Genomic DNA, 57671 nt, shown 5'->3' with positions numbered 1-57671 from the left:
TCCTGCCTTCGCGGCTGCGGGCTCGTCGCCGGCGTCCCGGAAGGCCGGCGCGTCCGCTACGAACTGGCCGATCCCAAACTGGCCGAAGCGCTCACGGCACTGCTCGACGTCGTCCCTGCCGGCCAGCCAGAATGCTGCTGCGCCAGCTCCGAACGCCATGCTGACGGGTTAGGGTGCTGCCGATGAGCGCTCCAGCCTCGGCGCGCGAGTCGACGTCGTTCCCCACATCTGAGCGGCAGGCGGTCCTGTCCCGGCGGATCCGCATCTTCGTCGCCATAACGATCACCTATAACCTCATCGAAGCGGTCGTCGCGATCAGCGCCGGAACGGTCGCCTCCTCGAGCGCCCTCATCGGCTTCGGCCTGGACTCCATCGTTGAAGTCCTTTCCGCCGCCGCCGTGGCGTGGCAGTTCTCCGGCCGTGACCCCGAAACCCGGGAGAAGACCGCCCTGCGGCTCATCGCGTTCTCCTTCTTCGGCCTCGCCGCCTTCGTCAGCTTCGACGCCGTCCGCAGCCTCGCCGGCGCAGCAGAGCCCCAGCACTCCCCGGTGGGCATCATCCTGGCGGCACTCAGTCTCGCGGTGATGCCGTTCCTGTCCTGGGCACAACGCCGGGCAGGCCGCGAACTTGGCTCCCGTTCCGCCGTCGCGGACTCCAAGCAGACCCTGCTCTGCACATACCTATCCGGTGTCCTGCTTTTGGGGCTCCTTCTCAATTCCACCCTGGGATGGTCCTGGGCGGACCCCATCGCCGCTCTCGTCATCGCCGCGGTCGCGGTGAAGGAAGGCCGCGAGGCCTGGAAAGGCGACGTCTGCTGCGCGCCGCCGCCCGGTTCCGAAAGTCTCAGCCAGAATACTGAAGCGACCAGCTCCGACGAGCCTGCTGTGGACAAACCGCCAGCCGGCACGTCCTGCACCTGCTGTTCCCACACCTGACCCGCGCCGTTAGCCCAGCGCACCCCCGCGCCAACCTAAGGAGACACCTCTGTGCCTGCCCCTGTTCCCAACCGACGCCTAAGCCTGCCAAACCGGATCGCGGTGGGCCTGGTGCTCCTAGCTGCCCTGATCACTGTCCTGATCATCGTCGTCGCTAACCTCCGGGCAGGCGGCGCCGAAACAGCAGGCGCGGACGGCGGGCAGGTCCAGGTGGTGAGGGATGACAGTCACCTCCTGCACCAGGCGCCGGAGGAGAAAGCTGTCCTGGTCGAGTTCCTCGATTTCGAGTGCGAGGCCTGCCGCGCCGCGTATCCGCTGGTGGAGGAGGTCATCGCCGAGTACGGGGAGAACCTGACCGTTGTGTCCCGGTACTTCCCCCTGCCGGGCCACCCGAATTCAGAGACCTCGGCGGCATCCGTCGAAGCTGCAGCACAGCAGGGCAAGTTCCACGAGATGCACGCCCTGATGTTTGAGAAGCAGACCGAGTGGTCACACTCCGCCGAGTCCCAGGCCGCGACCTTCCGCGGCTACGCTTCCACTCTGGGACTGGACCTCGCAGCCTACGATGCCGCGATCGCCAGCCCAGCCACGATGGAACGGGTCAACAGCGACAAGAAAGACGGCGTGGCCCTGGACGTGAAGGGAACGCCCACCTTCTTCCTCGAAGGCCGGCTGATCCAGCCCGCCAGTACCGAAGAGTTCCGCAGCCTCATCGAAACCGCCATCGCTGACTAACGACGGCGGGCCAGGACCGCAGTGTGCGGCCGGTAGCCCGGAGCGGTCCCGGCTGGGACTCCTCCTCAGGCTTCCTGCTGCCGGCGAACTATCTCGGTGATCCAGATGGGGGCGAACGGCGAAGTGCAGTTCGGGGGCGTCGGGTAATCCTTGAGGACTTCCAGCCGTTCACCGATGCCGATGGCACGGGCGCGAAGTTCGTGATGCGTAATACCGATCTGGGCCAGGCAGTTATTCATGGCCCATTGCAGGCGGTCGGGAGCATCCTTCATTTCCGCCTCAATGGTGTCGAGCAATCCCGGCAGATCCAGGCCCTCAGGATTCTTCGTGACACGCTCGCTGGTCAGTGCCCACCCGGCGCTGGCGACGACCGGGTCCGGGTCCGCGAACCAACCTCGGCGCAGCTCCTCCGCGTGCGGACTCTTCCGCACCACGTAGTTCACGAACCAGTCGTGGACTTTGGGGACGCGGGCCTCCCGCAGCATGGCGTCCAGTTCGGCACTTTCAAATGCCTTCGGACGGCAGATCAGCAGCGCCACCAGCCGTGCCGCGGTGTCACCCGTCTTCCAAAGCTCACGGGAGAGTTCCTGTTGCGTCTTCAGCTGCTTTGCGACGGCGCGCAGCTTGCCCAGGTTCACGCCGTGGTCGTCGCCGTGCGACTCGTTAATGGCACGGGCCTTCGGATCCTCCAGCGCGGCCAGCGCGGCCATCACCTCATCCACGGTGGCACTGCCGGTTAGCGTCTGCGTCATCTCAGATTTCCCCTCGAATCGGTAAATTCCAGCCTAGCGAGCAGAGAACTAGAAGAGTGCCACCTTCGGAGCCTGCGGGAAGATCCGGTCCAGCTCTTCCAAATCCTTCTCCCCCGGCACCCAGGACGCAGCTTCGGCGTTCTGCCGCACCTGCTCCGGTTTGGTGGCTCCGGCAATCACGGACGAGACCGACGGGCGGGAGGCGAGCCAGGAGAAGGCCACCTGCACCTCCGTCAGGCCGCGGTCCTTGGCGAATTCGCCGAACTCGCGCAGCTGGTCAAAGTCCGCATCATGCAGCATGTTCTTGCGTGAGTGCGTCAGGCGGCTGCCCTCGGGCGCCTGGCCGGAGCTGTACTTGCCGGTAAGCAGGCCGTTGGCCAGCGGGAAGTACGGCAACAGCCCCAGTCCGTAGGCCTCCGCCGCGGGTGTGACCTCGAGCTCGGCGCGGCGGTCCAGCAGGTTGTAGTGGTTCTGCGTGGAGATAAAGCGGGTGCTGCCGCTCATCCGGGCAGTGAACTCGGCTTCGGCTATCTGCCAGCCGGCACGGTTCGAGTGGCCGATGTAGCGGACCTTTCCGCTCGAGACCAGGTCATCCAGGGCCGCAAGGGTTTCCTCGATCGGCGTCAGCGGGTCCGGAGTGTGGAACTGGTACAGGTCGATCCAGTCCGTGCCCAGCCGGCGCAGGGAAGCCTCAACAGCGGTGACAATGTAGCGCCGGGAACCGCGGGCACCGAAGTCCGGCCCATTGACGCCCTGCATGTCCATGCCGAATTTCGTGGCCAGCACAACGTCACCCCGGCGGGAGCCGAGCGCCTCCCCCAGCCGAATCTCGCTGAGACCGGGCTCGGCACCGTAAATGTCCGCAGTGTCGAAGAGGGTGATTCCGGCGTCGATTGCCGCATGCACGACGGCGTTGGTCCCCTCCTGGGATTCGGTTGCGGTCCCGGGGCGGCCGAGGTTATTGCAGCCGAGGCCCACGGTGGAAACAGTGAGGCCGGAATTGCCAAGTCTGGAGTAAGTCGTCATCCTGCCACGCTACCAACCACGCAGGCCACCGTGCTTATCGGCTACCTGGCGGGAAGCTAGAACCCGTACGTGTTGAGCGGCCCGTTCGGACTTGGAGGCTTGTCCGTCTCCAGGATGTACTGGATCGAAATCGGTCCGGTGGCCAGCATCCCGGGATAGACGTTCTCATGGTGTTGGCGCCGCGGGTAGTTGCCAGTCTCTTTCAGCAGCCGCGAGAACACCGTGACGGACACCGGGTCCAGCTCCGCCTGCTCGCTCCAGATGATGTACATCCCGTATAGGTCGGCCGCGGGGGTCGCCTCGGTCTCGTCCAGACCGCTGATGGTGCATTCACGCAGGAAGTCTGCGACGGGGGCAGCAAGTACCTGATTCATACTTTCGACCTAACCACGGTGGCCTGCCGGTTGGGAAGGGTCCTGAAGGTGAACACTAGCCAACGCTCCGCAGGTGGTCTTCAAAGCTCAATGGGGCCGTGCCCGTGAGCCGGGCTATGTCGTCGCTGACCTGGGCGAGTTCGCCGGTGGCTATGGCAGCGTAGCTGGTTGACCAGGCTACTGCCTGCCATTCGGAGGCCCCGGCGGCTCGGCGGGATTCAACTGCTTCATCCAGCGTTTCGGCGTGGTAGGTGATCTGCTGGCCGGTGACCCGGGAGAGGACATCGGCAACCTCCGCCATGGTGAGCGACTGCGGTCCAGTCAGCGTGTAGGTGGCCCCGGCGTGGGCCTGCGGATCCCTGAGGATCTGCACTGCCGTCCTTGCCACGTCGCTTCGGGCGACCGGAGCGAACCTGCCGTCGGCTGCGGGGCCCCGAATCACGCCGTCGCGCCCCACAAATGAGGGCAGGATGTCCTGGTAGAAACAGTCCCGCAGGAAGGTGTATTGCAGGCCGCGGGCCTTGATGTGCTCTTCGGTGTCCCAGTGGTCCCGCCCCAGCGTAAAGACGTCATCGGGGCCGGCTCCCATAAAGGATGTGTAGACGATGTGCTGCACGCCTGCCTCGGCTGCCGCGTCCACGAAGGTGCGCTGGTCCTCGGCCCGGTGCGGGTTCTCGGCGGCAGAAACCATAAACAGGGTCTGGACGCCCCGCAGGGCACGGGCCGCGTGCTCCTTGTCCGCATAGGATGTCGCGAAGACCGGCGTATCCGGCAGCGGCGGCATCTTCGCGGTGTGGCGGACCAGCAGGCGCTGGGGAACACCCGCGTCGGCGAGCTGGCGGGCCACCATTCCCCCGAGTGCTCCGGTGGCTCCCGTGACGGCAAGGGTGGGAAGGTCATTTGCCATAGCGGCCACTTCTTTCCTGCCCCGCCGGGACGCGGAGCCTACTTGATCTTCGGAATCTGCCCCGTGGGCATCTGCTGGCCCGGCAGTGGACGGGCAAACGGGACCTTGGTGCCCAGAACCTGGGCGACGACGTCGTTGGCCACCTGGCGGGCGGTCAGGCCCACCCGTTCAAGGACCTCGGCACGCGTGCCGTGATCCAGGAACTCAACCGGCAGTCCCACCTCGTTCAGGGCAGTGTCGACGCCGGCAGCGCGCATTTCCTGCCGGATCCTGGATCCGACTCCTCCGGCACGAACCCCGTCCTCGATCACGACGACGATGCGGTGGCTGGCGGCCATGGTGATGATGGACTTCGGCACAGGCAGCACCCACCGCGGGTCGACCACCGTGGAGCTGATGCCCTGGGCGCCGAGCCGGTCGGCAACATCCAGCGCCATTTCGGCCATCGCACCCACACTGACAATCAGCACATCGTTACGGCTGTCGCCGGAGGGCCGGCGGGCCAGGACGTCCACGCCGTCGTCGGTGCGTTCCTCGGCGTTGATATCCGCACCCACGGTGCCCTTGGAGAAGCGCACCACGCTGGGCGCGTCGGAAATTGCCACGGCTTCGCGCAGCTCTTCCCGCAGCCGGGTAGCATCCCGGGGCGCAGCGAGGTGCAGGCCCGGAACGATCTGCAGCATGGACATGTCCCACATACCGTGGTGGCTGGCACCGTCCGGTCCGGTCACGCCAGCACGGTCCAGGACGATGGTGACGCCGGCCTTGTGCAGGGCGATATCCATCAGCAGCTGGTCGAAGGCACGGTTCAGGAAGGTCGCGTACAGGGCCACCACGGGGTGCAGACCGCCGTAGGCCATGCCTGCCGCGGAGGTCAGCGCATGCTGCTCGGCGATGCCGACGTCGATCACCCGGTCCGGGTGCTTCGCAGCGAAGCGGTGCAGCCCTACCGGGATCAGCATGGCACCGGTGATACCGACGATGTCCTTGCGTTCGTCGGCGATCTCTGCGATCTCCGTGGCGAACACCGATGTCCAGGACTGCTTTCCGCCCGGCGCCACGGGCGCACCGGTTTCGGGGTCGATCACGCCAACGGCGTGGAACTGGTCCTCATCGTTGGCCCGGGCCGGAGCGTAGCCGTGCCCCTTTTCGGTGATCGCGTGCACGATCACCGGACCGCCATAGTTCTTGGCGGTGAGGAGCGCCTGCTCAACGGCCCCGAGGTCGTGTCCGTCAACCGGGCCGACGTACTTCATGCCCAGGTCCTCGAACAGTCCCTGGGGTGCCCACCAGTCCTTGATGCCCTTCTTGGCCGCGTGCAGGCAGTGGTACGCGAACCGGCCGACGGGTCCGCCGTTCTGCAGCCGGCCCTTCCACCAGTCCATCGAGTTTTCATACATGTGGTGGGTCCGGACGCTGTCCAGCGTTGGGCGGAGTGACGCCAAGTAGTCGGCAACGCCGCCGATCGTCGGAGCGTAGGAGCGGCCGTTGTCGTTGACCACGATCACCACGCGGCGGCGCTGGTCCGCTGCGATGTTGTTCAGGGCTTCCCAGGCCATGCCGCCGGTCAGGGCGCCGTCGCCGACCATCACCACGGTGTAACGGTCACCTTCGCCCGTCAGCTGGCGGGCCCGGGAGATGCCGTCCGCCCAGGACAGGGAGGAGGAAGCGTGCGAGCTCTCGACGATGTCGTGCTCGGATTCGGCCCGGGCCGGATAGCCCGAGAGGCCGCCCTGCTGCCGCAGGCTTTCAAAGTTCCGCCGGCCCGTGAGCATCTTGTGCACGTAGGACTGGTGCCCGGTGTCGAACACAATGCTGTCTCGCGGGGAGTCGAAGACCCGGTGGATACCCATGGTCAGTTCGACGACGCCGAGGTTGGGACCGAGGTGGCCGCCGGTCTGGGCCACGTTCGTGATGAGGAAGGACCGTATCTCCCCGGCCAGCTCCGAAAGCTGGGAGGAGCTCAGCTTGCTGAGGTCCCGCGGATCACGGATGGTTTCCAGAAGTCCCAAAAGGGCGCCTCCCTTGCGTCTTAGGCGACGGGCAAATGCACCGTCACAACGACTAATTCTAACGCCTGTGCCTGCCCCGGCATTTCCTCCCACACGCAAAACGCCCCGCTTCGCGGCATCGATTACTCGACAGCCTAGCGAAACGGGGCGTAGTGCCGGAACTACTTCAGCTACTTCGCCGAAATCTGGCGCAGGACGTACTGCAGGATTCCGCCGTTGCGGTAGTAGTCAGCCTCACCCGGGGTGTCGATGCGCAGGACGGCATCGAACGTGATCGCTTCGCCGTTTTCCGGCACCGCGGTGACCTTGACGGTCTTCGGGGTGGTGCCGTTGTTCAGTTCGGTCACGCCCTCTACCGAGAAGGTCTCCGTGCCGGTCAGGCCCAGCGATTCGGCGTTGACGCCGGCCGGGTACTGCAGCGGCAGGACGCCCATGCCGATGAGGTTGGAGCGGTGGATCCGCTCGTAGCTCTCGGCGATGACGGCCTTGACACCCAGCAGCGCGGTGCCCTTGGCGGCCCAGTCACGCGAGGAGCCGGAACCGTATTCCTTACCGGCCAGGACCACCAGCGGGGTGCCGGCAGCCTGGTAGTTCACCGAGGCGTCGTAAACGGCGGCCTGCGGAGCGTCCGGCTGGCTGAAGTCACGGGTGAAACCGCCTTCGACGCCGTCGAGGAGCTGGTTCTTGATCCGGATGTTGGCGAACGTGCCGCGGATCATGACTTCGTGGTTGCCACGGCGGGAGCCGTAGGAGTTGAAGTCCTTGCGGGCCACACCGTGATCCAGCAGGTAGCGGCCTGCCGGGGTGTCGGACTTGAAGGAACCGGCCGGGGAGATGTGGTCGGTCGTGACCGAATCGCCCAGCTTCAGGAGCACGCGGGCGCCCTCGATATTCTGGACGGGCTCCGGCTGTGCCTTCATGCCCTCGAAGTACGGGGGCTTCCGGACGTACGTGGACTCCGAATCCCATTCGAAGGTTGCACCCTCGGGGGTGGGCAGGGACTTCCAGCGGTCGTCACCTTCGAAGATGGTCGCGTAGCTGTCCGTGAACATCTCCTTATCGATCGAGCGGTCGATGATCTGCTGGACCTCGATCGGGTTCGGCCAGATGTCCTTCAGGAAGATGTCGTTGCCGGCCTCGTCCTGGCCCAGGGCATCGTTCTCGAAGTCGAAGTCCATGCTGCCGGCCAGGGCGTACGCGACTACCAGCGGCGGGGAGGCCAGGTAGTTCATCTTCACGTCCGGGTTAATGCGGCCTTCGAAGTTGCGGTTACCGGAAAGCACAGCGGTGACAGCGAGATCGGCTTCGTTGATCGCGGTGGAGATTTCATCTTCCAGCGGTCCGGAGTTGCCGATGCAGGTGGCGCAGCCGTAGCCGACCACAAAGAAGCCGAGCTTTTCCAGGTACGGAATCAGGCCGGACTTTTCGTAGTAGTCAGTGACGACCTTGGAACCCGGAGCGATCGAGGTCTTGACCCACGGCTGGGCAACCAGGCCCTTTTCCACGGCGTTCCGGGCCAGGACGGCAGCAGCCATCATGACGGACGGGTTGGACGTGTTGGTGCAGGAGGTGATCGAAGCGATCGTCACCGCGCCGTGGTCCAGCTCGAAGCTGCGGCCGTCGGGCATCGTGACGGGAACGGCGTCGGAGGCGCGTCCCTGGCTGCGGTCCCCTACAGACACCAGATCGTGCGGGGAATCCGCAACGTGGGTTCCGGCGTCCGTGTAAGTGGGGGAATCCGAGGCGGGGAAGGACTCCTCCAGTGCCTCGTCCACCGTTGCGCCTACGGCCTCGACCTCGTGGTCGACGTAGTTGTGCAGGTCCTTGCGGAACTGGGCCTTGGCGTTGGTCAGTTCGACGCGGTCCTGGGGACGCTTCGGACCGGCGATGGAGGGAACCACGGTGGAGAGATCCAGTTCCAGGTACTCGGAGTACTTGATCTCGGTGGAGGGATCGTGCCAGAGGCCCTGTTCCTTGGCGTAGGACTCGACCAGGGCGACACTTTCATCCGAACGGCCGGTGAGGCGCAGGTAGTCCAGGGTCACGTCGTCGATCGGGAAGATCGCAGCGGTGGAACCGAATTCCGGGCTCATGTTGCCGATGGTGGCGCGGTTAGCCAGCGGCACGGAGGCAACGCCTTCGCCGTAGAACTCCACGAACTTGCCGACGACGCCGTGCTTGCGCAGCATCTCGGTGATCGTCAGGACGACGTCGGTCGCGGTGGCGCCGGCCGGGATTTCACCGGTCAGCTTGAAGCCGACGACGCGCGGGATCAGCATGGAGACGGGCTGGCCGAGCATGGCAGCCTCGGCTTCGATGCCGCCAACGCCCCAGCCGAGCACGCCCAGGCCGTTGACCATGGTGGTGTGGGAGTCGGTGCCGACGCAGGTGTCGGGGTAGGCGCGGAGCACGCCGTCAACTTCGCGGGTCATGACCGTGCGCGCCAGGTACTCAATGTTGACCTGGTGGACGATGCCCATTCCCGGGGGAACAACCTTGAAGTCGTCGAACGCGGTCTGGCCCCAGCGCAGGAACTGGTAACGCTCGCCGTTGCGCTGGTATTCGATTTCCATGTTGCGCTCGAGGGCGCCGGCGTTGCCGAACGCGTCGATCTGCACGGAGTGGTCGATGACCATTTCGGCCGGTGCCAGCGGGTTAACGCGCTTGGGGTCGCCGCCGAGGTCGGCAACGGCTTCACGCATGGTCGCCAGGTCCACGATGCAGGGAACACCGGTGAAGTCCTGCATGATCACCCGGGCGGGGGTGAACTGGATTTCGGTGCTGGGTTCCGCATCGGCATCCCAGCTGGCCAGGGCCCGCACGTGGTCGGCGGTAATGTTGGCACCGTCTTCGGTGCGCAGCAGGTTCTCCAGCAGGACCTTGAGGCTGAACGGAAGGCTCTGGGCGCCTTCGACAGAATTCAGCCGGAAAATTTCATACTCGTTCCCGCCGACGTTCAAGACGCCTTTGGAACCGAAGCTGTCCACATTACTCATAACAGGACTCCTCTCGCCACCGCTTTATCTTTGTCCAGTGATCCGCCGCACGCCAGTTAGGTTTTCCTAACCGGCATAGCTGAAGGGGCCGGCCGGGGAATGGTGGGTGATTCCCCGGGTGGGTCGGTTCCCCTGCCGCGCAAAGCGCCCCAGCGGAGTCCCTACGGCACGGAGCCGGACAACTACTCCCCATCCTAGCCGGATGCACCTTACGCGGCCGGGCCCACCGCGCCGGAGGGAAGCATTACGCCCGCCACATCCGGAGGCTATGTCCGGAGGTGGCGGGCCATATAAGCGGTCGACGCCGGGTGCTACGGGCGGCGCAGGACGGCGAAGGACTCCATGTGATGGGTGTGAGGGTACAGGTCGAAGACCCGGAGGGAATCCAGTTCCCAGCCGGCGGCCCGGAACCAGCCCAGGTCACGCGCAAAGGACGCCGGGTCGCAGGAGACGTAGCCGAGGACCCTCGGTGCGGCCGAGTTGATCTGGTCGACCACGGTGCGGCCTGCGCCGGTGCGCGGCGGGTCCAGCAGTACGACGTCGAGGGCTCCGGTATGTGCGCGCAGCACACGGTCCACCCGTCCCTGGACGACCTCGACCTGCGGTGCAGCGAAGAGGTTTTTCCGTGCATCCCTGCTGGTCCCCGGCGAACCCTCGACCGAGAGCACGTGCCCGGTTTCACCGGTCGCGTCAGCCAGCGGGGCCGTGAACAGGCCGGCTCCGGCGAAGAGGTCTGCGACCCGCTCCCCCGGCTGAACCTGCAGGCCGTCCCGGACCGCACCGGCAAGCACCGCCGGTGCGCTGCGGTGGATCTGCCAGAAACCGGCTCCGGTGACACGGAAATCGTGCCCCATGGCGCTTTCCCGAACCCAGGTACGGCCGCGCAGCCGGGTCAGCACATGCTCCTCGGGGTCCCAGGCCACTACCGAGACGGTTTCCCCGGCGCCTGGGTCCGCTGCCGTGCCGACCTCGCCGGCGATCCGGGACAGGGTCCGCGGATGGGTGCCGGCCGAGGGGATTACCAGGACCAGCGGGGCGCCGCCGGCGGCGGGCGCGGCAACCTCGACGCGATCGGCGCCGGTGAAGTCCACCTCCCACAGGTTCAAGGCGTTCACGGCCTCGGAGGCCAGCGGCATCCCGGTGACCGGGATGAGTTCATCGGAGCGGTGCGGGTGCATGGCCAGCCGTCCGCCGGGTGCCACGGAGAAGCTGGCGCGGGTACGCCAGCCCAAACCGTCCGGGGACTCGTCCGGGGCCGCCTCGACGGTGATTTCCCGTTCCAGACCGGCGAGCCGCTGCAGCTGTTCGGCAAAAACGGTGGCCTTGATCGAGCGCTGCGCTTCAAGCCGGATGTGCCCGAACTCGGCTCCGCCGACGGGCAGCCGGCCGCGCGCGGCCGCACGGATCGAATCGGCGGCAGGCCAGAAGTGCGGCACCCGGTCCGGCGAGGCTTCAAGGATTTCGACGGCGTCGGCGCGCCAGAACTTGGCATCGGGGCCGGACTCAGTCAGGCGTGCCCGCACGCGTTCGCCGGGGAGGGCGTGCCGGACGAAGACCACGCGCCCCTCATGCCGGGCCACAAAGTGGCCGCCGTGGGCTGGTGCGCCAATGGTCAGTTCAATATCGCTGGGCATTGTTTCCTGGGGCATGGTGCTGTGGGACTTCCGTGTTGGAGCTAAAACACCATCACACCACGATTTCCGCCCGCTGCCGGACTAAGCTGTCCCTTGGCCCAAAACGGGCGGCAGCTGCAGGCGGTGGATCCGCCAGGAACCGAGGTATAGCAAGGTGGCGCATTACGTGATCATGGGGTGCGGCAGGGTCGGCGCCATGCTGGCGCATACCCTCGACAACGCAGGCCACTCCGTGGCGGTCATCGACCAGGAGCCGCGGGCCTTCCGTCGGCTGCGTCCGACCTTCTCCGGGCAGCAGGTTACCGGGGTGGGTTTCGACCGCACTACGCTGACGCAGGCCGGCATCGAAGAGGCCTTTGCCTTCGCTGCCGTCTCCAGCGGCGACAATTCCAACATCCTGGCCACGCGGGTGGCGCGCGAGACGTTCCACGTTCCCCACGTCGTCGCCCGCATCTATGACCCCGGGCGGGCGGAGATCTACCAGCGCCTCGGAATTCCCACGGTGGCTGCGGTCCGCTGGAGCGCTGATCAGGTGCTGCGCAGGATCCTTCCGGAGCAGAGCATTAACGGCGACTTCCGTGAGTCCTCCGGACGGCTGATCCTCGGTGAGCTCTCCCTGGATCCTTCCTGGCTGGGCCACCCGCTTCACGCCATCGAGGCCGCTGCCGGCGTCCGGATCGCCTACATCACCCGGTTCGGCGAAGGCTCCCTCCCCCGCCCGGATACCAGCTACCAGCAGGGCGACGTCCTGCACGCGATGATGAGCGTCGACCGGACAGCCGAAATCAGCCGCATCCTGACCCAGTCCCCCGCGAAGGAGAACCAGTGAGAGTCGTAATTGCCGGGGCAGGCAGCGTGGGATCTTCCATCGCCAAGGAACTGCTCTCCCACGGGCACGAGGTGCTGCTGATCGATGCGAAACCCGAGACCGAGGGACGCAGCGGCCTTGGCGGGGCGCACTGGCTGATCGGCGATGCCTGCGAACTCGCCACCCTCAAGGACGCAAAACTTGAGGAGGCCGATGTGATGGTTTCGGCGACCGGCGATGACAAGGTCAACCTGGTGGTCTCACTGCTCGCCAAGACCGAGTTCGGGGTGGCCCGGACGGTCGGGCGGGTAAACAACCCCAAGAACGACTGGATGTTCGATGACTCCTGGGGTGTGGACGTTGCCGTAAACACGCCGCGCCTGATGACGGCGCTCGTCGAGGAGGCCGTGGAAGTCGGTGACCTGGTGCGGCTGCTCACCCTGCAGACCGGTGTCGCCTCCATGGTGGAGTTCACTGTTCCGGCGGCCTCGCCGATGGCTGGAGCCCGGGTCGGATCCGTACCCTGGCCGCAGGATGCCACGCTGGTGGCGATCCTGCGTGACGACGCCCCGATCACCCCCAGCAGCGATGACGTGATCGAAGGCGGAGATGAACTCTTCTTCGTGACGACGATCGCCGCCGAGGACGAACTGCGCGCCCTGCTGGCGCCGTCGTCCTAGGGCTGTGTTGCCGGCAGCGGCCGGGAAACCACCCAGGCCAGCCACAGGCCGAGCGCGTACAGCGGGACACCCATCGCCAGGCGCATGGTGCCCAGCGCGGCGACGTTATCCGCCAGGAAGAGCGGCAGCTGCACGGCCAGGCGGAGCAGGAAGACGGCGATGATGATCCAGGTGGCCAGCGCATAGGCACGCAGGCGCCGGGGCTCACTGCGCCACGCCACGTTCTCGCCGCGGATGAACCCGAACAGCAGACCTGCCACCGGCCATTTCACTGCGATGGAAAGGGCGAAGGCCAGGATGTAGGCGCCGTTGACGTAGAAGCCCGGCACAAAGTAGGTGGAGCCGCTGCCGCTGCGCAGGGCAAAAAAGGCACAGACCGCGACGCCGATGACGCCGGTCAGCGACTGGACGAGCGGACGCTTCTGCACCAGGTTGGCCACCGCAAAGGCGCCGGCGGCCACCACGGCGGCTCCGAGCGAAACATAGAGTCCGGTGGTGATCGTGTAGATCAGGGTAAACAGCAGGCCGGGCAGGATCGCTTCGGCCAGGCCACGGACTCCGCCGACAGACTTCAGGACGTCGATCTGGCCGTCGTCGCCGCGCTCAACCCCGGAGCGGGCGGCATACTGTCCGGCGAGCTCGCTTATCGAGGGCTGAGCATCCTTCCGGTCCTCACCTTCGGGTTCGGTGTTCATTGCTCGCCTTCCGGACGTCCGATGATTTCGTAGCGGGGGTTAAAAACGGTGGGGAAACCCTGGACCGTGCTCACCATGCCTTCGAAGGCTACCTGCGTTCCCGCAACGAGACCCGGGATGCGGCGCTGGCCGATCCAGACCAGCCGGACCCGGCGGCGGGCGTGCGCAGCCCCGGGATCCCTGTAGACGCCCTGAAGCTCGTCCAGGACAGCACTGAACTGCGGGGCGGCGTCGGCCGGGGCCAGGGTGATGGATTCCACGTAGCCCCTGCTGTGCACACGTCCCCGGTCGGGAAGATCCGCGATCCTCAGCATGGCCGAAGCTCCCGCTGCCGCCGGCATCCGCTTAGCCAATGGTGGTGATTTCCGGTCCGCGCTGCGGCGGCTCCGGCTTTGTCTCCGCGTCGCGTTTCGGCAGCGGGGAGGCATCACGCGGCAGTGTCAGCTGCAGCAGGTCACGCGGAGGCAGTGGTGCATCACCGCGGACGACGACTACGTTCCGGAACACCTCCTCCAGCGCAGTGGCGGCGTCGGGGTTCATGGCTGCCGGACCGCCGAAGACTCCGCGCAGGAACCACCGTGGTCCGTCGACGCCGACGAAGCGCGCTACCCGGTAGCCCTTGGAACCGTCTTGCGCCTGAGCGGGAACACGGGCCAGGAGCTCAGTGCCGAGGCGGCCAACGAGTTCGTCAGCCGTCCCGCCCTGCGAGGAGACCGACTTGACGATCTGGGTACGGATCTCATCCCAGAGGGTTTCCGACCGCGGGGCCGCGAATGCCTGCAGCTGCAGGCTGGAGCCGTCCAGGTCGAGGGTCACGGCAACGACACGTTTCGTCGTCTCCTCAACTTCAAGGCGCAGGGCCAGGCCCTGCGTTGCCGCGATGCGCAGCGCACCGAGGTCCACGTAGCCCTCTTCCGAAGGCCGGTCCGCGACGTCAAAAGGTCCGTGCTCAGGCCCGCCGTCTGTACCGCCGGCAGCGCCGTTCTCCGTGCCGGCTGCGCTCTGCACTGACTCTTCGGCGGATTCTGTGGAGCCTGCCTTGTTTTTCCTGCGGCGCCCAAATGCCATCGCCTGATCCTCTTTCCTCATCTGGAGCCGGGCCGTTGCAGCCCGGGATATGCCGGCCTAGGCCGGTGAAGTGCCGAAACCGCCGGTGGAACCGAAACCGCCGGCTCCGCGAACCGAATCGGAAAGCTCGGCCACAGGCTCGAACACCGCTGTCTCCACGCGCTGGATCACCATCTGGGCAATCCTGTCTCCGCGCTTAAGACTGATCGGCTCTGACACATCCGTATTTAACAGTGTGACGGAGATTTCACCCCGGTAACCGGCATCGACCGTACCGGGTGCATTAACTATCGTCAGGCCGTGTTTGGTGGCTAGCCCCGACCGGGGGTGGATCAGTGCCACGTAGCCAAACGGCAGGGCAATCGAAACTCCTGTTGGCACCAGCCGGCGTTCTCCCGGCGCCAGTTCCACGTCCACGCGCGCCCGCAGGTCCGCTCCGGCGTCGCCGGGGTGGGCGTAGGAAGGCGCTTCGAGGCCGTCGTCGAGCATTTTCAGCTGGACTTTCACGCTGGGTCCTGCTTCCTGCACAGCTGTCTCCGGAGTTCTTTAAGGGGTGCGTTCGGGCATAAAACAGCGCCGCACGCGGCGCCATCCCCACTTTAGCGCGTGGACCTGCACGAACTGCTCCCGGCGCGCTGACGGCCGGCGCCCCGCGGCCAAGATGAAATGCACAGCCAAAGGTGAAAAGCTAGGAGTATGTCGACCCCTGCTGCCCAGAGCCCCTCCCAGACCGTGCTGTATTCCGAACGGCTGCTGCCGGCCCTGTGGATCTGGCTGGTCATCGCAGGCCTCTCCGGCACCTTCATCCTGGCTTTCATCCCCATCAGCCCGACCGTCGGATATGTGGTTGCGGTAGTAGCCGCCATCCTGCTGACCGTCCTGCTGCTGATGTCCACGCCCGTCATCCGCGTTACCGCGGACACGGTCCAGGTTGGCCGCGCGCAGATCGAACGACGCTGGGTCGGCGAGGTCGAGGCGTTCCGCGGTGAGGATGCGACCCAGCAGCGCGGCCCGGCCCTGAACGCGACCGCGTTCCTGTGCATCCGCGGCTGGATCAGCCCGGTCGTCAGGATCGAAATCACGGACCCGGCTGACCGGACACCGTACTGGCTCACCTCGACCCGGCACCCGGAGAAGCTGGTCGAAGCACTGCGCTCCTAAGCCCTTCCGGGCGCGCCCCCGGAAACCTCAGCCTTCGCATTCGACGCAGTAGTACAAGCCGTCCTTTTCCTTGGCTATCTGGGACCTGTGCCGTACCAGGAAACAGGACGCACAGGTGAATTCGTCTGACTGCGCGGGAAGGACCCGGATCATCAGTTCCTCCCCGGACAGGTCAGCGCCCGGGAGTTCAAAGCTGTCAGCAGCTTCGGCTTCGTCTTCGTCCACCACAGCGGACTGGGTGTTAGTCCGGCGGGTCTTCAGTTCTTCGATTGACTCTTCGCTGGCGTCCTCGTCCGCCTTGCGCGGCGCATCGTAATCTGTCGCCATAATCTTTATCTCTCACCATCGGTGTCGGTACTGCACGGGTAATTCCAAGCCAAGCTGCGGCTCCGGAAGGTATGTGCTCCCGTACCGCAGAGCGGCTCGGAATACTCAACGCCGCGGACGCGCCGTTTGTGCCCGCCGAAGACAGATTTTTGCCCATGTAGGGCGAAATAGCCAAGCCGGCCGTTCCCAGGCGCTGTCCGGAGGCCTGAATCGATGGCCGCGGAAGTCCCCGGATCCGCGCCACACCGGCCCAAACGGTAGGATTTTGGATGCGCGGGTGGCATTGTTTCAAGAAGGAGTTGCTATCGATAGCGAGGATTTTTTCATGCAGGATCTACGGCTCGTGGGTATCCATGAGGGCGGCGAACATCTGCTGCTGAGCGGACGGGGCGGCGAAACCTTCCGGCTGCGCATTGATGAAGCCCTGCGAGTCGCCGCGTCCCGTCCGGCACGACGCGCAGGAGCCCCGGCCGAACCCGAGGCGGGACCCAGCATGACTCCGCGCGATATCCAGGCCCGTATCCGGGCAGGCGCCAGCGCCGAAGAAGTGGCCGGGCTCTCCGGGCACGACATCGCCCACATCCACCGTTATGAGGGGCCGGTACTGGCAGAACGCGAGTACATTGCCCGCCAGGCCCAGGCTGTGGAGGTTGCGGCTCCTCTGTCCGCGGCCCAGGACAGCCACCGCTCAGCCTTCGGCGACTCCCCCGTTAATCTTGGCGACATGGTCAACCACCGGCTCCGCGCCTTCGGCGTCGACCCGGAGACCGTGGAATGGGATTCCTGGCGCCGTCCCGAAGGATCCTGGGACGTCGTCGCGCGTTTCAGCCTTGCGGAGCAGTCCCGTGTCTCCGTCGGCGAGGAACCGCCGGCCCGCTGGACCTTCAATCCGATGCGGCGCCAGGTCACCAATGCCAACCGCTGGGCGCAGCTGCTCAGTGAACTCGCCCCGGTCGACTCCCCCGTGCCGTCCCGCCGGCTTTCCGCCGTCGCGGACCGGGTGTTCGATTTCGAAGCCGAAGGAACGCCGGAAGAACCGGAAAACGCCACCGGTGAAGAGACGGATGAGCTGCTGAACGTGCTGCGGTCCCGCCGCGGCCAGCGCCTGGGCACCGACGAAGACGCCGACGACGCCTTGGCGGCGCTCCTGGCCAAGGGCAGCATTCCGGCCGCCCACCCGCGGGATGGAGAGGCGGAGCTGGAGGACGAGTCCTCCCGCCGGCCCCGGACCGGCCGGCTGACCCTTGCTCCGGCCGCAATACCCGCACCGGTGGAGGAGGAAACGGACGCGCACGACGGCGACCCGGATCCCCTGCGCCTCGACGAAGGGGTAAGCACCTCCACACGGGAAATCAGCGTGTTGGCCCGTCCGCTGCGTCCGCGCCCGGACCCCGTGGATACCAGCGCGGAGCAGGACGAACCCGTGGGTGAGCGCAGCGATGGTAATGAGGAGCCCAAGGAACCGGCCGAGCGCCGTCCCATCAAGCCCAAGCGGTCTTCGGTTCCGAGCTGGGACGAAATAGTCTTCGGCCGCAAGGGCGACTGACCGGAGCTGGGCGGCCCAGCCTCCGGTGGCTCGCTAGCTTCGGGTCCGCCCCAGGCTGCCGGTGGCGTCGACGCCGCAGATGTCCGGATCTTCGCCGGTGTCCGCAAGGAGCGCGGCCTGCTGGGCGCCCATCCGCCGCATGTAATGGCGGCGGCAGAGCGTTTCATAACCGACCACCGGTGAGGCGCCAGCCTCTTCAGGAGCGAAGAGCGCTTCCGAATCAGGCTGGTCGGGGGAACGTTTGTCCACATCCCCAACAACCACCTGGTCTCCGGTGACGACCATAACGCCGTCGACCGTGCGGGCGTTGTGAGTGGCCCGCCGCCCGCACCAGCACAGCGCCCGGACCTGGAGCACCTCAATCCGGTCAGCGAGCTCGATCAGCCGCCGTGAGCCGGGAAAGAGCCTGGTGCGGAAGTCCGTGGCGATGCCGAAGGCGAACACCTCAATGTCCAGTTCGTCGACGACCCGGGCCAGCTGTTCCACCTGCTCTTCGCTGTAGAACTGAGCCTCGTCGCAGATCAGGTAGTCCACCCGGTCTCCGGCGCTGCGGCGGCTCACGGCTTCCTCCCAGAAGTTGGTGGAATCGCGCACCTCCACGGCACGCGTCCGGAGGCCAAGGCGGCTGGAAATCATGGAATTCCCGGCCCTGTCATTCCGGCTGAAGAGGATCCCGCCGCGGCCGCGGGCACTGTGGTTGTAGTCCATCTGCAGTGCCAGTGTGGACTTGCCGGAGTCCATGGTGCCGGAGAAGAAAACGAGTTCAGCCATAACCTACTTCCGCCCGCCCTTGGCTGGCTGGGCCAGCGTCAGGAGCGGGACTTCACGCTCGGCACGCGTCAGGGACCCGTGCTGGCCCACCATCTGCATGGCGGAAGGACTGGTCCGCCGCATGTCGTACAGGGCAATGGGTTCACGGGCGGCCACGAGCAGGTCACCGATCCGTGGCAGGACCTCCGGACGGACGGGTCCGAACAGCCCCGCTGCGACCGCTTCGGCCCGGGTCAGGATCCAGGCCTTCGCGCCGTAGGCGTTCCGCCAGGCCGCCCTCAGGCGCTCCAGGGTACCGGCCGGGGCGTCCGGCTCAAGGTAGAGGTGCACCATCCGCGGCTCCCCCGCGGTGTGGCGTACCCCGTCAACCAGTGCCGGGTCGGCGGAGAAGTCGATCCTGTCCGGTACCGCGGTGTCCACCATGCCATGGTCGGCGGTGAGCAGCACCAGAGTGTCCGAGGGAATGCGTGCGGTAAAGCGTTTCAGGGCGGAGTCGATTTCTTCCAGCGAGCCTCCCCATTCGGAGGACTGGGCGCCGTAGCGGTGCCCGGTCTTATCCAGCTCGTTGAAGTAGAAGTACATCAGCATGCGCTTTTCCGAGGCGAGCGTTTCCGCCGCCGCCTGGACGCGTGCGTGGATTCCGGTTCCGGCGACGAAGGATCCGCCGCGCAGGGCGGCCCGCGTCATCGCAGATTCGGCGAACTTGGGCAGGCTGACCGTGGCAACGGGCAGATGGCCGGCAGCCCGCTCCAGCACGGTGGGGAACGGCTGCCATCGGTTGGGGTCGACGCCGGCATCCCAGTTACCGAGCATGTTGACTACCTTGTCCTGCTCCGGGTCCAGGACGTCGTAACCGACCATGCCGTGCTGTCCCGGCGGGAGGCCGGTGCCCAGCGAGGCCAGGGAGGCCGCCGTCGTCGTCGGAAATGCGGAGCCAAGCGTGCGGCCGCTGTCCATCAGGGAACGCAGGTACGGGGCGTGCCCGGACCGCTGCTTGAGCAGGTTCCGGCCCAGGCCGTCCACCACGATTACGCAGACACGCCGGGCGGCAGGAAGCCCCAGTGTGTTCTCGAAACCGGGCACCTGGAGTGCGGCGGCGGCGCTGGTGAAGACCTCAGCGACGGTGTTGCGCCCGTACCCGGGGGCCTTGGGCAGCGGTTCCGCAGGGGCGGGTGCCGAGTCCATGCCCCTTACCGCTGGTGGTGGCCGCGGTTGAAACGGCTGCCGATGCCCGGCATCCGCTGCCGGTCTGCGGCGGAGTCGAACGAACGCATGTTCACTGTGTCTGTGTTGACCTTGCGCAGGGCCCGGGCGAAGGCCTTGGCGTTCTGTACGGCCTGGACGCCATCGGCCTCGGCGCTGACACGCAGCACAATGTCCTCCTGCGCGATGGTGCCGGTGTAGCCGTGATCGGCTTCGCACTGGGGATCGGCGCAGCCGGCGGGGCCCATGTCCAGCCGCTGCCCGCCGGACCAGGCGATGGCCAGGGTCAGTTCCCGGGCCTGGTCGGACGGCTTGTAGTCCTGCGGCTGGGAGTACATGTAGCCGAGTACAACGGAACGGATCTGGGTCACGGGCACGGATTCGGTGGAGACCTGAGCCATCATCTGCTCGCCGTCCTCATCCAGCTGCTGGTCATCCACGTGCGTGATCACCAGCATGTCGTCAGTCAGGACCAGCACGGTGATGTGACGGTGCACTTCGGTGCGCTCGAAGTGCGTCTCCAAATGGATGAGGTGGGAAAGCGGTTCGCGTCCGTCCAGGGCATCGTGGACCACGTCAGCCAGCAGGGTGGGATAGAACCCTGCGCGTTCGATGGAAGCGTCAAGGCTGCGGCGTTCAGCGGAAAGTAGCGGCGACATGCTTCCAGTTTCCCCCAGATCGGCCCTGAGCACCTAAAAAGGCGCGCGGAACCTTGCCAGCGGTTCCTTAGGCCCTCAGTCGCGCATGGCCCGGCGCGCGCTGTCGGTCCGCTGCTGGGGATTTCCCAGCCGGATGTCAGCGCTCAGCACGGTAACGCCCTGAACCGAGACCAGCACCGGGTTGATGTCCAGCAGCGCGATCTCCGGGTGCTCATCCTTGAGCAGCGCCAGCCGGGAAATGATGTCCTCCAGTGCGGCAACGTCCACCGCTGGCAGTCCCTGGTAACCGAAGAGGCGGCGGGACGCCCTGGGCGCGCGGACCAGGTCCGCGACGTCGACGTCGGTCAGCGGCGGGATCCCGTGTGCCCAGTCATCGAGCAGATTGACGGCGTCCCCGGCGATTCCGAAGGAGATTACCGGGCCCAGCAGCGGATCCTCGATCCCGCGCAGGACGCAGCCCTGCCCGGACGGGGCCATGGACTGCACCTCAAGCTCAAACCGGCCGTAGGGTTCCAGTGCCGCGCGCATCTCCGATATGTTGCTGCGCAGCGACTCCGGCGAAGAAATGTTCAGCCGCACCCCGCCAAGATCCAGCCGGTGGCGCAGGTGTTCGTCCATGGTTTTGAGCACTACCGGCCAGCCCAGGCGGTCGGCGGCATCCACGGCCTCGTCCTCGGTGGAGAACGGCAGTGAGGGGAGCAGCCGGATCCCGTAGAAACCCAGCAGCTCCGCCGCCTTTTCCGGTCCCAGGTGCAGCAGCTCGGTGTTCTCCACCTGGGCCATCTGGGCATCGATGAACGCGTGCGCGGCGTCGCTGTCCACGCCGGCCGGATCCGTGAAGTGCCCGTGCTCCCGGCCAGCCCACTCGGTGTAGCGGACGACTGCTGCCAGCGCGCTCACGGCCGCTCCGGGACTGGAGAAACACGGCAGTCCGGTGGGAAGCGCATCTTCGGGTTCTGCCCGCTCGCGTACCGCCAGGATGCCTTCGGCCGACTGGGCCGGATCCATGATGCCGGTGAAGACGCCAATCACGGGTTTACCTGCCTCGGCCGCGCAGCCCAGCAGGCACTCGGCTATGTGGTCGTTGGTCAGTCCCGGTGAGGGCAGCAGGGTCACGACGGCAGAGTGGACGGCCTCGTCAGCCAGTGCCTTCGCCACGGCATCACGCAGCAGGGGCAGGGCGACGCTCATGCCCTGGCCCAGCTCCAGATCGGTGCGCAGGTGCACGCTCTCCAGGTCCAGGGCGCCGGCAGCGTCGGCCAGCACCCGGCCCAGCGCCACGGAGTTACTCAGGACGGCGAGGCCCTTTCCGCGCGGCAGCGGCTGGCTGCAGGCTATCTGGGCCACATCCATCAGCTGCTCATTGGTATCCACGCGGATCACGCCCGACTGGCGCAGCATGGCATCCAGGGCACCCTTGGGAGCCTGGGTCAGGCGCACGGCGTGTCCCGGGGGCAGCTGCAGCCCGGTGACATCGGACTTCGCCACGATCACCGGTTTTGTGGTTGCGAGCCGGCGGGCGATCCGGGAGAACTTACGCGGATTACCCACGGACTCCAGATAGAGCCCAACCACCTGCGTATCGGCGTCGTCCTCCCAATACTGCATGGCGTCATTGCCGGAGACATCGGCCCGGTTTCCTGCGGAAATCTTCGAGGACAGTCCGAGCTGCCGCCGCTGCGCCGCCGCGTAGAGCAGCACCCCGATCGCTGCTGACTGGCTGAAGAGGCCAAGTCCGCCCCGGCGCGGCAGCGCAGGCGCCATCGAGGCGTTCAGCGAGACATCCGGGCGGGTGTTGATCAGTCCCAGCGAGGCCGGACCCAGGACCCGCATTCCATGGGCCCTCGCGTGCCGCACCAGGCTGCGCTGGCGGGCCAGGCCGGCCTCACCGTCGTCGAACCCGGCGCTGACCACCAGCAGGTGCTTCACGCCCGCCGCCGCGCACTCCTGCGCGACGTCGAGAACCTGTTCGTGCGGGACGGCAATCACGGCCAGCTGGACCGGTTCCGGGACCTCGGAGATCTTCCCGTAGGAGACCATGCCCGCCAGTTCGAAGGCTTCCGGATTCACGGCGTAGACGGAGCCGGTGAAGCCGCCCTCCACAATGTGTTCCATCAGCTGGTATCCCACGGTCCCCCACTCGCGGCTGGCACCGATCACGGCGATGGACGACGGCGCCAGCAGACCAGCGACGCTGCGTGCCTCGGCGCGGTGTTCGCGGGATTCCATCACCGCACGGGACTTCTCCGTGGGGTCGATGTCGAAATCCAGGGCGATCACGCCGTCGTCGAACGCGCGGCGCACCTCGTAGCCGGCGTCGGCGAAGACGCTGAGCATTTTGCGGTTCTCGGGCAGCACCTCGGCGCTGAAGCGGCTGATGCCGTTCTCGCGGGCGGCGGCAGCCAGGTGCTCCAGGAGAATAGAGCCGATGCCGCGGCCCTGGTGTTCGTCGGAAATGTTAAACGCGACCTCGGCCTCGGTGGGGTCGTCGAGCCGGTCGTAGCGGCCGATTCCGACGATTTCGGGCCCGATTGTGAGAACAAACGCAACGCGGTTGCGGTAATCGACGTGGGTAAAGCGCTTCAGCTCGCGGCCGGTCAGTTTAGCCTTGTAGGTGAAGAACCTGAGATAGATGGAGCTCTGCGACTGACGCATGTGGAATGCCTGCAACGCCTCGGCGTCCGCCGGTGAAACCGGCCGGAGATGGCCGGTGCCGCCGTCCCGCAACACGACATCTGCTTCCCAATATTCGGGGTATTGTCCCTGCTCCGCCATAGACTCAGCGTAGTGGGGAAATTTTAGAACCCGCCACCGAACCGCCCGTGATTGATCCGGCGATCAAGACCTCAGCCGGATCTCCAACCGACAACCGCAAGGATGCAACAACTCCATGGCCCGGCGCTCCGCCTCTGCACCCCCTCCCGGCGAACCCATCGCCGAGAACATCATCGATATTGATGTCACCACCGAGATGGAGGGATCTTTCCTCGAGTACGCGTACTCGGTGATCTATTCCCGTGCCTTGCCCGATGCGCGCGACGGCCTCAAGCCGGTGCAGCGCCGCATCCTTTACATGATGGCGGAAATGGGCCTTCGTCCGGACCGCGGCCATGTTAAGAGCGCGCGGGTGGTCGGCGAGGTCATGGGCAAGCTGCACCCGCACGGAGACACGGCTATCTACGATGCGATGGTCCGGATGGCGCAGGACTGGGCGCTGCGCCTGCCGCTGATCGACGGGCACGGAAACTTCGGTTCGCTCGACGACGGTCCGGCCGCATCCCGTTACACGGAGGCACGCCTGGCTGCGGCGGCGCTGACCCTCACGGACCACCTCGACGAAGACGTTGTCGACTTTGTGCCGAACTACGACAACCAGCTGATGCAGCCGGAAGTCCTGCCGGCCGCCTTCCCGAACCTCCTGGTCAACGGCGCTACCGGCATCGCCGTTGGCATGGCCACCAACATGGCGCCGCACAACCTTGGCGAAGTCATTGCCGCCGCCCAGCACCTCATCAAGCACCCCGGGGCCACACTTGAGGACATAATGCGGTTCGTGCCGGGGCCGGATCTGCCCACGGGCGGCCGGATAGTGGGGCTGGACGGCATCAGGGATGCCTACGCCACCGGCCGCGGTTCGTTCAAGACCCGCGCCAAGGTGGAAGTGGAGCAGCTCACCGCCCGCCGCACCGGCCTGGTGGTCACCGAACTGCCCTATATGGTTGGCGCCGAAAAAGTGATCGAAAAGATCAAGGACGCCGTCACCTCCAAGAAGCTGCAGGGCATCTCCGACGTGGTGGACCTGACGGACCGCATGAACGGGCTGCGCCTGGTCATCGAACTGAAGAACGGCTTCAATCCCAAGGCCGTGCTGGCACAGCTTTACCGGTACACGCCGATGGAAGACTCCTTTGGCATCAACAACGTCACCCTGGTGGATGGTCAGCCCCGGACCCTCGGCCTGGTGGAACTCCTCCAGGTCTATGTGGCGCACCGGCTGGGCGTCGTCCGCCGCCGCACCGCCTACCGGCTCGGCCGCAAGAAGGACCGCCTGCACCTGGTCGAGGGCCTGCTGATCGCGATCGTCGACATCGACGAAGTCATCCAGGTGATCCGCACCTCGGATGAGACCGCCGAGGCACGCACGCGCCTGATGTCCATTTACGACCTCACCGAGATCCAGGCCAACCACATCCTGGAACTGCGCCTGCGCCAGCTGACCAAGTACTCCCGGCTGGAGCTGGAGAAGGAACAGGAAGAACTGCGGGCTGCAATCGAGGAGCTCCAGGCCATCCTGGACTCCGAGGAACGCCTGCGCGGACTGGTCTCCGATGAGCTTGGCGAAGTCGCCGCAAAGTACGCCACGCCGCGCCGGACGGTACTGCTGGAGTCCGAGGCCACCGCCCCGCTGGCCTCCGAAGCCGTCCCCGTCAAGGCTGGCAAGGGCGCTAAGGCGGTGCTGCCGCTGCAGATTCCCGACGATCCCTGCTGGGTGATCCTCTCGGCCTCGGGCCAGCTGGCGCGCACCGCGAACCGGGAGCCGCTGGCCGAGGGTGGACAGCGGACCCGCCATGACGTGTTCCGGTCCGTGGTGGCCACCACGGCCCGCGGCGAGATCGGCGCCCTCACGTCCTCAGGACGGATGATCCGGGTCCAGGTCATGGATATGCCTGCGCTTCCACCGACGAACGGACTGCCGAACCTGGCCGGGGGTGTCCCGGTCAAGGACTTCATGACCCTCGCCAAGGGCGAGACGCTCGTAGGCTTGATCCCGCTCAATGCCGTCCTGGCGCTGGGAACCCGCAAGGGTGTTGTGAAACGGATCAATCCGGACTATCCGCTGAACAGGGACGACTGGGAAGCCATCACGCTTAAGCCCGGAGACGAAGTAGTCGGTGCGGCTGTGGCTGCCAACGACGACGACGAACTGGTCCTTGTCACCAAGGGCGCCCAGCTGCTGCGCTTCGCTGCTTCCCTGGTGCGGCCGCAGGGCCGGACGGCCGGAGGAGTGGCGGGCATGAAGCTCAGCGACGGCGACGAAGTCATCTTCTTCGGGGTTGTGGCCGCATCAGATCCGGCCGCCGTCGTCGTCACCGTCGCCTCGGGCAGTGAAACCCTGCCCGGCGCGCTGGGCGGTTCGGTGAAGGTCACCGATTTCTCCGAATACCCGGCCAAGGGCCGCGCCACCGCCGGTGTCCGCGCGCACCGCTTCCTCAAGGGCGAAGACTCACTGACGGTTGCCTGGGCGGGACACGGGCCGGCCAAGGCTGCCGCAGCGAACGGTGTGGCGCGTGCCCTGCCGACCGAACACGGCCGGCGGGACGGTTCCGGGGTGCCCCTGGCCAGCCCGGTCGAGCACATCGGTCCCAGCCTGGGCTAAGCCTGGCAGCTAGGCCTGGGCTGGGCCTGGCCGGCTACGCATCGCCTACGACGGCGTAGCCGGCTTCCGCGACGGCTTCGCCAAGGGTCCTGGCGGGTATCGCCTCGTCCGAGACGACGGTGGCAACCGAGATGCCTCCGGCCTGCAGGTCCACGCGGACGGCCTGGACGCCCTTGATCGATTCAAGTTCTTCGGTAACGGCAGCAACGCAGTGACCGCAGGTCATGCCGGAAATGCTCAGTTGGGTTTCCACGAAGTTCCACCTTTCCGCGGGCCGGTCTTGTCTTATCTTTGCGGGGTTTGGCTTAGCGGAGCAGCCGCCCGATGGCGTCGGCTGCCTCCTGGACCTTTGCGTCGACGATGCCGGGATCGCCTGCGGCGTCCGACTCCCGGGCCGCGCTAACCACGCAGTGCGAAATATGGTCCTGGACCAGGCCGAGACTGACCGCGTGCAGGGCCTTAGTGACTGCCGAGACCTGGGTCAGGACGTCGATGCAGTATTTATCTTCATCCACCATGCGTGCAATCCCGCGGATCTGCCCTTCGATCCGTTTCAGCCGCCGCAGGTAGGCCTCTTTGTCAGAGGCGTAGCCGCGCTCCTCCTCGGCCACGCTTCCTGAGGGCATTTCCATGCTCTTTCCTTCCGTCGTGAACATCCTTGCCTACCGGCAACATATACCCCCTCTAGGTATATTTCAAGTACCCCATGGGGGTATTGAAGGTCACGATGCCATAACTCCACTGCTTCCCAGTCAGGGCGCGGGTTGTGATCGCGCTTACTGAGGAAGTCGCATCCGGAACTCCCAGGAATTACGCCAATAGCGAACGGAGCGTTGTTAGGGTTGCCAAGACCTCTCCGGGTCCCTGCGACGCCGAATCCGGCCTGCGCAGGTGCTGAGCAAAGACCAGATCCCCATGCGGCTGGCTGCGCGAAAGCGGGCAAGCATGGAAAGGGAACGATATTGATTGAGAACGACGCCGTCCGGGACACCGTCCTGAAGGTGGAGAACGTGTACAAGGTTTTTGGCAAGCGACCGTCAGAAGCCGTCCGCCGCCTGAAGGCCGGGGCCACCCGGTCCGAGGTTGCGGGTTTGGGGACGGCAGCCGTCATCAACGCCTCCTTCGAGGTCAAGGCCGGGGAAATCTTTGTGGTGATGGGACTTTCCGGTTCAGGAAAATCCACCCTCCTGCGGACCCTCAACGGACTCCAGCCCGCCACCACCGGTTCGGTCACTGTGCAGGGCACAAATCTCTCCGCCGTATCGGACAAGGAACTGCGCTCGGTCCGCCAAAAGCAGGTTTCGATGGTCTTCCAGCACTTCGCCCTGTTCCCCCACCGCACCGTCCTGGAGAACGCAGCCTATGGGCTGGAGGTCCAGGGCGTGGCACGCGCCGAACGGCTCGAGGCCGCGGACAAGGTGCTGGAGCTCGTGGGGCTGGGCAGCTGGGGCAGCCGCTATCCGTCAGAGCTCTCCGGCGGCATGCAGCAGCGCGTTGGCCTGGCCCGCGCACTGGCCTCCGAAACTGACATCCTCCTGATGGACGAAGCATTCTCCGCCCTGGATCCACTGATCCGCCGGGAGATGCAGGAACAGCTGGTCTCCCTCCAGCAGGATCTCGGGAAAACCATCATCTTCATCACCCACGACCTGAACGAGGCCATGTTCCTGGGCGACCGGATCGCGGTGATGAAGGATGGCGAGATCGTGCAGATCGGCACGCCGGACGACATCCTCAGCCATCCGGCCACCGATTACGTTGCGCAGTTCGTCCAGGACGTGGACCGCACCCGTGTGCTCACTGCCGCCAGCGTGATGGAACCGGCACGCGCCGTCGTCACGCTCACCGGCGGACCCCGGGGTGCGCTGCGCACCATGCGCGACCTCCAGACCTCTGCCGCATTCGTCGTCGACCGCCGTCGCACCTTCCTGGGCACGGTCACCGACCGCGACGTGATGGCACTGGTTGAGCAGCGCAACCCCGACCTTGCTCCGGCCATCCGCCCCGGCTCCCCCGTCGACGGCGAGACCGCATTGGCCCAGCTGTTCGGTATGGCCGTGGAGAGCCCGGTTCCGCTTGCCGTCATCGATGCCACGGGCAGGCTCGTGGGCGCCGTGCCGCGGGTCACCCTGCTGGCTGCCCTGGGCAACGTGCCCTCCTCCACCACGGATATACCGGTGGTGGACGCTCCGCCGCCTCCCCTGCCCGAAACCCTCGTGACCGCAACACTGGATTCCTCGGCCCCCGCAGGAGGCATCGCATGAACGGCTTCCGCATTCCCCTTGGCGACTGGATCTCAGTGGTGCTGGACTGGGTCATCGAGGTCTTCGAGCCACTTTTCGATGCGATCAAGACCGTCTTCCGCGGCGCCTACGACGGACTCGAATGGGTCCTCCTCGCTCCCCCGTTCTGGGCGGTCATCATCGTCCTGGCCGGATTGGCATGGCTCTCGCGCGGCTGGAAGCTCGGCCTCGGGACGGCCGCAGGTTTTGTGCTGATCTACGGCATTGACCAGTGGGAGAACGCCATGGGGACCTTTGCCCTGGTTGTCGTCGCTGCGGTCACTTCAGTCCTGATCGGAGTCCCCCTGGGCATCCTGGCCGCCCGTTCGCGTACCGCTTCCGCGGTCATCCGGCCGGTGCTGGACTTCATGCAGACCATGCCCGCCATGGTCTACCTCATCCCGGCGCTGATCATCTTCCGGGTAGGCGTGGTGCCCGGCATTGTCGCCACGATCATCTTTGCCATGGCACCCGGCGTGCGCTTCACCGAGCTCGGCATCCGCGGCGTGGACGCCGAAGTGGTCGAGGCCGGCGCCGCCTTCGGCTCGACGCCGGGGCGGATCCTGCGGCAGATCCAGCTGCCGCTGGCCCTGCCCACGATCATGGCCGGCATCAACCAGGTCATCATGCTCTCCCTCTCGATGGTCGTTATCGCTGGCATGGTTGGCGCCGGCGGGCTGGGCGGAGACGTGGTGGCCAGCCTCACCCGGCTGGATCCGGCCCTCGGCTTCGAAGCCGGCATCGCCGTCGTTCTCCTGGCTGTCTATCTGGACCGCCTGACCTCCAGCCTTGGCACCCGCGCCGGCAAACGCGTGCCTGCTGCCGCCAACGCCTCCTGACCTCAAACAGTCTGTGCAGCTTGCACAGCCGCGAAAGGAAAGAACCAATGAAGAACCTCACTAAACTCGCTGCCCTGGCATCCGTGGCCACTCTGGCCCTGGCCGGTTGCGGAGCCGACGCCGATGCCAGCGCCGGACCGGACAACGGCGATAAGAAGGACCTCACAATCGCGGTCTTCAACGGCTGGGACGAAGGCATCGCCGCCTCGGAACTGTGGAAGGCCGTCCTGGAGGAGAAGGGATACAACGTCGAACTTGAGTACGCCGATGCGGCCGCCCTTTACCTCGGCGTCAGCAGCGGCGACTACGACCTCTCCCTGGACACCTGGCTGCCGATCACGCACGCCACCTACCTCGACCAGTACGGCGACGACATGGTGGACCTTGGGGTCTGGAACGACGACGCCAAGCTGACCATCGCGGTCAACGAGGACGCGCCGATCAACTCTCTCGAAGAACTGGCTGCCAACGCCGACCTGTTCGACAACACGCTCGTGGGGATCGAACCCGGGGCCGGCCTGACGGAAGCCACGACGGACGAAGTGATCCCCGGCTATGGACTGGAGTCCATGGAGTACCTGACCTCCTCGACGCCGGCCATGCTCTCGGAACTGAAGAGCGCCACGGCCAAGGGCGAGAACATCGCGGTCACCCTCTGGCGTCCGCACTGGGCCTATGATGCCTTCCCCATCAAGGATCTTGAGGATCCCAAGGGCGCCCTGGGCGAAGCTGAAGGCATCCACTCCTTCGGGAGCAAGGAATTCGAGGCGGATTTCCCGGCCCTCTCCGGATGGATCAAGGACTTCACCATGGATTCCGAGACCCTCTTCTCCCTCGAAAACGCCATGTTCAACGGCGAAGACAGCGGCAAGGACCATTCAGCCGCAGTCAAGGCCTGGATGGAAGAGAACCAGGAATTCGTCGACTCCCTGACGCAGGACTGATCATCCCTTCCCGCGGCGCCCGTTCCCTGATATCCCAGGGTGCGGGCGCCGCTGGCGTAAGGTGGGACGGGTGGTAAAGAAAGCACTGAGCACTGCCGGCGAGGATTATCTGAAGGTCATCTGGACAGCCCAGGAATGGACGGAGGCGCCCGTCACTGTGTCAGCGCTCTCTACCCATCTCGGGTTCTCCGCTTCCTCCGTTTCAGAAGCCGTCAAGAAGCTGGCCGCTCAAGGGTTCCTGGCCCACGCCCGGTATGGCTCCGTGGCGCTGACCGCCGAAGGCGAGCAGGCTGCGGTGGCGATGGTCCGCCGGCACCGGCTGATCGAGACGTTCCTCGTGGAATACCTGGGCTACGGCTGGGACGAGGTGCATGATGAAGCGGAACATCTGGAGCACGCTGTCTCCGACAAGATGATCGATGCGCTGGCGCTCCGGCTGGGCAACCCCGTGCGCGACCCGCATGGAGACCCGATTCCGGCCCGGGACGGAAGCCTGCCGCCGCTCGACGCATCCCGGCTGAGCCAGAGCCAAATCGGCAGGCGCCTGCGGATAGCCAGGGTGTCGGATGACAGCCCCGAGCTGCTCCGCTATCTGGGAAGTATCGGCCTGGGGCTCGACGCCGAGATCAGCATCGTGGACCGCCAGGCCTATGCCGGAACGCTGACCCTCGAACGCGGTGATGACCGGGTGGAACTCGGTCTGCCGGCGGCCGAGGCCATCTGGGTGATTCCGGCCTAGGACGGGCTGTTTCCCGGGACAAGCGGCAGGTCAAATGTGATCTGCCGGCTCACGGGGACGTATCCCAGCTGCTCGTAGATCCGGAGGGCACCCGAGGGGTTTTCCGTATCCACCCCGAGGCCCGCGTGCTCCATTCCGGAGGCCAGGAATCTATTCATCGCTTCCGAGAGCATGGCCGGCGTGAGCCGCATCCCCCGCCAGTTCCGCAGTACCCCGAGCAGTTCGGTATAGCCCTCGGTGTAGCCGAAGATCTGCTTCGTTTCCGGGTCAAAGCTGGCCAGCTGGTAGGCGGCGAATTCTCCCGACGACTTATCCACGACGGCGAAGCTCCAGTCGGCGCGGAACTGGGGGTGCGTGACCGTGAACTTCCAGCTCTCCGGGTCCCGCGGCTCGCTGCCCCAATGGTCCAGAAACGCTTCGTTGTGCGCCAGCCGGAACCTCTCGGACAGATCCGCGTGGAAGGTTACGAACTCCATGCCTTCCGGAAGCGGCACCTGGGGAAGGTCACCCTGCAGCGGGCGGGTCATCTCGGTGAAGTACCGGACCACTTTCGCCCCGGCGGAGTGCAGCAGCGCCACATGTGAGGCGTTGTCCTCTTCCGCAAAACTGCGCAGTACCTTCTCACCCTTTTCCTTGCCGGTGAGCCGGTTCCGGGCGCGCGCGGCCTGCCAGCGGTAAACCGCGGTTCCGATCCCCCGCCGGCGCCACTGCGGGTCCACGCCGCCGAACCCGAGGACCCGTCCGGAACCGGGATTCGCGCTGACGGAGCCGAAGGCGCGGGGCGTCCCGCCGGTGTCATGGCCGAGGAGGGTATCCAGGGCAGGATGGTCGTTGGGGCGGACGAGGATATGCTCCAGGTCCGCCCGGTCTTCCACCCAGCCGGGCTTGTCCGTCTCCGCCATCCGGCGGATCAGTGCATACCAACCATCAAGGTCTTCGGGCGTGATGGGCCGCCAGATCAAACCTGTCTGCGGTCCAGGGCGCTGCACGTTTTCCGGGACAGTCATGGGCCTAGCGTACGGCAAGACTCCGCTTGGCTGCACCCAGTTTCAGGCGCTTACCGCACCAGGCGGCATCAGCGGGATTGTGGGTAACAACCACGACTGATTTGCCGGTGAGCCCCCGCCACAGGTCCGCCATCAGCTGCTGTCCGGCGGCTGCGTCCAGGTGGGCCGTCGGCTCATCCAGGAGCACGACGTCGGCCTCGGTCAACAGCGCCCGGGCCACGGCGAGCCGCTGGCGCTGGCCGCCGGAAAGGAAGTGGCCTCCGTTGCCGATCCTGGTGTCGATGCCGTCCTCGAGTTCGGCGATAAGCCCGCCCAGCCCGACGGCGTCGAGCACCGCCAGCATTTCCCCGGTCGAGGGAGCATGCGCACGGTCGCGGGCCAGCAGGAGGTTCCCCCGGAGCGTCGAATCGAACAGGTGGGCTTCCTGCGGGCACCACGCCATGCCGCGCGACTCCCGGGGGAACTGCGAGGCGGGTTTGCCATCGATGAGGAAGGTTCCGTGCTGCGGTTCCAGGAAGCCGAGCAGTACACCGAGCAGCGTGGACTTCCCGCTCCCGGACTCGCCCGTGACGGCCAGCCATTCGCCCGGCTGCAGGCTCAGGTCCACTCCGTCCAGCACATCCTCTCCGGCACCGGGGTACCGGTAGTGGATGCCATGCAATTCGAGGGTGCCGAGCTTCGGGGGCGTGTCCACGCTCTCCGGCTCCGGCGTCTGCCCCTGCCCCTGCTTCGGAGTCTCCAGGACCACTCCCGGGTCGACGTCGTCGGAGCCAAGATCCGGCAGGACCTTGTTTCCGAGGGTCCGCCATGCACTGAACTGGTGGAAGGAGGCATTGACGGCCGCGAAAGACTCCAGGAGGGCCAGCTGCATCAGCACAATCACCGCGGCCACAGTGGCCGGCACTCCCCCGGCGAGGGAAAGAATCCAGAGAGCGGAACCGGCGCAGGCCAGCGCGGTGACCGCGTTGGCGAGCCCCTGTGCCCAGGCGCTGCGGCGGGTGGCCTGGGCAGCTGCCGAGTCGAGGCTGCGCTGCCGGTCGAGCACCGGTGCCGAGCTGCTGTTCGCTTCCAGGTCCGGTGCGGCCGTGAGCAGTTTGGCCATGCCGGCCATGGCACTGGCCTGCAGGGCCACGGTCCTGGCGCGGGCCGAGGAATCGGCCCAGTGCGCCAGGAGCGGCGCGGCCAACAGTCCGATCAGGCAAAGGAGGACCTGCACCCAGATGGCTTCGGGAAGCAGCACCCAGGTGGCGATGCAGGCGGCGACGGCAGTTACGAAGCCGGTCAGCGGCGCAAACACCACTCGCGGTGCGATGTCCCGCAACTCGTCGACGTCGCCCACCAGCCGTTCCAGTGCTCCGCCCCCGCGGGCCAGCCGGCGCCAGCCTTCAGGCCGGTTCAGCAGCCCGTTCCAAAGCCGGATGCGGATGGAGTTGGTTGCCCGGAACACGGCGTCGTGCAGGTGCAGGCGCTCCTGGTACCGGAGCACGGCACGGCCGATCCCGAAGAACCGGACGCCAACGATCGCCGTCAGCAGGTAGAGGATGGGCGGCTGCTCGGAGGCTCGGACAATCAGCCAGCCGGACAGGGCGCTCAGCGCCACTGCAAAGATGGTGGCGCCGGTGCCGTAGGCCAGGGCCTTGAGGAACTGAGGGCTCCACGGCCGCAGGATCGTGAGGTTCTTCCACAGCGGCTGTTGCCGCATGCTGGGGCCGGCATTCGCGGCGGTGGCTGGGGCTTCCGCCGCTTCCGAAAGCGTCGGGGCGCCCTTGGCCAACTCGCCGGGCTGGCTGCCGGCGGGCAGGATTCCGCTGCCGGCGACGGGGATCACGACGTCGGCAATCGCCGCCGTTTCCGGGTCATGGGCGACGAGCAGGACGGTGCAGTGTCCGCGCAGCCGGGACAGGGCGCCGCGGACGGCGGCGGCGCTGCGGAAGTCCAGGTGCGCGGTGGGCTCGTCTGCGAGCAGGACCCGGACGCCGGATGTGTTCTGGAGCCGGGCTAGTGCCCGGGCAACGGCGACCCGGCGCTGCTCGCCGGGGCTGAGGTCTCCGGACTGCCTGTCCAGCAGGTGCCCCGCATCGATCTCGGCCAGGGCGCGGAGTGCGGCCCGGCGCCGGTCCTGGGCATCATCCAGCCCTGAATACAGGCCGATCTCCGCTTCCACGGTGTCCTCGACCAGCACCGGGTGCTGCGGAATCCAGGCGATCGACCGCCGGTCCACGCCATCAATCGTTCCGGCAATATCCACCCCTGCTCCGTTCCGGCGCAGGCCGGCCAGGACTTCCAGGACGGTGGTCTTGCCGCTGCCGCTGGGGCCGGTCAGGGCGGCAATGCCATCCCGGGGCAGAGTGAAGTCCAAGCCGTCAAGCACCGGTTCAGGACGTCCGGGATAGCGGACGCTCAGCCCGCGGACTCTAATGTTGCCGGCCGCGGAGGCCACCGGCGGGATCAGCGGTTTGGCAGCCGGTGCCTCAAGAACGGCGTTTGACCGCTTCAATGCTTCCAGTCCGTCTTCGCTGGCGTGGTGTGCGGTGCCCAGGTCACGCAGCGGCTGGTAGCACTCGGGCGCCAGTATCAGGGCCAGCAGGCCCATTTCCAGCGACATGTCGCCGTGGACCAGGCGGACGCCGATGAAGACGGCCACTACGGCCACGGAGATCGTCGCGATCAGCTCCAGGGCCAGGGAGGAGAGGAAAGCCACCCGCAGGGTTTCCAGCGTGGTTTTCCGGTACCGGTCCGCAACGTCGCGGAGCGCGCGGGTCTGGGCCTTGGCGCGGCCCAGCCCCACGAGCACCGGAAGGCCCTTGGCCAGTTCCAGCATGTTGTCCGAGAGCCGGTTCAACGCATCGACGGCCTTCGCGGTCTTATCCCCGGTATGCAGGCCGATCAGCACCATAAACACCGGCACAAGCGGCACGGTCAGCACAATAACGACGGCGCTGATCCAGTCGGCGGCCAGGATGCGGGCACCCACCAGCAGCGGCAGCACCGCACAGGTGACCAGCGCCGGAAGGTACTTGGTGTAGTAGTTGTCCAGCCCGTCCAGTCCACGGGTCAGGAGCACGCTCAGCGCGCCGCTGCCCATCCCGGGGACCGTCCCGCCCTCAGCCAGCACACGATCGGTGAGCTGGCTGCGCAGTTCTTCCTTGACACCGGCGGCAGCCCGCTGGGCCACCGTCTCCTGTGCCCACATCGCCAGGGACCGCAGTACCGCGCCGGCCACGCCCGTTGCCGCAACATAGCTCCAGTCCGGGTTGCCGGCGGCGAGGCCGGCGATGCCCGCGGCGATGCCGGTTGCGAGCAGTACCAGGCCCACAGCCTTCAGCGCTGCGAGCAGCCCCAGCAGGTAGAGTGCCCGGCGGCTGGCGGGGCCGACATGCTGGGCGGGTTTCACTGAGATTTGACCGAGTGTACGGCGGGAATAGAGTCAGCCGAGACGCGCTTGCGGAAGACCCAGTACGTCCAGCCCTGATAGAGCACCACAATCGGCAGTCCGAACAGGGCCACCCAGGACATAACCTGCAACGTATAGGGGCTCGAGGAGGCATTGTCCACGGTCAGGTTCCAGGCGGCGTCGAGCGTGGACGGCAGCACCACCGGGTACATCGCCGTGAAGATCGAGACAGCTCCGGCGAGCAGGAACAGTCCCAGGAAGACGAAGGTCCAGCCGTCCCTTCCGCGCCGGCCCATCAGCCACGAGATCACAACGGCAAACACCGCGATAATGAGCGGCACCAGCGAAGCCACGTCACCATTCATCAGCTGCACGCCAACGGCCCAGGCCGCAAGGGGCAGGATTCCGAGCGGAAGCCAGCGGACCAAGGCCCGGCGTGCCCGGTTCCGCACCTCGCCGTCGGTCTTCAACATCAGGAAAGCGCAGGCATGGATGAGGCTGAAGCCAACGACGGCCAGGCCGCCGACGACTGCCCACGGGGTGAACCAGGCGAATGCTCCGCCAACCCGGTCGCCGTTCGCGTTAAGGGGCAGGCCGGTTGAGGTCAGGCCAAGGGCGGCACCGATACCGAAGGCACTGACAAAGGAGCCCAGGGCCATGGCCCAGTCCCAGCGGCTGCGCCAGGCATCCGAGTCATGCTTGCCCCGGTACTCAATGGACACTGCTCGGAAGATCAGTCCCAGCAGCACCAGCACCAGCGGGATATAGAGGGCAGAGAACAGCGAGGCATACCACATGGGGAACGCAGCGAAGGTCATGGCGCCGACGGTGATCAGCCACACCTCGTTGCCGTCCCAGACAGGCCCGATGGTGTTGAGCAGGACCCGGCGGTCGCGTTCGTTGCGGGCGAAGAGCTTCATGAGCATCCCCACGCCCAGGTCGAAGCCCTCGAGGAAAAGGTAACCAACCCAGAGGAAGGCAATAACGATGAACCAGATTGTCGGAAGCGTCATTTGTGTCTCCAGGTGGGGCTAGTAGGCGAAATCGAGGACGTCGTCGGGCTTTCGCCCGCCGGGCTTCCCCGGGGTACCTGAATCATCAGGACCCTCGCCGGAATCGTCCTGGTGGAGAAGCTCAGGCATCGCAGACGGAACTCCGCCCCGCACGTATTTGAACAGCAGTCTCACCTCCACGACCAGCAGCGCAAGATAGACGAGGGTGAAGGCGCTGACGGAGAACAGGAGTTCGGCAGTACTCACCCCCGGTGACACGGCAGCGGCGGTGAACATAAAGACGTTGTCGATGCCGGTGAAGCTGGGGTTGGGCACAACAACGAACGGCTGGCGGCCCATTTCGGTGAAGATCCAGCCGGCACTGTTGGCCCCAAAAGGAGCCAGGATGCCGAATACGGCCAGCCGCATGAGCCACTTGGATTGCGGAACGGTGCCCTTGCGGGTCACCCACAGAGCCACGGCTGCGGCTGCGGCGGCCAGGACGCCGAACCCGATCATGATCCGGAAGCCCCAGTAGGTAACGGCCATTACGGGCAGGTAGTCGATCTCTGCGCCGGCCTGCTCACCGAGCATCGGATCGTCGGGCAGGTTCGTGCCGTACTTCTCCTGGTACTCCGGGATCAGCGTGTTCACGCCGTCAACCGGTGTGTTGAAGTCGCCGTTTGCCAGGAAGGACAGCAGGCCCGGGACTTCGATCAGTGTCTTGACGTCCTCACAGTTCCTGGCGCCCACATCACCGATGGACAGCACGGAGAATGAGGTGCCGTTGTGGCAGGCAGCCTCGGCCGCAGCCATCTTCATGGGCTGCTGCTGGAACATCAGCTTGCCCTGCAGGTCACCGGTAATGGCTGTCCCGGCGAAGGCCACAATGGCGACGGCGGCACCAACGCGCAGTGCCTTGATCCAGACAGCGTGGTCGGTCTTGTCACGTCCGATGGCGGCGTTTTCCCCCACCACAACGCGGCCGTTGGCATCGACGGTGTCGATGCCGTCACGGCGGCGCTTCCAGAGGTGGTACCAGGAGATGCCCAGCAGGAAGCTGCCGGCCACGGCGAACGCTCCGGTGATGGTGTGCGGGAAAGCGACCAGCAGGGTGTTGTTCGTCAGGACCGCCCAGATATCGGTCATGACGGCGCGCCCGTCGACGAGTTCCACGCCGACCGGATGCTGCATCCAGGAGTTGGCCGCCAGGATGAAGTAGGCGGACAGGGCGGAGGCACCGGTCGCCAGCCAGATGGTGGCGAGGTGCAGCTTTTGGGGCAGCCGTTTCCAGCCGAAGATCCACAGGCCCAGGAATACCGACTCGGTGAAGAAGGCCAGCAGCGATTCAAGCGCCAGCGGTGCTCCGAAGACGTCGCCGACGAACCGGCTGTACTCGCTCCAGGCCATGCCGAATTGGAACTCCTGCACCAGTCCGGTGGCTACGCCCATGATGAAGTTAATCAGGAAGAGCTTGCCCCAGAACTTGGTGAGGCGGAGGTACTCAGCCTTCCCGGTACGGACCCAGGCGGTCTGCAGCGAGGCGACCACCAGTCCGAGGCCGATGGTCAGTGGAACCATCAGGAAGTGATAAACGGTTGTTATGCCGAATTGCCAGCGGGCAATCTCCAGTGCTTCCACGCGAAGAATCCTTCAGTTGTGACATGTTCTACGGGCCGTAGAAAAACGTACTTCTACAGATCGTAGAACACTTCGGCGAAATATTTCTACAAGACGTAGAGACCGGTACCAAAACCCGGTAGTGTTAACCATCGCGGCAGATCCAGCTGGGGTCTAGCCTCGAAGGAAATCCATTTTCGGGGATACCCCTGGACAAGGGCCCACGGATAAAGGAACGGAACATGGCGACTCTCGGAGAGCTTGAACGGGCAATGATGGACCTGCTGTGGGAGTCCCCCGAGGCAGTCACCGCCAATGAGCTGAGAGAGCGGCTCGCGCAGAACGACGCGGGGCGCGCTGAAGCCAAGGGGCTCGCTGTGACCACAGTGCTCACTGTGCTGTCCCGGCTTGAGAAAAAGGGCCTGGTCGCACGCGAACGCGACATCCGCCCGCACCGCTACCGTGCTGTGACTTCCCGTGCTGAACACACCGCCGAGCTGATGCATGAGGTTCTTGGGTCAGCGAATGACCGCGAGGCCGTCCTGGCCCGGTTCGTCGGTGCCGTTTCCGACACCGAGGCGCAGACCCTGCGCAGGCTGCTGGAAGGCGCCTAGTCCGGCCGGATCACACGCCACATGTTCTGGGCTTCCTACCTTCTGGCGGCGCTGGCGATAATCCTCGCTTGGCCCGTTCCGGTGGCCCTGTCCCGTGCCAAATGGCCGGCGCGGTCCCCCTTCACGGCCATGGTCCTGTGGCAGGCGATAGCCCTCGCCGGTGGTCTGTCCATGATCGGGGCCATGCTGACGTGGGGCCTGGAACCCATCGGGGACAATCTGGCGCAGGGCATCGCCGCACTCTGGGAGATCCTGATCCAACGCCGTCCGGCGGAAACCCTCGGCCTGGTCCACGTTTTTGCCATCAGCGCAGCCCTGCTGCTCTCGGCCCATCTGGTGTTCACTCTGCTGCTGACGTACTACCGCATCCAGACCGCCCGCCGCCGGCACCGGGACATGCTTAACCTGCTAAGTTCCCCATCCCTGGACAAACCGGCCACCCTCGTTATCCCGCACTCTTCCCCTGTGGCCTACTGCCTTCCGGGCGGCGCGCAGTCCGTGACCGTACTTTCCGAGGGGCTGATGGACGTCCTCACCGAGTCGGAGCTGTCCGCGGTGATGACCCATGAGAAGGCGCATCTGAGCCAGCGCCACCACCTGCTGCTCTGGGCTTTTGCCGCGTGGCGTGCTGCTCTGCCCTGGCTGCCGACATCCCAGCTCGCCCAGCGCTCGGTCAATGAGCTGATCGAAATGCTGGCCGACGACGAAGCCCTGAAGAAGGTGGACCGGCAGACCCTGATCCGGGCCGTGGCGATCGTGGGGTCAGGTTCTGATGTGGATGGTGCTGCCGGACCCGGCCCCGGGAACCCAGCTGCAGTCAGCGGCGGGGGCGGCACCGATGAAGGGATCGGCATCGCCGGCAGGCTCAGCCGGCTGCTGACTCCCCGGCCTCCCCTGCCACGCTGGGCCCGCCTCCTGGTCCAGGCCACTTCCCTGCTGCTGCTTGCCGTGCCCACGATCCTGCTGTTTATGCCTCGGCTGGTTTAGCCCGCGGCTTATGCCTCGGCTGGTTTAGCCCGCGGCGCGGGGGCCAGGTGCCCTACGCATCGATCCGGTCGCGGTCCAGCATCGCGGCACCGGCAATAATGAAGTCCTTCCGGGGCGCGACTTCGCTGCCCATCAGGAGTTCGAAGGTGGCTTCGTCCACGTGGCGCTCGGCCTCAGCCGCTTCACTGAGGCGGATCCGGCGCAGGGTACGGTGGCGCGGATCCATGGTGGTCTCGGCCAGCTGGTCCGCATCCATTTCTCCGAGGCCCTTGTAGCGCTGGATCGGCTCCTTGTACCGCTTGCCTTCCTTCTCCAGCTTGCTCAGCAGCTGATGCAGTTCCTGCTCGCTGTACGTGTAGACCATCTCATTGGCCTTCGAGCCATGGTTGATCACCTCGACCCGGTGTAGCGGCGGCACGGCGGCGTATACCCGGCCATCTTCTACCAGCGGACGCATGTACCGGAAGAAAAGAGTCAGCAGCAGCGTGCGGATGTGTGCGCCGTCGACGTCGGCGTCGGTCATAAAGATGACCTTCCCGTACCGTGCGGCGTCGAGCTGGAAACTGCGGCCGGAGCCGGCACCAACCACCTGGATCAACGCGGCGCATTCGGCGTTGGAGAGCATGTCCGCCACGGAGGCCTTCTGCACATTCAGGATCTTTCCGCGGATCGGCAGCAGTGCCTGGTATTCCGAGGACCGGGCCATCTTGGCTGTACCCAGCGCCGAGTCGCCCTCCACGATGAACAGTTCCGAACGCTCGGCGTCGTCAATGCGGCAGTCAGCCAGCTTGACTGGCATTGAGGAGGTTTCCAGCGCGTTCTTCCGTCGCTGGGTCTCTTTGTGCACGCGTGCGGAGATGCGGGACTTCATTTCCGAGACGACTTTTTCCAGCAGCTGTGCGGCCTGGGCCTTGTCACCGCGTGCCGGGGAATTCAGCCGGGCGGTGATTTCCTTTTCGACCACCTTGGCCACGATGGCGCGGACGGCGGAGGTTCCGAGGATCTCCTTGGTCTGGCCTTCGAACTGGGGCTCGGCCAGCCGGACGGTGAGGACCGCCGTTAGGCCGGCGAACACGTCATCCTTCTCGATCTTGTCGCTGCCGGCCTTGAGTTTGCGTGCGTTGGCTTCGATCACCTTGCGGAAGGTCTTGATCAGCGCCTGCTCGAATCCGGCCTGATGCGTGCCGCCCTTGGGGGTGGCAATAATGTTCACGAAGCTGCGGATGTTCGTCTCGTAGCCGATGCCCCAACGCAGCGCGATGTCGACCTCGCACTCGCGCTCCACTTCGGCGATCTGGCTGTGCCCGCGTTCGTCCAGGACCGGAACAGATTCCTTGAACTTTCCGGTACCGTGCAGCCGCCAGATATCCGTGACGGCCGCATCCGCGGCGAGGAATTCAACGAACTCGGAGATGCCGCCGTCGTGGTGGAAGACCTCTTCCACCGGACCGTCCTCCCCCGGAGTGCCGGGGAGGCGGCGTTCGTCGCGCAGGGTGATCCGCAGGCCGGGCACCAGGAAGGAGGTCTGGCGGGCGCGGGCCTCAAGCTCGGTGTAGGAGAACTTCGCGTCAGGGGTGAAGATCTGCCGGTCCGCCCAGTAACGGATCCGGGTGCCGGTCACGCCGCGTTTGGCCTTCCCGACCACTTCCAGCTTGGAGCTTTCCAGGAAGGGAGTGAACTTCGCATCCGGTGAGGGCTTGGACCCCGTGTCGGCGAAAACACCCGGCTCGCCGCGGCGGAAGCCCATCTGGTAGGTCTTGCCCGCACGGTCCACCTGGACATCGAGCCGGGCGGAGAGGGCGTTGACCACGGACGCGCCGACGCCGTGCAGGCCGCCTGAGGCCGCATAGGAACCGCCGCCGAACTTACCGCCGGCATGCAGCTTCGTGAAGACGACCTCGACGCCGGAGAGACCGGTCTTGGGTTCGATGTCCACGGGAATGCCGCGGCCGTCGTCGTGGATTTCCACGGAGTTATCCGCGTGCAGGATGATCCGGATGCTCTGGCCGTAACCGGCGAGGGCTTCGTCCACAGAGTTGTCGATGATCTCCCAGAGACAGTGCATCAGGCCGCGGGAGTCGGTGGAGCCGATGTACATGCCGGGGCGCTTGCGCACGGCTTCAAGGCCTTCGAGCACGGAAAGGTGTCGGGCGTTGTACTCAGTATCCAGGGGGACCACGTGTGCTGAACTCCTTGGGCCGGTTGCGGCCGTTTATGCGGCGGATAGCCTTGCGGCTGGGGAGCCGGCGGAAAACCGGCCTGTTACTAGGTTAATGCCCGGCGGTGACACTATCCGCCACCGACTCAGCCGGGGCGGCTGATCCTCTTCGGTCCGCCATGCCGGGGATGCGGCATACCGGGGTCCGTTTTGCTACGCGCAGAGCGAAAGACGCGGCCAGTCGGAAAGGCTCGACGCATAAAGATGGTTATATGAAGTATCAACACCCTTAAGGAGGCACTCATGACAGCAGCAGTTGCTACACGTCATCTCAACACGCTGGACCGCTGTGACCGCTGCGGTGCACAGGCTTATGTTCGGGCAGTGCTCGAATCCTCCGGTGGGGAACTGCTTTTCTGCGCTCATCACGCCCGGGCAGTGGAGGCCAATCTTCGGCCGCTGACGTCCGAATGGCAGGATGAAAGTGCACGCCTGCACCAGAAGGCCGGTTCTCCGGAGGACTAATCCCGGACCAACGGTCGACGACTTGGCGAAGGCCCCTCCTGCTGGAGGGGCCTTCGTTTTGCCGTTCTCGTTCTTTACCGGAAGTACGACCTCTACCGGAAATACGCAAAGGGTCCCGCGGCATGTGCCGCGGGACCCTTTGTGCTGGTGCTGATGTCCGGCTTAGTCCAGGTAGTCGCGCAGGACCTGCGAACGCGAGGGGTGGCGCAGCTTGGACATCGTCTTGGATTCGATCTGGCGGATCCGTTCACGGGTCACGCCGTAGACCTTGCCGATCTCGTCGAGGGTCTTGGGCTGACCGTCGGTGAGGCCGAAACGCATGGCCACCACGCCGGCTTCACGCTCGGAGAGCGTGTCCAGCACAGAGTGGAGCTGTTCCTGCAGAAGGGTGAAGCTCACGGCGTCAGCAGGCACCACGGCTTCGGAGTCCTCGATCAGATCGCCGAATTCCGAGTCGCCATCCTCGCCAAGCGGGGTATGCAGCGAAATCGGCTCGCGGCCGTATTTCTGGACCTCCACGACCTTCTCCGGGGTCATGTCCAGTTCCAGGGCCAGCTCTTCGGGAGCGGGTTCGCGACCCAGGTCCTGCAGCATCTGGCGCTGTACGCGGGCCAGCTTGTTGATGACCTCAACCATGTGGACCGGGATACGAATCGTTCGGGCCTGGTCGGCCATGGCACGGGTGATGGCCTGACGGATCCACCAGGTGGCGTAGGTGGAGAACTTGAAGCCCTTGGTGTAGTCGAACTTCTCGACGGCACGGATCAGGCCCAGGTTGCCCTCCTGGATGAGGTCCAGGAACAGCATGCCGCGACCGGTGTAGCGCTTGGCCAGGGAGACCACCAGCCGCAGGTTGGCTTCGAGCAGGTGGTTCTTGGCGCGCTTGCCGTCGTGGATGATCTGCTGCAGGTCGCGCTTCAGCTTGGGATCCATGTCAGGGTCCGCGGCGATCTTCTCTTCGGCGAAGAGGCCTGCCTCGATGCGCAGGGCCAGGTCCACTTCCTGCTCGGCGTTCAGCAGGGCAACCTTGCCGATCTGCTTCAGGTAGTCCTTGACGGGGTCGGCCGTGGCTCCGGCGGACACGACCTGCTGGGCAGGGGCGTCATCGTCGTCAGCGTCAGAGTAAACGAATCCGGACCCGGTGGGTGCAGCCTCGGGGGCGTCGCCCTCGGCCGTTTCCGCATCCCCGTCCGCGGGCTCGACGTCCGCGTCTTCGGGGCGGGTGTCGGTGTCCTCGGCCTGCTTCGCCTTCTTGGCGGCCGCGGTTTTGGCGGCAGCGGTCTTCGCCGGGGCCTTCCGGGTGGCTGGCTTGCGGGCGGGTTTGGCGGCCGTCTTGGCGCCGGCGGCTGCGGCCGCCTCGGCAACCTCGGGTGCGGCAGTCACAGTGTCAGTCTCTTTGACAGCAGTTGTCTTTCTCGCGGACACAGAAAACCTTTCAATACGGCGGGCTGCGGCGCCACCATGGGGGCAACACCACTATGACCCTGTCAAGTCCGTGCTAAAACCAAATGGTCGGTGCGCGGAGTGTTTTCTATGAAAACGCACCGCGCCCGGTTCCTTATTCCCTCCGTTTGTCAACGGAAAGTGTGGAACGACACTTGATACACGAACCCAACCGGGTCTCGGTTCCCATTGTCGCATGTTTTCAAGCAACCACCAGCACCCGGGACCTGCTGGGGCGCCTGCTCCCGGGGCAGGGAACAGGCCCGCGGCTACGCCACTCCCCCACGCCGCCAAGCAGTCCGCGGGGACTGCGACCACCCGGGCAGTTCCCCACGCTCCAGAAGCGCCCGAAGCAGCTGCGCCAACCGGTAATCCGGCTGGATCTCCAGGGCTTCCCCGAGGCACAGATCCGCCCGGGAACTGCGTCCACGCGCCCATTCGAGCCACCCGAGCAGCGTCAGCAGGGCTGCGGCCGGTTCGCCTGATGCCGTTCCCAGCAGTGAGGTGAACGCACTGTGAGCACGGTCCATGCAGTCCCAGTCGGGTGCTTCATTACTGCGGCCGATCAGCACGGAACGGAAAAGCCGTCCGGCCTCCGTGGCGCCGGCGGCCTCAGCTGCGGGGCCCCCGGCAGCGGGGTCAACAAGTCCGAGCCAATAGCGCGAGCCGGCAACGGCCGCCGGCAGGCCCAGGGCGGCCAGCACCAGGACGGTATCCCGGACAGGCTTGGATTCCAGGCTCGCGAGCAGCAGTCCGTCGCGCCGGGAAGTGCGGTGTCCCTTGAAACACTGGTCCCAGGCCTCGAGTGTCCGGGCGAACTGCCGCCCCTGGGTCCACCTTCCCTCGAAGCGCCGCCGGCAGGCCTCCTCGCTTCTGGCCGTCGCTGAATCGGGCAAACCGGTGCCGGGAGGACGTCCGCCGGGCAGCCCGACCGCTGCCTGCAGCGACTGCGCGTAGGCGCTCCCACGGAAGACCAGTTCAGCGTTCAGCCTGCTCCCGGCAACCTGATCCAGGGGGAATCCCGGCCACGGGCAGCACTCCTGCGACTCGCAGAAGTAGTCCCTCCAGTGCTCCTTCCCGGACAACCAGCCGTCGCGAAGTTCGAGGCCGTGTCCCGCCAGGTCCTCCCGCAGGCGGTCGACCATCCCGTGGTAAGGCGGGGGCTCACCAACCCTCCAGGGCTGTTGGGTGTAGACCACCATCAGGACTGAGTCGGCTTCCGGATCTCCGCCCAGGAGACTGCAGATCCGGGCACGGTAGGCGGCAGCTGAACGGCCCGCTCCGGCCGGTAAGCCTGAGGGGTCCGTGATCTCCGGGAGATCCAGGCGCAGCGTCGCCCCAAGCCGGCGGCCTCGGAGGGCGATCAGCACCAGAGACTCCTCGGGGACGAAGCCGAGACAATGGGGCACGAACGCCAAGATGTCCGGCGGTGATCCTACGCTCAGTGCTGCCTGTTCTGCCGCCGGGATGCCGGTGCCGTGGGATTCATTCATGCTTCCAGCCTGGGCCGGCCGAAAGGCTTCGGGCAGTCCCGGCCACCTGGATGTGGATCCCAGCCGACCGTCGGCCGAAGCACCGCTGTTGTGGAGGACTACTCCCGCGTGCTCGTTTCGGTTCCGGCCCTGCCGGGACCGCGCCGCTCATCCCGGCGGCGCGCCCGTTCGCGTGCCAGGGCTTCGCGGAGCGGGGGCAGGTGCAGCCCTTCGCCGGCCATGCGGGTCCGGACGATTCTGCGGCTGCGCAGGATTCCGGCCACACCCAAGCCCATCACGGCGAACTGCACTGCCAGGGCAATACGGAAGGAGGCGAGGTCATACAGGTCTCCGTTGGAGAACCCGCTGGCGTTGAGTGCGTCCAGAACCAGGCCTATGAGGTACATCGAGACCAGGGACGCCAGGAACCCGCCGATATTCACGATTCCGGTGGCCGTTCCGAGGCGGTGGCTCGGGTTGAAGGTCCGGGCGAAGTCAAAGCCAATCATCGACCCCGGCCCGCCAACCGCGAGCACGGCCACGAGTACGAGGAGCAGCCACAGCGGTGCCGGACCGGGCCAGAGCATTACCGCAAGCCAGGCAGCGGCCATGGCTCCGGCGATCAGCAGGACCATCGTGGAGCGGCGCAGCGGGTGCCGGCCCACCCAGGTCCCCAGCCACGGACCGCAGACGATGGCAACGGTGACGAAGAACGTCATCAGGATGGAGGCGGTGGCCGGAGGGACTTTCTCCGCGCTCACGAGGTACGGGTAGCCCCACATCATCACGAAAACCGTGCCGGGGAACTGGATGGTGAAGTGGGTCCACAGACCCAGCCGGGTGCCCGGCTGCCGCCAGGCCGCGGCAAGCGACGATCCGCTGGCCTGGGTCTCGGTGGTGGCTGGCTGGCCGCCTCCGGGATGGTTGCGGATCAGGGCGGCAGCGAGGACGAATGCCAGCACGGACAGCGCCGCAGCGCTGGCGAACGCCGTGTTCCAGCCGAAGCTGCGCAGCATAAAAGCGAAGGGAATGGCGCTGGCAATCTGGCCGAGCTGCCCCACAATCCCGGTCCACTGCGTCAGCATGGGCACTTTCGCAGCCGGGAACCATGCGGGCAGCAGCCGGAGCACGGAAATAAAGGTCAGTGCGTCACCGGCGCCCACGAGGGACCGGCCGAGGATCCCCGCGCCAACCGAGTCGGCGACGGCCAGCTGGAACTGCCCGGCACACATCAGGGCAGCGCCGCCGGCGATCAGCAGGCGCGGCCCATAGCGGTCCACGAGCATGCCCACAGGGATCTGCAGTCCTGCGTAGACCAGCAGCTGCACGACCGTGAACACCGACAGCACGGACGCGGTGGCGGAGAACCGCTCGGTGGCTTCCACGCCGGCGATGCCGAAGGAGGTGCGCTGAGTTACGGCCACCATGTAGGCGAAAACCCCGGCGCTCCAAACCAGCCAGGCTCCCTTGTGCTTCACGCCGTCCGCCCCGCGGCGCTGCCGTGGTTAAGCGGCTGGGGTTCTCCCCGCTCCCCCGGTTCCGGGTTCGTCATCCCTGCCGGGAACAGTAGGGCCATTCGGTTCAACGGTGTCCTCGTCCTTCGTTTCCTGCTGCGGATCGGGCTCTTCCGCTGAATCCTGGTTGCCCATCCCTTCAAGCAGCGCTTCTGTTTCTTCCTCGGCCTGGGGGCTGGCGAGGTACGCCTCTACCGCGGCGCCAAGCTCCTCGGCGTCGGGAAGTTCATCGTTGTCCTTAACAAGGAGCGAACGGCGGGAGGTGCTGCCGGTGAACTCGTCGTACCGGCTTTCCAGGGTCGCGACGACGCCGCGTACCTCCGCCGACCCTTCGACCTGTTCCGCAATCTGCTTCTCGACCTCCCGGCCGGCTTCGCGAAGCCGGTCGGTGGGCAGCATCAGGTTGGCGGCGGCACCAAGGTATTCAAGCGCCGCCACGGCGGCCGGCGGGAACTCGGCGTCGGACAGGTAGTGCGGCACGTGGACCACATGGCCTACGACGTCGACCCCCGCTTCGATGAGCCGGAGTTCAAGCAGGTGCCCGACGGCGCCCTGGATCTGGGCGGTCGGCTTCCAGGAGCTGATGCCGTCAATCAGGTCCGGCCGGTTGCCGTGGGCGGTGACGCCGATCGGCCGGGTGTGCGGCACGGGCATGGGCACGGAGTGCACCCACGCGACCAGGGACACTTCGAGGGTTGTCACCAGCCGCAGCACAGCGGCCGTGAACCGCTCCCATTGGAAGTCGGGTTCGAAACCGGTGAGGAACAGGAAAGGTTCACCGAGTCCGTCATGGAAGCGGTGCAGTTCGATCCTCGGTGCTTCGTACCCGGCGAAGTGGTCTTCCACGAAAGTCAGCTGCGGGCGGCGGGCGCGGTAGTCGATGAGCTGGTCGGCGTCGAAGGTCGCCACGAGCTCGTGCTCGAGGTTATCGAAAAGTTCATCGCGGACCTGCGTCACTACATGGCCGGCCTCCCCGAAACCTGTGAAGCCAGCGATCAGCCGCAGGCCGCGCAGGTCAGCGGAGCCGGCCAGTTCCGGGTTCAGGTTAAACAGGGTCAGCGGATCAAGCATGGTCTTACCTTCCTGCAACTCGTCCCGTTTGGTCGGCGGTCGGCACTGTCGAACAAGCGCGGTGTTGTCAATCCCTTACTCAAGGGTAAACGTCGGCGGAGGCCGGATTCATTCCGGGCATGCGAGCGGCGGCGGTGTTACGGTCCGCGGAGAGACTACGATCGGTAAAAGAAGAGCTAGATGCACAGAATTGCCAACACACCAAAGACGTGAGGATGAAGCTTCGTGAGCAAAGCCAGTGAGCCGGACCTGCAGGTAATTTCCCGGGATGCGCGCAAGGTGCAAGCGCAGGCCCTGGTGGTGGGAGTCGGGCAAAGCCCGGATGGCCCCGTGCTCGTTGACAGTCCGCTTTCGCAGAAGGCGTCTTCCGCCCTCGCCGGTTCGTTTGCCCTGCTTGGAGTCACCGGCGCGCCCGACCAGGTAGTCCGGCTTCCCGGCCTGCCCGAGCTCGATGCCGAAATGCTGGTCCTCGCCGGCCTCGGCCCGGTCTCCGCGGGTGAATCCCTGAGCGCCGAGGCCCTCCGCCGGGCCGCGGGCTCTGCGGTCCGCCAGCTGGCCGGGACCGGAAGCGTGGCCCTGGCACTCCCGTCCACCTCCGTCGAGGATGCCGCGGCCGTCGCCGAAGGCGCCCTGTTTGGCGCCTACAGCTTCACCGAACACCGCAGCACGCACGCTTCCAAGATCCCGGCAAAGGTCTCCTCGATCACCGTGATCAGCGCGGCAGCCGGTGATGCTGCTGTGAAGCCCGCCCTTGAGCGCGCCCGCATCCTGGGCCGGGCCGTCAACGCCACCCGTTCGCTGGTGAACCAGCCCCCGAGCCATCTCTACCCCGAGACCTTTGCAACGGCAGTCCGCGAAGCTGCCCGGACCCTGCCGGTGAAGGTGACCGTATGGGATGAGAAGAAGCTCGAACGGGAGGGCTTCGGCGGAATCCTCGGTGTCGGCAAGGGCTCGGCGCGTCCGCCGCGCCTGGTGAAGGTCGAATACTCCCCCGCCCGCCCAAAGGCGAAGCTGGCCCTGGTCGGCAAGGGCATCACGTTCGATTCCGGCGGCATCTCGCTGAAGCCGGCCGCGGGCATGCAGGCCATGAAGTCGGACATGGGCGGTGCCGCCGTTGTCCTGAACGCCGTACTGGCCATTGCCGAGCTGGGCCTGCCGGTCAAGGTGACCTCCTGGCTCTGCCTGGCCGAGAACATGCCCTCGGGAACGGCCCAGCGGCCCTCCGATGTCCTGACCACCTACGGCGGCCGCACCGTCGAGGTGCTGAACACCGATGCCGAAGGCCGGCTGGTCCTGGCTGACGGCCTGGTCGCCGCGAGCGAGGAAGAGCCGGACGTGCTGATCGACGTCGCGACCCTCACCGGCGCCCAGATGGTCGCACTGGGTAACCGCGTGTCTGCCGTCATGGGCGAGGACGGTGTCCGCGATGCCGTGAAGGCCGCCGCGGACCGGGCCGGTGAATTGTTCTGGCCGATGCCGCTGCCCGAGGAGCTGCGCGCCAGCCTGGAATCGCAGACAGCGGACATTGCGAACATCGGTGAACGCTTCGGCGGCATGATGACCGCAGCAGTCTTCCTGCGGGAGTTTGTCGGCGAGGTCGACGGCGTGAAGATCCCCTGGGCGCACCTGGACATTGCCGGGCCTGCGTTCAACGAGGCTGCACCCTACGGCTACACGCCGAAGGAGGGCACCGGCGTCGCCGTCCGCACTCTGGTCTCCTACGCCGAAGACGTGGTAACCCGCTCGGTATAGCATCCGTTCCTGTTACCCGTGCAACACAATGGGCAATTGTTGCACGTGTTTCTCCTTACATTCGCCATTCCGAGGCCTTCACTGAGTGGATGCTGGCCAGAGTGGGCGATAGTGTGAGACCTGATCACAACCGCCCAAGTCACTAAACCGACGCGCCCTAAGTGCGTCAACCGATTACGCGAGGGAGCGTCCACGTGGCCGATAAGGCAACTGCGCAAGAATTCGACATCCTGATCCTTGGAGGGGGCAGCGGCGGTTACGCCGCAGCACTCCGTTCCGTGGAACTTGGTTTCTCCGTTGGGCTCATCGAGAAGGGGAAGCTCGGCGGCACCTGCCTGCACAACGGCTGCATCCCGACCAAGGCCCTGCTGCACTCGGCCGAGATCGCCGAGAACGCCAAGACGGCAGAGAAGTACGGAATCAAGGCCACGTTCGACTCCGTGGACATGAACGCAGTGAACTCCTACAAGGACAACATCATTGCCGGCAAGTTCCGCGGACTGCAGGGACTGATCAAGTCCAAGGGCGTCACCGTGATCGAGGGTGAAGGCCGCCTCACCAGCGAGAAGACCATCGAGGTGAACGGCGAGACCTACACGGGTTCGAACATCATCCTCGCCACCGGCTCCTACTCCCGCTCCCTGCCCGGCCTGGAAATCGGCGGCCGCGTGCTGACCTCCGACCAGGCACTGAACCTGGACTACGTGCCCAAGAGCGCCATCATCCTCGGCGGCGGCGTGATCGGCGTCGAGTTCGCTTCGGTCTGGAACTCCTTCGGCGTTGACGTGACCATCATCGAGGGCCTGCCCTCGCTGGTCCCCAACGAGGACGCCGCGATCATCAAGAACCTGGAGCGTGCCTACAAGAAGCGCGGCATCAAGTTCAACACCGGCACCTTCTTCGACAAGGTGGAGCAGAACAACGACGGCGTCAAGGTCACCCTTGTGGACGGCAAGACGTTCGAAGCCGACCTGCTGCTCGTGGCAGTCGGCCGCGGCCCCGTGACCGCCAACCTTGGCTACGAGGAAGCCGGCCTGACCATGGACCGCGGCTTCGTCATCACCAACGAACGCCTCCACACCGGCGTCGGCAACGTCTACGCCGTCGGCGACATCGTCCCCGGCCTGCAGCTGGCCCACCGCGGTTTCCAGCAGGGCATCTTCGTTGCCGAGGAAATCGCCGGCCTGAAGCCCGTCGTCGTCGAAGACGTCAACATCCCCAAGGTCACCTACTGCGAACCGGAAATCGCTTCCGTAGGCCTGACCGAAGCAAAGGCCAAGGAAAAGCTCGGCGCCGAGAACGTCCAGGTCCAGGAGTACAACCTGGCCGGCAACGGCAAGACCTCGATCCTCGGCAGCTCCGGTCTGATCAAGATGGTGCGGGAGAAGGACGGCCCCATCATCGGCGTCCACATGATCGGCGGCCGCATCGGCGAGCAGATCGGCGAAGCGCAGCTGATCGTGAACTGGGAGGCGTACCCGGAGGATCTTGCCGGCCTGCTGCACGCCCACCCCACCCAGAATGAAGCGCTCGGCGAGGCGGCCATGGCCCTCGCCGGCAAGCCGCTGCACGGCTAAGCGGAGACCAGCGAATATTCCCTGGTGCACCCGGCGGCATCGCAGCCGGGTGCACTAGGCTTCAAACCAACCAGCACCAGCGGTACGGCTGGTCAAAGAACAAACAAGGAGAAACGGGGACAATATGTCTGAAACCGTGAACTTACCCGCCCTTGGTGAGAGCGTCACCGAAGGCACCGTTACCCGCTGGCTGAAGCAGGTAGGCGATACCGTCGCCGTCGACGAGCCCCTGCTCGAAGTTTCCACTGACAAGGTAGACACCGAGATCCCCTCGCCCGTTGCGGGCGTCATCGAGGAAATCCTCGTGGCTGAGGACGAGACTGCAGAAGTCGGCGCGGCACTCGTGCGCATCGGCGACGGCTCCGGCGCATCCGCTGAGTCTTCTGAAGCCCCGGAAGCGGCAAAGGAAGCTCCCGCCGAAGAGGCGGCCCCGGCACAGGCCGAGGAAGCTCCCGCCGAAGAGCCCGCTCCGGCCCAGGAAGCAAGCTCCTCCGACGCCGGTTCAGACTCCGGCGACAGCACCGATGTCACCTTGCCTGCACTGGGCGAAAGCGTCACCGAAGGTACCGTCACGCGCTGGCTGAAGGCTGTTGGCGACGATGTAGCCGTCGACGAACCGCTCCTTGAGGTCTCCACCGACAAGGTCGATACCGAGATCCCGTCGCCGGTTGCCGGCAAGCTGCTTGAAATCCGCGTGAACGAAGACGACACCGCAGAAGTTGGCGCCGTCCTGGCCGTCATCGGCTCCGGTGCCGCCGCTCCCGCCAAGGCTGAGCCGAAGGAAGCCGAGCCGGTTGCCGCTGCGCCGTCGACCGAACGCAACGAACCCGTTGCCGCGCCGAAGGAAGCGCCGAAGGAGGAGGCTCCCAAGCAGGAGGCCCCCAAGCAGGCAGCTCCGAAGGAAGAAGCCCCCGCTTCCGAGGGCACGTACGTCACTCCCCTGGTTCGCAAGCTGGCCAACGAGCACGGCGTTGACCTCTCCACAGTCAAGGGAAGCGGTGTCGCAGGCCGCATCCGCAAGCAGGATGTCCTGGCCGCTGCCGAGTCGAAGAAGGCCGAAGCACCGGCTGCTCCTGCTTCGTCCGGCAAGGCCGCACCGGCCAAGATCAGCGAAGAGAGTGCTAAGCTGCGCGGCACCACGGTCAAGGCTCCGCGGATCCGGCAGACCATTGCCCGCCGCATGGTCGAGTCCCTGGACACGTCCGCCCAGCTGACGCAGGTCCACGAAGTGGACATGACCCGCATTGCTGCCCTGCGCCAGCAGGCCAAGGCCGGATTCAAGGCACAGAACGGCGCCAACCTGACCTTCCTGCCATTCATCGCCAAGGCTGTTGTCGAGGCGCTGAAGCAGCACCCGGTACTCAACGCGGCCTACGACTCCGAAAAGCAGGAGATCACCTACCACGACGCCGAGCACCTGGCGATTGCGGTGGATACCGACAAGGGCCTGCTGGTTCCGGTCATCAACGACGCCGGTGACCTGAACATCGCCGGCCTGGCCAAGCGCATCGCCGACGTCGGGGCCCGTACCCGCAGCAACAAGATCGGCCCGGATGAGCTTTCCGGCGGAACGTTCACCATCACCAACATCGGCAGTGTCGGAGCGCTCTTCGATACCCCGATCATCAACCAGCCCCAGGTCGGCATCCTGGGCACGGGCGCAATCGTCAAGCGTCCGGTGGTCCGCACCGATGAGGACGGCAATGACACCATTGCCATCCGCTCGATGATGTACCTCTCGCTCACGTACGACCACCGCCTGGTGGACGGCGCCGACGCCGGCCGGTTCCTGCAGACCCTGCGGGCACGGCTGGAAGAAGGCAGCTTCGAGGCCGATCTGGGCCTCTAAGCCAGCGGCCGGCGGCGGGTGTCTCCCTAACGGGGGCACCCGCCGTCGTCGTTAAGCCGACGGGATGCACCTGTTCTACCCGTTGTAGAATAGTTACCCCCGAAAATTACACTCCCCTGACAGAGTGTCGGTAAGATCGAAGCATGGACTTCCTTCACAACTTCCTTGTTTTCCTCCACATCCTTGGTGCCGCCATGATCGTTGGTATCTGGATCGCCAGGATCAAGAACCCGACCGTTATGCCCGGCCAGTTCCACGCTTCGCTGCTGCAGCTGATCACCGGCCTGGCGCTGGTGGGCATGGGCGAGATGGCCGATTACGACATGAACCACCTTAAGATCGGCGTCAAGCTGCTCATCACCCTGGTCATCGCCGTCCTGGCCTTCATCGGCCAGCGCAAGTACAAGAAGGACGAGCCCGTTTCCCGCACCCTGGCGAACAGCGTCGGCATCCTGGCCGTCGTGAACATCGCCGTGGCGACCATGTGGTAACTGCCGCTTCTCCGGCGGTCCAGCGGTAAGCCCAGTTCCTCCCCTTCCGGATCCGGAAGGGGAGGAACTTTTTTTATGTCCCCTGCCGGGGTCTGGCCCCCACCGACATGAACTGCAAGGATGGGCGGCAGCGCCGGGAACACCGGCCCTGGCCCATCCCGTCATAAGGAGCTTCCATGGCTACTGTCCGCTCAGCCCACACCGTCTGGCACGGCGATCTGTTCAACGGTGAGGGTCAAGTCACCCTCGATTCGTCGAAGCTGGGCACCTACGACGTCACCTGGAAAGCACGGGCAGAGGACGCCGGCGGACGGACCAGTCCGGAAGAACTGATCGCTGCTGCGCACTCGGCCTGCTTTTCGATGGCCTTCAGCCTTGCCCTGGCGGAAGCCGGCAAGACTGCCGAACGCATCCAGACCTCAGCGGAAGTGACGTTTGTGCCCGGTACCGGGATTACGGGCAGCCATCTGCGGGTCTCCGCGGTGGTTCCAGGCCTCACGGCCGAAGAGTTCACCGACATCGCCGAGTCCGCCAAGACCGACTGCCCCGTCTCCCAGGCGCTGACCGGCATCAAGATCACCATGGACGCTTCGCTGGAGGCCTAGGCGCCCCTTCTGTGCCCAAGTAACGCCGGGGGTATCCAGCCAGCCATCCGGTTCGCGCCGGTAACGAAAGAGGACCCCTTCCCGACGGAGTAGCTCCACCGGGAAGGGGTCCTCTTTGCTGCACGGAAGACCGGTCAGGACTTCGCTGCGGTGTCCTGCGGACGCGGGGGAAGCGGCGCGGGGCGCAGGCTGGGGTAGCCTTCCCGGGCCGGCGGCTGGTCGGTGGGGATTTCGGAGAGCATCTCCTTGAGAATCCCCACCCCGTGTTCGAGCTGCGGGTCCTCCCCGGCCGCGTAGGCGTGGGGTGGGTACGGAACTTCGATGTCCGGCTCCACGCCGCGGTTTTCGACGCCGAAGCCGATGCCGCCGGTGAACCAGTACGCGTACCGCGGCTGTGTGACTCCGGTGCCGTCCGCCAGTGCGAACCGGCCGTCGATGCCGACGACGCCGCCCCAGGTCCGGGTGCCGATGACCGGGCCGATGCCGCGCAGCTTGGCGACCTGGGTGACGATGTCGCCGTCGGATCCCGCGAATTCATCCGCCAGGATCACCACGGGACCGCGTGGGGACTGCGCCGGGTAGGTGCCCGGCTGCTCGCCGCGAGGCAGGCTCCATGCGGTGACCTTGCGGCCGATCAGCTCGGCCACCAGCTGGGACGTATGCCCGCCGCGGTTGTGCCGGACATCGATGATCAGGGCATCCTTCGCCGCTTCACTGTCCAGGTCCCGGTGCAGCTGGGCCCAGCCGCTGGCGACCATATCCGGAATGTGCAGGTAGCCGAAAGTACCGTCCGAAGCGCTGCGGACCGCCCTGCGGTTGCCGTTGACCCAGTTCTGGTAGCGCAGCCGTTCCTCGCTTCGCAGCGGCACGACGGCGATCCGGCGCTGCTGCGGGGCGGCACCCTCCTCCGGGCGGACAACGGTTAGCTCGACAACACGTCCGGCAGCACCCACCAGAAGAGCGGCCGGTCCCTTATCCGCGGGAACCGGCAGCCCATCCACGGCAGCAATGACGTCTCCGGGGCGGACATCGGCTCCCGGCGCACTAAGCGGTGAGATGGCCTGGGGATCCGAGGACTCCGGGTCCAGGATCCGCACTACTTCCCAGCCCCCGGGGCTGGACCGCAGGTCAGCGCCCAGGAAGCCCTGGGCTCCGGCGCCTTGTTCGGCGACGCCAGCCGGCGTCACGTACGCGTGGGAGGTGCCAAGTTCACCGTGCAGTTCCCACAGCAGGTCAACCAGGTCATCATGGGAGCCAAGGTTTTCAACCAGCGGCCGGTAGCGGGCGTGCACCCCGTCCCAGTCGAGGCCACCCATGTCAGGAGTCCAGAAGAAGTCCCGCTGCAGCCGCCAGGCTTCGTCGAAAGCCTGTCCCCAGACCTTGGCCGGTTCCAGGAGCACCCGGATGCGGGCAAGGTCCACGGTGATGCTCTCCGCCGAGTCCTCGTCGGCACGTGCAGCCGCGGGAACTGCCCGCAGGCGGTGCTCGTGCCGCAGCAGCACAGTGCTGCCGTCACCGCTGAGCTCGTAGTCCTCCAGCGCCGGGACCAGCACTGAGACATCCTTTTTCCCAAGGTCGAAGCGTTCCAGCCGTTTGCTCGGGGCCCGGTCGCCGGAGGTGGCTCGGCCGTCGCCGGTCACGCCGAAGACATCCTCGGCGAGCCACAGCAGGGCGCCGTCGGCTGCGCGCAGCTTTGAATAGCGTCCCTGCGGAACGGGTACGGCGATGATGCGCTCGGCCAAACGATCCAGGTCGACGCTCACCTCGGGTGCATCGCCGCTGCCTTCATCGGTGTCGTCCGCTTCGGCGCCGTCCTCCGGCTGCGGCGGCTCGACGGCGTGGGCAGCCGGCCCGAACGGCGAAGGGGTCGACGCCGCCAGCGCCACCATAAAGGGCTTGGTGGAGGTGGGGAAGCCGAGGTCGAAGCCATGCGTGTCATAGACCGGATCGAAGCTGCGTTCCGACAGGAATGCCAGGAAGCGGCCATCCGGGGTGAAGGAAGGACTGTGGTCGTGGAACCGGCCGTCAGTCATTTCCTGGATCGCCGGCGCGGAACCCGTGGTTTCCCGCAGCCGGATCCGGGCACGGGCACCCTCGCCGACCACGCGTTCAGCCCAGGCCAGCCAGCGGGAGTCCGGGCTGAACGCGAGATCGTCGACGGCGCCGTGTCCCTCGTCGGCAACGAGGGAGAGTGCCTTCGCTTCAACGTCGAGCAGGTAGACCTGGCCTTTTTCGGTGGCCACGGCCACCAGTTTCCCGTCCGGGCTGGGAAGCAGCTCGGCGGTGCGGGTCGGAGAATCGAAGGCGATCCTGACCATGCCGGTTTCCGCGGCCGTGTCCTGTGATGCCAGGACGGATTCGGAGACTCCGGCGCCGCTGACCGGAGAAAGGGCCGCGTCGATCGTTCCGGTCTTTGCGGCCGTTCCGGGGGCTGCCGCTGCTGCCGGGGGCACGGCGGGTGCGCGGTTTCCCGACGCCGAGACCGGCTTGGGCAGCTCGGGCTGTCCGGACCGCTCGGGCTGCTCCGGTGCGGCGGCCGGGACCGGAGGCGCCGCGGGGGCCGGGGCTTGGTTGCCGGCCGGCAGGGAGGCGAAGACGTCCTTGATAAACAGTGCTTCTTCGTTGCCCGGATCCGCGACGAAGACGGCACGGCCGCCGGGCAGCGGACGGCCGAGGCGCGCCCGCACCCCCGCGGTCGCTTCGATGACCCGGGAGGGGCCGTCCTTGTGCGTGAGCCAGTGGAGCGTTCCGTGGCTTTCGACGACACTGGACTTTCCCGCCGATTCCGGCATGGCTGCATTCAGGTACCGGGCAGCGTTCAGGGGGCGGGGGCGGCGTCCGGTGCCCGCGGAGCCGAGGCTGATATCGATTCTGACCGGATCCGAGTCCAGGTCCGCCATGAGCCAGAGTTTCCCGGCCGATTCGAAAACGATGCGGGTTCCGTCGCTGGAAGGATGCCGCACATAGAAATCCGAGAAATCGGTATGGCGGCGCAGGTCGGTGCCCTGGGGCGTCACCGAATAGATGTTCCCGTAACCTTCGTGGTCGGAGAAGAACGCGATTCTGCCCTGGACCCACATCGGATACGCCAGGTTGCCGTCAAGTTCAGGCACCAGGCGGGTGAACTCACCGTTGCCGTCGGCGTCGATCCAGAGCTTCCCGGCCGTTCCGCCGCGGTAACGCTTCCAGCGGGCCGGTTCCCGACTCAGGACCGAACCGATGACCAGCGGGCGTTCGTCGCCCAGCGCCGGGCCTTCGGCGAGCGTGTCCAGCGGACCGTAGGGCAGGCGGACCGGCGAAGAACCATCCAGGGGCACCTCATACGCCCACCGGAGCCGGAAATCCTCAAACTCAAAGGGGCTGGTGGCGATGATCTTCCCGGACGGGCTGAAGCCGCGCACGCGCGTGGTCTGGTTGCCCCAGAACGTGAGCTGGCGGAAATCCCCGCCCTCCGTGTCAGCGGTAACCACTTCCGGAGCGCCGCCCTGGACAACCGTCCAGGCAAGCCGTGACCCGTCAGGCGAGAAAACCGGGTTCCGGGCGGGCAGCTGCAGGGAGGAAACACGCCAGGCCCTGCCGCCGGAAAGCGGCGCAACCCAGACGTCGTCTTCGGCCACAAACGCAACGCGGTCGCCGTGGAGGTCGGGATAGCGGAGGTAAGGAGTTGAACTCATACCCTGATCCTATCTTTGTGCCCTCCCGCCCCGCTCAAGCCCCGCCGCTGCCGGAAGTACCCTTGCGATCCGCCATCCCTCGCTGGTTCGGACCACTTCGAGGATGAGTTCCTGCCGCCCGGCAGCACCTGACGCAGCCGCCGGGGTCCCGTCCGCCCGAATCTGGGCAAAGGCGGAACTCTCCGCGGTGACGGCCACCTGCTCCCCCGCCACCTGGTCCCCGGGCTCCGGGCCAGGGACGGGGCCAGCGCCGGGGCCAAGCCGCTGCGCCCGGACTACCTCCACGCTCAGCCCCGACAGCCGCTCTCCCTGTCGGTGCAGCAGTTCCACCTGGGCAAGATCTGCCGCGGCAGCGGCGGAATCCGGCCGGTTCACCCAGGCGAGCAGCTCCGGATCCCCGGCGGCATAGGCGCGGGCGCGCAGAGCGGACAGCACCCGTACGGCCGCCACGGGGTC

Annotated in this window: 48 protein-coding genes and 1 pseudogene (1 of these 49 running past the window's edge); 20 read left to right on the top strand and 29 right to left on the bottom strand. The window is 66.1% G+C overall.

Annotated features, from left to right (window positions below):
• The 3 genes in view from RTN46_RS01920 to RTN46_RS01910 are tightly spaced (at most 51 nt apart) and all read left to right on the top strand, a layout consistent with a single transcriptional unit that may run on beyond the window.
• Positions 1-186 carry the 3' portion of a metalloregulator ArsR/SmtB family transcription factor gene (locus RTN46_RS01920; protein WP_312178737.1) on the top strand. The gene continues 162 nt to the left of window position 1, outside the view, so only the last 186 of its 348 coding nucleotides appear in the window; its start codon lies beyond the left edge, outside the window; the stop codon is at positions 184-186.
• Positions 183-935 (top strand): cation transporter, encoded by a 753-nt coding sequence (locus RTN46_RS01915; RefSeq protein ID WP_312178736.1) that lies wholly within the window; start codon positions 183-185, stop codon positions 933-935. The genes RTN46_RS01920 and RTN46_RS01915 overlap by 4 nt, the downstream gene beginning before the upstream one ends.
• Positions 936-986: 51 nt before the next feature.
• Positions 987-1670, top strand: a complete 684-nt coding sequence (locus RTN46_RS01910; RefSeq protein WP_312178735.1) for a thioredoxin domain-containing protein — start codon at positions 987-989, stop codon at positions 1668-1670.
• A 65-nt stretch (positions 1671-1735) separates the two neighbouring features.
• Here the strand turns inward: RTN46_RS01910 and RTN46_RS01905 are convergent, their stop codons facing one another.
• The 7 genes from RTN46_RS01905 to RTN46_RS01875 all read right to left on the bottom strand — a co-directional run bounded on the left by RTN46_RS01905 (position 1736) and on the right by RTN46_RS01875 (position 11371).
• Positions 1736-2422 carry a DNA alkylation repair protein gene (locus RTN46_RS01905; RefSeq protein WP_312178734.1) on the bottom strand — a complete coding sequence of 229 codons (687 nt, stop codon included), beginning with the start codon at positions 2420-2422 and terminating at the stop codon, positions 1736-1738.
• Between the two features lie 48 nt (positions 2423-2470).
• The gene (locus RTN46_RS01900) at positions 2471-3448 is read right to left on the bottom strand and encodes an aldo/keto reductase (RefSeq protein ID WP_312178733.1); all 978 of its coding nucleotides are present in this window, start codon (positions 3446-3448) and stop codon (positions 2471-2473) included.
• A 56-nt stretch (positions 3449-3504) separates the two neighbouring features.
• Positions 3505-3822, bottom strand: coding sequence for a hypothetical protein (locus tag RTN46_RS01895; RefSeq protein WP_312178732.1), 318 nt, complete (start codon positions 3820-3822; stop codon positions 3505-3507).
• 55 nt (positions 3823-3877) lie between these two features.
• The gene (locus RTN46_RS01890) at positions 3878-4729 is read right to left on the bottom strand and encodes an SDR family oxidoreductase (RefSeq protein ID WP_312178731.1); all 852 of its coding nucleotides are present in this window, start codon (positions 4727-4729) and stop codon (positions 3878-3880) included.
• 38 nt (positions 4730-4767) lie between these two features.
• A complete protein-coding gene (gene dxs, locus RTN46_RS01885; RefSeq protein WP_312178730.1) occupies positions 4768-6741 on the bottom strand; it encodes a 1-deoxy-D-xylulose-5-phosphate synthase in 1974 nt (657 codons plus the stop codon).
• 170 nt (positions 6742-6911) lie between these two features.
• The gene (locus tag RTN46_RS01880) at positions 6912-9737 is read right to left on the bottom strand and encodes an aconitate hydratase (RefSeq protein WP_312178729.1); all 2826 of its coding nucleotides are present in this window, start codon (positions 9735-9737) and stop codon (positions 6912-6914) included.
• Between the two features lie 311 nt (positions 9738-10048).
• Positions 10049-11371, bottom strand: a complete 1323-nt coding sequence (locus RTN46_RS01875; protein ID WP_312178728.1) for a TRAM domain-containing protein — start codon at positions 11369-11371, stop codon at positions 10049-10051.
• A gap of 154 nt (positions 11372-11525) precedes the next feature.
• On the opposite strand from RTN46_RS01875, the gene RTN46_RS01870 reads away from it, so the two are divergent.
• Together RTN46_RS01870 and RTN46_RS01865 are read left to right on the top strand one after the other, a co-directional pair.
• Positions 11526-12200 (top strand): TrkA family potassium uptake protein, encoded by a 675-nt coding sequence (locus tag RTN46_RS01870; protein WP_312178727.1) that lies wholly within the window; start codon positions 11526-11528, stop codon positions 12198-12200.
• A complete protein-coding gene (locus RTN46_RS01865) occupies positions 12197-12859 on the top strand; it encodes a TrkA family potassium uptake protein (RefSeq protein ID WP_312178726.1) in 663 nt (220 codons plus the stop codon). The genes RTN46_RS01870 and RTN46_RS01865 overlap by 4 nt, the downstream gene beginning before the upstream one ends.
• On the opposite strand, the gene RTN46_RS01860 is transcribed toward RTN46_RS01865, so the two are convergent.
• Genes RTN46_RS01860 through dut form a run of 4 tightly spaced genes read right to left on the bottom strand, consistent with a single transcriptional unit; the run spans position 12856 to position 15150 of the window.
• Positions 12856-13554, bottom strand: coding sequence for a DUF3159 domain-containing protein (locus tag RTN46_RS01860; RefSeq protein ID WP_312178725.1), 699 nt, complete (start codon positions 13552-13554; stop codon positions 12856-12858). The genes RTN46_RS01865 and RTN46_RS01860 overlap by 4 nt on opposite strands.
• Positions 13551-13895, bottom strand: a complete 345-nt coding sequence (locus RTN46_RS01855) for a hypothetical protein (protein ID WP_312178724.1) — start codon at positions 13893-13895, stop codon at positions 13551-13553. Before RTN46_RS01855 ends, RTN46_RS01860 begins: the two co-directional genes overlap by 4 nt.
• Positions 13896-13899: 4 nt before the next feature.
• Positions 13900-14622, bottom strand: coding sequence for a DUF3710 domain-containing protein (locus tag RTN46_RS01850; protein ID WP_312178723.1), 723 nt, complete (start codon positions 14620-14622; stop codon positions 13900-13902).
• Between the two features lie 57 nt (positions 14623-14679).
• Entirely contained in the window at positions 14680-15150 is a 471-nt protein-coding gene (gene dut / locus RTN46_RS01845; RefSeq protein WP_312178722.1) for a dUTP diphosphatase, read from the bottom strand.
• A 168-nt stretch (positions 15151-15318) separates the two neighbouring features.
• Between dut and RTN46_RS01840 the strand changes: the two genes are divergently transcribed.
• Positions 15319-15783: a DUF3093 domain-containing protein gene (locus RTN46_RS01840; protein ID WP_312178721.1), complete on the top strand. Its 465-nt coding sequence runs from the start codon at positions 15319-15321 to the stop codon at positions 15781-15783.
• Positions 15784-15810: 27 nt separating this feature from the next.
• Here RTN46_RS01840 and RTN46_RS01835 read toward each other — a convergent pair whose 3' ends face one another.
• Positions 15811-16110 (bottom strand): DUF4193 domain-containing protein, encoded by a 300-nt coding sequence (locus tag RTN46_RS01835; RefSeq protein ID WP_066301157.1) that lies wholly within the window; start codon positions 16108-16110, stop codon positions 15811-15813.
• A gap of 325 nt (positions 16111-16435) precedes the next feature.
• Between RTN46_RS01835 and sepH the strand changes: the two genes are divergently transcribed.
• Complete coding sequence (sepH, locus tag RTN46_RS01830; RefSeq protein WP_312178720.1) at positions 16436-17656, top strand: septation protein SepH; 1221 nt, start codon at positions 16436-16438, stop codon at positions 17654-17656.
• Between the two features lie 33 nt (positions 17657-17689).
• Here sepH and RTN46_RS01825 read toward each other — a convergent pair whose 3' ends face one another.
• From RTN46_RS01825 to RTN46_RS01810, 4 genes are all read right to left on the bottom strand, one after another.
• Positions 17690-18427 (bottom strand): thymidine kinase, encoded by a 738-nt coding sequence (locus tag RTN46_RS01825; RefSeq protein WP_312178719.1) that lies wholly within the window; start codon positions 18425-18427, stop codon positions 17690-17692.
• 3 nt (positions 18428-18430) lie between these two features.
• Positions 18431-19612 (bottom strand): alkaline phosphatase family protein, encoded by a 1182-nt coding sequence (locus tag RTN46_RS01820; RefSeq protein WP_312178718.1) that lies wholly within the window; start codon positions 19610-19612, stop codon positions 18431-18433.
• 5 nt (positions 19613-19617) lie between these two features.
• The gene (locus RTN46_RS01815) at positions 19618-20289 is read right to left on the bottom strand and encodes a DUF5998 family protein (protein ID WP_312178717.1); all 672 of its coding nucleotides are present in this window, start codon (positions 20287-20289) and stop codon (positions 19618-19620) included.
• Positions 20290-20364: 75 nt separating this feature from the next.
• The gene (locus RTN46_RS01810) at positions 20365-23064 is read right to left on the bottom strand and encodes a GNAT family N-acetyltransferase (protein WP_312178716.1); all 2700 of its coding nucleotides are present in this window, start codon (positions 23062-23064) and stop codon (positions 20365-20367) included.
• A gap of 115 nt (positions 23065-23179) precedes the next feature.
• Between RTN46_RS01810 and RTN46_RS01805 the strand changes: the two genes are divergently transcribed.
• Positions 23180-25666 carry a DNA topoisomerase IV subunit A gene (locus RTN46_RS01805; protein ID WP_312178715.1) on the top strand — a complete coding sequence of 829 codons (2487 nt, stop codon included), beginning with the start codon at positions 23180-23182 and terminating at the stop codon, positions 25664-25666.
• 34 nt (positions 25667-25700) lie between these two features.
• Here the strand turns inward: RTN46_RS01805 and RTN46_RS01800 are convergent, their stop codons facing one another.
• On the bottom strand, positions 25701-25919 hold the full coding sequence (locus tag RTN46_RS01800) for a heavy-metal-associated domain-containing protein (RefSeq protein ID WP_312178714.1): 219 nt from the start codon (positions 25917-25919) through the stop codon (positions 25701-25703).
• Between the two features lie 52 nt (positions 25920-25971).
• On the bottom strand, positions 25972-26298 hold the full coding sequence (locus tag RTN46_RS01795) for a metal-sensitive transcriptional regulator (RefSeq protein WP_312178713.1): 327 nt from the start codon (positions 26296-26298) through the stop codon (positions 25972-25974).
• Between the two features lie 330 nt (positions 26299-26628).
• On the opposite strand from RTN46_RS01795, the gene RTN46_RS01790 reads away from it, so the two are divergent.
• From RTN46_RS01790 to RTN46_RS01775, 4 genes are all read left to right on the top strand, one after another.
• Entirely contained in the window at positions 26629-27930 is a 1302-nt protein-coding gene (locus RTN46_RS01790) for a glycine betaine/L-proline ABC transporter ATP-binding protein (protein WP_312178712.1), read from the top strand.
• Positions 27927-28787: an ABC transporter permease subunit gene (locus tag RTN46_RS01785; protein WP_312178711.1), complete on the top strand. Its 861-nt coding sequence runs from the start codon at positions 27927-27929 to the stop codon at positions 28785-28787. Before RTN46_RS01790 ends, RTN46_RS01785 begins: the two co-directional genes overlap by 4 nt.
• Before the next feature lie 47 nt (positions 28788-28834).
• Positions 28835-29731: a glycine betaine ABC transporter substrate-binding protein gene (locus RTN46_RS01780; protein ID WP_312178710.1), complete on the top strand. Its 897-nt coding sequence runs from the start codon at positions 28835-28837 to the stop codon at positions 29729-29731.
• A gap of 70 nt (positions 29732-29801) precedes the next feature.
• Positions 29802-30470, top strand: coding sequence for a metal-dependent transcriptional regulator (locus RTN46_RS01775; protein WP_312178709.1), 669 nt, complete (start codon positions 29802-29804; stop codon positions 30468-30470).
• On the opposite strand, the gene RTN46_RS01770 is transcribed toward RTN46_RS01775, so the two are convergent.
• Genes RTN46_RS01770 through RTN46_RS01755 form a run of 4 tightly spaced genes read right to left on the bottom strand, consistent with a single transcriptional unit; the run spans position 30467 to position 37504 of the window.
• Entirely contained in the window at positions 30467-31477 is a 1011-nt protein-coding gene (locus tag RTN46_RS01770; RefSeq protein WP_312178708.1) for a GNAT family N-acetyltransferase, read from the bottom strand. The two genes, RTN46_RS01775 and RTN46_RS01770, sit on opposite strands and share 4 nt — an antisense overlap.
• 4 nt (positions 31478-31481) lie before the next feature.
• Positions 31482-34871, bottom strand: coding sequence for a thiol reductant ABC exporter subunit CydD (cydD, locus tag RTN46_RS01765; protein WP_312178707.1), 3390 nt, complete (start codon positions 34869-34871; stop codon positions 31482-31484).
• Positions 34868-35884: a cytochrome d ubiquinol oxidase subunit II gene (gene cydB / locus RTN46_RS01760; protein ID WP_312178706.1), complete on the bottom strand. Its 1017-nt coding sequence runs from the start codon at positions 35882-35884 to the stop codon at positions 34868-34870. Before cydB ends, cydD begins: the two co-directional genes overlap by 4 nt.
• 18 nt (positions 35885-35902) lie before the next feature.
• On the bottom strand, positions 35903-37504 hold the full coding sequence (locus tag RTN46_RS01755; RefSeq protein ID WP_312178705.1) for a cytochrome ubiquinol oxidase subunit I: 1602 nt from the start codon (positions 37502-37504) through the stop codon (positions 35903-35905).
• A gap of 221 nt (positions 37505-37725) precedes the next feature.
• On the opposite strand from RTN46_RS01755, the gene RTN46_RS01750 reads away from it, so the two are divergent.
• Positions 37726-38097, top strand: a complete 372-nt coding sequence (locus RTN46_RS01750) for a BlaI/MecI/CopY family transcriptional regulator (protein ID WP_312178704.1) — start codon at positions 37726-37728, stop codon at positions 38095-38097.
• Between the two features lie 21 nt (positions 38098-38118).
• Entirely contained in the window at positions 38119-39084 is a 966-nt protein-coding gene (locus RTN46_RS01745; RefSeq protein ID WP_312178703.1) for a M56 family metallopeptidase, read from the top strand.
• A gap of 52 nt (positions 39085-39136) precedes the next feature.
• On the opposite strand, the gene RTN46_RS01740 is transcribed toward RTN46_RS01745, so the two are convergent.
• A complete protein-coding gene (locus RTN46_RS01740; protein WP_312178702.1) occupies positions 39137-41263 on the bottom strand; it encodes a DNA topoisomerase IV subunit B in 2127 nt (708 codons plus the stop codon).
• A 282-nt stretch (positions 41264-41545) separates the two neighbouring features.
• Here RTN46_RS01740 and RTN46_RS01735 point away from each other — a divergent pair, with 282 nt between their 5' ends.
• A complete protein-coding gene (locus tag RTN46_RS01735) occupies positions 41546-41767 on the top strand; it encodes a hypothetical protein (RefSeq protein ID WP_312178701.1) in 222 nt (73 codons plus the stop codon).
• A gap of 162 nt (positions 41768-41929) precedes the next feature.
• On the opposite strand, the gene RTN46_RS01730 is transcribed toward RTN46_RS01735, so the two are convergent.
• The 4 genes from RTN46_RS01730 to RTN46_RS01715 form a co-directional block, all read right to left on the bottom strand.
• On the bottom strand, positions 41930-43192 hold the full coding sequence (locus RTN46_RS01730; protein WP_312178700.1) for an RNA polymerase sigma factor: 1263 nt from the start codon (positions 43190-43192) through the stop codon (positions 41930-41932).
• A 287-nt stretch (positions 43193-43479) separates the two neighbouring features.
• Positions 43480-44703 (bottom strand): DUF4192 domain-containing protein, encoded by a 1224-nt coding sequence (locus RTN46_RS01725; RefSeq protein WP_312178699.1) that lies wholly within the window; start codon positions 44701-44703, stop codon positions 43480-43482.
• Between the two features lie 98 nt (positions 44704-44801).
• Positions 44802-46109, bottom strand: a complete 1308-nt coding sequence (locus tag RTN46_RS01720) for an MFS transporter (RefSeq protein WP_312178753.1) — start codon at positions 46107-46109, stop codon at positions 44802-44804.
• Positions 46110-46187: 78 nt separating this feature from the next.
• Positions 46188-47267, bottom strand: coding sequence for a proteasome assembly chaperone family protein (locus RTN46_RS01715; protein WP_396157162.1), 1080 nt, complete (start codon positions 47265-47267; stop codon positions 46188-46190).
• 225 nt (positions 47268-47492) lie between these two features.
• Here RTN46_RS01715 and RTN46_RS01710 point away from each other — a divergent pair, with 225 nt between their 5' ends.
• The 5 genes from RTN46_RS01710 (at position 47493) to RTN46_RS01690 (ending at position 53541) form a co-directional block, all read left to right on the top strand.
• Positions 47493-49019, top strand: coding sequence for a leucyl aminopeptidase (locus RTN46_RS01710; protein WP_312178698.1), 1527 nt, complete (start codon positions 47493-47495; stop codon positions 49017-49019).
• Positions 49020-49213: 194 nt separating this feature from the next.
• Positions 49214-50596, top strand: a complete 1383-nt coding sequence (gene lpdA, locus RTN46_RS01705) for a dihydrolipoyl dehydrogenase (protein ID WP_312178697.1) — start codon at positions 49214-49216, stop codon at positions 50594-50596.
• Positions 50597-50720: 124 nt separating this feature from the next.
• Positions 50721-52445, top strand: coding sequence for a 2-oxoglutarate dehydrogenase, E2 component, dihydrolipoamide succinyltransferase (gene sucB / locus RTN46_RS01700; RefSeq protein ID WP_312178696.1), 1725 nt, complete (start codon positions 50721-50723; stop codon positions 52443-52445).
• 143 nt (positions 52446-52588) lie between these two features.
• Entirely contained in the window at positions 52589-52936 is a 348-nt protein-coding gene (locus RTN46_RS01695; RefSeq protein WP_312178695.1) for a hypothetical protein, read from the top strand.
• A gap of 176 nt (positions 52937-53112) precedes the next feature.
• The gene (locus RTN46_RS01690; RefSeq protein ID WP_312178694.1) at positions 53113-53541 is read left to right on the top strand and encodes an OsmC family protein; all 429 of its coding nucleotides are present in this window, start codon (positions 53113-53115) and stop codon (positions 53539-53541) included.
• Between the two features lie 134 nt (positions 53542-53675).
• Here RTN46_RS01690 and RTN46_RS01685 read toward each other — a convergent pair whose 3' ends face one another.
• Together RTN46_RS01685 and RTN46_RS01680 are read right to left on the bottom strand one after the other, a co-directional pair.
• Complete coding sequence (locus tag RTN46_RS01685; protein ID WP_312178693.1) at positions 53676-57215, bottom strand: S41 family peptidase; 3540 nt, start codon at positions 57213-57215, stop codon at positions 53676-53678.
• A gap of 9 nt (positions 57216-57224) precedes the next feature.
• A pseudogene (locus RTN46_RS01680) lies at positions 57225-57671 on the bottom strand (hypothetical protein); the annotation flags it as partial.

This window comes from Arthrobacter sp. (assembly GCF_031988865.1).
In the GTDB taxonomy this organism is placed as follows: domain Bacteria; phylum Actinomycetota; class Actinomycetes; order Actinomycetales; family Micrococcaceae; genus Arthrobacter_B.
The sequence above is the reverse complement of the archived record's forward strand: the minus strand, read 5'-3'. Positions and strand labels throughout refer to the sequence as shown.

Excerpts from the sequence above, each read along its gene's own strand:
- RTN46_RS01785 (WP_312178711.1), top strand. The coding sequence starts at position 27,927 with ATGAACGGCTTCCGCATTCCCCTTGGCGACTGGATCTCAGTGGTGCTG.
- RTN46_RS01735 (WP_312178701.1), top strand. The coding sequence starts at position 41,546 with ATGACAGCAGCAGTTGCTACACGTCATCTCAACACGCTGGACCGCTGT.
- RTN46_RS01850 (WP_312178723.1), bottom strand. The coding sequence starts at position 14,622 with ATGGCATTTGGGCGCCGCAGGAAAAACAAGGCAGGCTCCACAGAATCC.
- sucB (WP_312178696.1), top strand. The coding sequence starts at position 50,721 with ATGTCTGAAACCGTGAACTTACCCGCCCTTGGTGAGAGCGTCACCGAA.
- RTN46_RS01795 (WP_312178713.1), bottom strand. The coding sequence starts at position 26,298 with ATGGAAATGCCCTCAGGAAGCGTGGCCGAGGAGGAGCGCGGCTACGCC.
- sepH (WP_312178720.1), top strand. The coding sequence starts at position 16,436 with ATGCAGGATCTACGGCTCGTGGGTATCCATGAGGGCGGCGAACATCTG.
- RTN46_RS01770 (WP_312178708.1), bottom strand. The coding sequence starts at position 31,477 with ATGACTGTCCCGGAAAACGTGCAGCGCCCTGGACCGCAGACAGGTTTG.
- RTN46_RS01890 (WP_312178731.1), bottom strand. The coding sequence starts at position 4,729 with ATGGCAAATGACCTTCCCACCCTTGCCGTCACGGGAGCCACCGGAGCA.
- RTN46_RS01855 (WP_312178724.1), bottom strand. The coding sequence starts at position 13,895 with ATGCCGGCGGCAGCGGGAGCTTCGGCCATGCTGAGGATCGCGGATCTT.
- RTN46_RS01805 (WP_312178715.1), top strand. The coding sequence starts at position 23,180 with ATGGCCCGGCGCTCCGCCTCTGCACCCCCTCCCGGCGAACCCATCGCC.
- RTN46_RS01725 (WP_312178699.1), bottom strand. The coding sequence starts at position 44,703 with ATGAATGAATCCCACGGCACCGGCATCCCGGCGGCAGAACAGGCAGCA.
- RTN46_RS01895 (WP_312178732.1), bottom strand. The coding sequence starts at position 3,822 with ATGAATCAGGTACTTGCTGCCCCCGTCGCAGACTTCCTGCGTGAATGC.
- RTN46_RS01810 (WP_312178716.1), bottom strand. The coding sequence starts at position 23,064 with ATGGCGGAGCAGGGACAATACCCCGAATATTGGGAAGCAGATGTCGTG.
- RTN46_RS01875 (WP_312178728.1), bottom strand. The coding sequence starts at position 11,371 with ATGCCCAGCGATATTGAACTGACCATTGGCGCACCAGCCCACGGCGGC.
- RTN46_RS01750 (WP_312178704.1), top strand. The coding sequence starts at position 37,726 with ATGGCGACTCTCGGAGAGCTTGAACGGGCAATGATGGACCTGCTGTGG.
- RTN46_RS01695 (WP_312178695.1), top strand. The coding sequence starts at position 52,589 with ATGGACTTCCTTCACAACTTCCTTGTTTTCCTCCACATCCTTGGTGCC.
- RTN46_RS01835 (WP_066301157.1), bottom strand. The coding sequence starts at position 16,110 with ATGGCGACAGATTACGATGCGCCGCGCAAGGCGGACGAGGACGCCAGC.
- RTN46_RS01900 (WP_312178733.1), bottom strand. The coding sequence starts at position 3,448 with ATGACGACTTACTCCAGACTTGGCAATTCCGGCCTCACTGTTTCCACC.
- RTN46_RS01915 (WP_312178736.1), top strand. The coding sequence starts at position 183 with ATGAGCGCTCCAGCCTCGGCGCGCGAGTCGACGTCGTTCCCCACATCT.
- RTN46_RS01690 (WP_312178694.1), top strand. The coding sequence starts at position 53,113 with ATGGCTACTGTCCGCTCAGCCCACACCGTCTGGCACGGCGATCTGTTC.
- RTN46_RS01905 (WP_312178734.1), bottom strand. The coding sequence starts at position 2,422 with ATGACGCAGACGCTAACCGGCAGTGCCACCGTGGATGAGGTGATGGCC.
- RTN46_RS01745 (WP_312178703.1), top strand. The coding sequence starts at position 38,119 with ATGTTCTGGGCTTCCTACCTTCTGGCGGCGCTGGCGATAATCCTCGCT.
- RTN46_RS01685 (WP_312178693.1), bottom strand. The coding sequence starts at position 57,215 with ATGAGTTCAACTCCTTACCTCCGCTATCCCGACCTCCACGGCGACCGC.
- cydB (WP_312178706.1), bottom strand. The coding sequence starts at position 35,884 with ATGACGCTTCCGACAATCTGGTTCATCGTTATTGCCTTCCTCTGGGTT.
- RTN46_RS01780 (WP_312178710.1), top strand. The coding sequence starts at position 28,835 with ATGAAGAACCTCACTAAACTCGCTGCCCTGGCATCCGTGGCCACTCTG.
- RTN46_RS01880 (WP_312178729.1), bottom strand. The coding sequence starts at position 9,737 with ATGAGTAATGTGGACAGCTTCGGTTCCAAAGGCGTCTTGAACGTCGGC.
- RTN46_RS01860 (WP_312178725.1), bottom strand. The coding sequence starts at position 13,554 with ATGAACACCGAACCCGAAGGTGAGGACCGGAAGGATGCTCAGCCCTCG.
- RTN46_RS01820 (WP_312178718.1), bottom strand. The coding sequence starts at position 19,612 with ATGGACTCGGCACCCGCCCCTGCGGAACCGCTGCCCAAGGCCCCCGGG.
- RTN46_RS01840 (WP_312178721.1), top strand. The coding sequence starts at position 15,319 with ATGTCGACCCCTGCTGCCCAGAGCCCCTCCCAGACCGTGCTGTATTCC.
- RTN46_RS01815 (WP_312178717.1), bottom strand. The coding sequence starts at position 20,289 with ATGTCGCCGCTACTTTCCGCTGAACGCCGCAGCCTTGACGCTTCCATC.
- RTN46_RS01720 (WP_312178753.1), bottom strand. The coding sequence starts at position 46,109 with ATGGTGGCCGTAACTCAGCGCACCTCCTTCGGCATCGCCGGCGTGGAA.
- RTN46_RS01715 (WP_396157162.1), bottom strand. The coding sequence starts at position 47,267 with ATGCTTGATCCGCTGACCCTGTTTAACCTGAACCCGGAACTGGCCGGC.
- RTN46_RS01825 (WP_312178719.1), bottom strand. The coding sequence starts at position 18,427 with ATGGCTGAACTCGTTTTCTTCTCCGGCACCATGGACTCCGGCAAGTCC.